Genomic DNA, 57,671 nt, shown 5'->3' with positions numbered 1-57,671 from the left:
CCATAGTTTGGCTTTTGAATCATCAGATGAAATTGTTGATGAAGAAGAATCAGCGGAAGATAAAACAGTTTGTGAAAAATGTGGATCTACCAATGTAGGCTATGGAATAGCTACAGATAAAAAATATAGTATTTGGGCAACTATACTTGCCTTTTTAACCCTAACTACGCCTATTAAAGCCAATAAATGTCATCATTGCTATGATTGCGGTTACGAGTTTTGAAGAGGATGTAACTTTCAAAATTGATCTTAAACATCAATTTAAATCCTTAAAATATTGTAGGCTATTAGGGATTCTATTAATCATAACCCCACTAGCTATTTATATGCTTGGTTGGTGGCCATTTGTTGATTTCCGTTTCTTTGGGTACATGTTATCGGTTTTATTCATCTTTTTGCTTCCCGTTTTTTATTTACACATTACTTACTATATCAAAAATCGAAAAGCTAGCTTTATAATATTCGGTAATTCTAATTTGTATCTTTATTCAGATAAAAACAAGCGGTTTGAATTTAAGCAAAAGGATATTGAAGTTATTGAACAGCATATCGGAATTTACCATGAAAATAATCTTGATTTTGCAAATCGCCGATCAGCTCTGTGGACAAATTACCACTATGTTAAGATTCGATTGAAAACCGGAGATCATTTCTTTTTAACCTCACTTATGATTGATTATAAATGTTTCCCAATGCATATTTATACAACAAAATATCGCTTTATACCATATTTAAAATGAACTGTTTCCAGGAAAATGTTCGAAGAATGCTTTCCAAAAAATATGGCAATTATTTATTATCTATCCTTACGCTTCGCTTCAGGGATGCCGCTACGCCCGGGGCTATAAAGTCCTTTTACTGCTAGTATGGCAAAGCTCCACACTGTCTCTGCCATCTAAACCCGATATAGGCGAATGCTGTTTTTTTTCTAAACCAGCAACAGCATTAGCGGGACCAACCCCAACCTAGGAACTACCGCAGCTGCTTTCCAAAAATTAAAGAAATGATTTATTGTAGCTTTTTGAAGCGCAAAAGCAGTGCTACTGTTAAAGTTTGTTCCCGTTCTCCGCTGTATCCTTTCGCTGCGCTTCAGGGATGCCGCTACGCCCGGGGCTAGAAAGTCCTTTTACTGCTAGTATGGCAAAGCTCCTCACTGTCTCTGCCATCTAAACCCGATATACGCGAATGCTGGTTTTTTTTCTAAACCAGCAGCAGCATTAGCGGGACTAGCCCCGCCCTAAGAACTACTGCAACTGCTTTCCAAAAAAAGAAAGAGGTTAATCCTAAATAATGGATTTGTCACCCTGTCCAAAGGAATCCTGTGGAAGGACTTTTTAAAATGATTTTAAGGCATTTCGACAAGCTCAATGTGACAAATTGGATAAATAGATATCGTTTTAAGCGGTATCTGGTAAAAGAACAAAAAATCCCGCTCTGATTTAACAGAACGGGATTGATATTGTTTTCATCCAAACTTCGGACTACCGACTACTAAAGCGCTGCTTTAGCCGCTGCCTCAGCGCGAATAATATTTAGTGCGCCACCAGCTTTAAACCATTCAATTTGTTGATCGTTATAACTGTGGTTAACCGGGAATTGTTCTTGGGTACCATCAGCATGGTGTAATACTAATGTTAATGGTTTATCTGGAGCAAATTCTGTTAAGCCTAAGATATCGATGGTATCATCTTCTAAGATTTTATCGTAATCATCTTTATCGGCAAAGGTTAAAGCTAACATACCTTGTTTTTTGAGGTTGGTTTCGTGAATACGGGCAAAAGATTTTACCAGTACAGCCCGAACACCTAAGTGACGGGGTTCCATAGCGGCATGCTCACGTGATGAACCTTCGCCATAGTTTTCGTCGCCAACAACAATAGAACCTAAACCAGCAGCTTTATAATCGCGTTGTGTTGCTGGAACTGGTCCGTATTCACCAGTTAATTCATTTTTAACGTTATCTGTTTTATCGTTGAAATAGTTAACCGCACCAATGAGCATGTTGTTAGAAATGTTATCTAAGTGACCACGGAATTTTAACCAGGGGCCAGCCATAGAAATGTGATCTGTTGTACATTTACCTTTGGCTTTGATTAAAAGTTTTAAACCTTTTAAGTCGGTACCTTCCCAAGGGGTAAATGGATCTAACAATTGTAAACGGTGCGAAGTTGGGGAAACCAAAACCTGAACTGATGAGCCATCAGCTGCCGGTGCCTGATAACCTGCATCTTCTACTGCAAAACCCTTTGTTGGCAGTTCAAAACCTGTAGGTGGATCTAATTTAACCTGTTCGCCTTTATCGTTTGTTAACGTATCGGTTAATGGATTAAAGCCTAAATTACCTGAGATTGCAATTGCAGCAACCATTTCTGGTGAAGCTACGAATGCAAAAGTATTAGGGTTACCATCTGCACGCTTAGCAAAGTTTCTGTTAAACGAGTGTACGATCGTATTTTTTTCTGCTTTTTCTGCACCGGTACGATCCCACATCCCAATACATGGTCCGCAGGCATTGGTGAAAATTGTAGCGTCTAAATCTTCGAAAGTTTTTAAAAAACCATCGCGGTCTGCAGTATAACGTACCTGTTCAGATCCTGGGTTGATACCGAAGGCCGATTTGGTTACCAAACCTTTTGCAATAGCCTGATTTGCGATAGAGGCTGCTCTTGATAAATCCTCGTAGGAAGAGTTGGTACAAGAACCAATCAATCCCCATTCTACTTTTAAAGGCCAGCCGTTTTTCTCTGCCTCAACTTTCATCTGCGAAACCGGAGTAGCTAAATCTGGTGTAAACGGGCCGTTTAAATAAGGCTCTAAGGTATCTAAATCGATTTCAATAACCTGATCGAAATAGTTTTCCGGCTCAGCATAAACTTCAGCATCACCGGTTAAATATTCCTTTATTTTGTTTGCCTCATCAGCAACTTCATTTCTGCCGGTAGCACGTAAATAACGCTCCATGCTCTCGTCATATCCGAAAGTAGAGGTGGTTGCACCAATTTCCGCACCCATGTTGCAAATGGTACCTTTACCCGTACAGCTCATTGATGTAGCGCCATCACCAAAATATTCTACAATTGCTCCAGTACCACCTTTTACAGTAAGGATACCTGCAACCTTAAGAATTACATCTTTAGCAGCAGTCCAGCCGTTTAATTTACCTGTTAACTTAACGCCGATTAACTTAGGGAATTTAAGCTCCCAAGGTAAACCCGCCATTACATCGCAGGCATCAGCACCACCAACTCCAATAGCAACCATACCCAAACCACCCGCATTTACGGTGTGTGAGTCGGTTCCGATCATCATTCCTCCTGGGAAAGCATAATTTTCTAAAACTACCTGGTGAATAATACCAGCACCTGGTTTCCAGAAACCGATACCGTATTTGTTCGATACAGAAGATAAGAAATCAAAAACTTCGGCACTTTCTGTTTTAGCATGAGGTAAATCTATTGCGGCACCTTCTTTAGCCGTAATTAAGTGATCGCAATGAACTGTAGAAGGCACAGCCACTTGTGGGCGACCTGCCTGCATAAATTGCAATAATGCCATTTGGGCTGTTGCATCCTGCATCGCAACGCGATCTGGCGCAAAGTCTACATAATCAGAACCACGTTTAAACGCTGTTTTAGGATCTCCATCCCAAAGGTGTGCATATAATATTTTCTCAGATAATGTTAAAGGTCTGCCAACTATTTTACGCGCAGCCTCAACACGGCTGCCAAAGTTTGCATAAACCTTTTTAATCATGTCTATATCAAAAGCCATACTTTATTTTTTTTTAAAATTATTGTCAATAACAACACAAACTAAATTAAACAATTTTTAATAGACTTATTTTTAAGATTTGTCAAATTATGTTATTTAAAACCATTCTATTCAATTGTTCGTGTAAATAAAAAGGCCATCCGATTATCGAACAGCCTTTGTGCTTTGATTAACAAAAAATATGTTTATTTGTTTCTTATTGTTTTGTAGAAATAGGCGTAAACTTGGTTAAGTTGATACCTTCTACCGCAACTTTATATTCCTCAATGCTTGGAATACGACCTAAAATTGCAGAAAGAACCACTACCGGTGTAGATGCCAATAAAGATTCTCCTTTTTTACCTTCTTTATCTTCAACGACGCGGCCCTGGAATAAACGGGTTGAGGTAGCCATTACAGTATCGCCCTTAGCCGCTTTCTCCTGGTTGCCCATACAAAGGTTACAACCCGGACGTTCTAAGTACATAATGTTCTCATATTCGGTACGCGCTGCAGCTTTAGGTAAGGCATCGCTGAACTCAAATCCAGAGTATTTTTGTAAGTATTCCCAATCGCCTTCTGCTTTCAACTCATCGATGATGTTGTAAGTAGGGGCTGCAACCACCAATGGAGCTTTGAACTCTACTTTACCAGTTAGCGTCTCTACGTTTTTCAACATCTGAGAAACAATTTTCAAGTCGTCTTTATGTACCATACAAGAACCTACGAAACCAAGGTCTACTTTTTTATCCCCACCATAGTAAGTTAAGTCTCTGATGGTATCATGTGTATAACGTTTAGAAACATCTACATTATTCACATCTGGATCAGCAATCATTGGTTCTTCAATTAGATCCAAATCGATTACAACCTCAGCATAATATTTGGCATTATCATCTGGCATTAAAGCTGGTTTGATACCGGTCTTAATTTCTTCAATACGCTTGTTTGCTTTGTTGATCAATCCTTGTAAAACCTGGTTATGGTTGTCCATACCCTTGTCTATCATGATTTGAATACGATTTTTAGCAATTTCTAACGACTGGATTAAAGTATCATCCTGCGAAATACAGATAGATGCCTTTGCCTTCATCTCTGCTGTCCAATCTGTAAAGGTAAAAGCCTGATCGGCTAATAAAGTACCAATGTGTACCTCAATAATACGGCCCTGGAATACGTTTTCGCCATCAAACTGTTGCAACATTTGCAATTGTGTCGCATGAACTACATCACGGAAATCCATGTGTTCTTTCATCTGACCTTTGAATGTTACTTTTACTGACTCAGGAATTGGCATAGAAGCCTCACCAGTTGCCAATGCTAATGCTACCGTACCAGAATCTGCACCGAAAGCCACACCCTTAGACATACGTGTGTGCGAATCACCACCGATAATAATTGCCCACTCATCAATAGTGATGTCGTTCAATACCTTATGAATAACATCGGTCATAGAATGATATTGGCCTTTAGGGTCGCGGGCAGTAATCACACCGAAGTCGTTCATAAACTTCATCAATTTAGGGATGTTTGCCTGTGCTTTTTTGTCCCAAACAGATGCGGTATGACAACCTGATTGATAAGCACCATCAACAATTGGAGAAATAACTGTAGCTGCCATTGCTTCTAATTCCTGAGCGGTCATCAAACCTGTTGTATCCTGAGAACCTACAATGTTTACTTCTACACGAACGTCAGAACCGGCATGTAAAACCTTGCCCTGTGTTAAACCTACCGCATTTCTATTGAAGATTTTTTCTACAGCCGTTAAACCTTGCCCTTCAATAGATACCTCTTTAGCAGGGGCGAATACTAACGAAGGCTCGATAGCTAAAGTTTTAGCTGCAAAAGTTTGGATTTTTTTACCAAAAACGATAGCGTAAGAACCACCGGCTTTGATAAATTCCATTTTCTGCGGCGTTAACGCTTTTGAAATGTCGATCAACTCTTGATCTCCATTGTACAATTTTTTAGTTTTTGTATTAATGGTGAGTACGGTACCCGTTTCTATGGAATAAACTTGCTCTAAAATCGGCTCGTCATTTTCGTTACGGATAACATTGCCATTTTCATCTGTTTTCTTTACCCAGTTTTTAAGGTCGATACCAATACCGCCTGTTACATCAACTGTTGTTAAGAAAATGGGAGAAATACCATTGGTGCCACCTACAATTGGAGCGATGTTTACAAATGGAATATAAGGGCTAGATTTTTTACCTGTCCAAAGTGCCACATTGTTTACCCCCGACATACGTGAAGAACCTACACCCATGGTACCTTTTTCAGCTACCAGCATTACACTTTTATCAGGGTGTTGCGCTTGCAATGCTTTAATTTCCTCCTGAGCCTCTGGGGTAATCATACATTTGCCATGCAATTCGCGGTCTGAACGAGAGTGTGCCTGGTTGCCTGGCGACAATAAATCTGTAGAAATATCGCCAATACCTGCGATAAAAGTTACCACTTTAATTTCTTCTGCTACTTCGGGAAGTTTGGTGAAAAATTCGGCCCTGGCATAACTCTCTAATATTTCCTTAGCAATGGCATTGCCATTGTTATAAGCTTCTTTTAAACGATCGGTATCTGCGTCGTATAAGAAAACCTGCGTTTTCAGTACATCTGCAGCTTTATGGGCTTTATCGCCATTATCTGCCAAAGCGATGTCTAACAAAACTTTGATAGAAGATCCACCCTTCATGTGCGATAACAATTCGAAAGCAAAATCAGGTGTGATTTCGGCAACGATAGTTCCGCCTAAAATAATTTCTTTTAAAAATTCTGCTTTTACACCGGCAGCTCCGGTAGTGCCCGGCAAGGTATTGTATATGAAAAAATTAACAGCATCTGCTCTGTTAAAATTATTTACATTTTTAATTTGATCGATGATTTCACTCAATAATTCTGCTCCATCAATAGGTTTGGGATGAAGACCTTGAGCTTTTCTGTCTTCAATCTCCTGGATATAATCGTTATAAATACTCATCTTAGCTATTTTATTCTTTTTGTTATAAGATTGTGCAACAAACACCCGCTTTTTACAAAAAAAGAATACTGTTTTGTATATTAATTTGTGTTTACTGAGCCGATATGGCGCAATTTTTTGGTCAAAACAAAAATAGCAAAAAACAACCCTTAAATGCAATTTAGGCAGGTGATTGAGTAATTTGGAATTATTCTAAACAACGAAAAAGAATGGGAATTAAAGGGCATAAAACGTATAAATTATGAAAAAATATGAGCCGGATTTATATGCTGGTAAATCTTTTTAAGCAGTTATTCTTTCAAGGCCCGACAAAGCGAAAAGGTATTTTTCAATTTAAGCTTGTTTGTACTTTTAATCATAACAGGTACTGTCATCAACATCATAAAAAAAGCCCAGGCTTTTAGCTTTGTAATTACCTGAAGTATCAATGCTAACCTTAAAAGGTTCTGTTCTCACGGTGCATTTATGAAATTTTACCAGATAGAATTCATAACCATCTTTAACTTTTTTATATGAACTGCCGATGTCTCTTCTATAATCGACTGTTAAATTATTGATATCAGCAATTAACAGAGCCTCTTCTATGCTATCAATCGTTCCTATAAATTTGATCAGTTGTGCTTTATTGGTAACCAGTTTTATATGGTTATTTTCTACATAAGCTATATAAAAATAGCCTTGCCACATTTTGTATAAGAAACCTGATTTAGGGTCATCAAATTTATTGTTCATTAGGTAAGCAATGTCACCTTTCCCGGCTATGATTTCCGTATTTGTATTTGGATGATGGAAATATCCCTGCCGAATACATGCCCAATATTGATAATCTTTGCTCGGTCGGATCGCTTTAATGAGATCTTCGGTTACATTTAGTCCGGGTGGGATTTTTTCAAAACCTTGTTCAGCCTTTCTGTTGCACGACAATAATAGCAAAGAAAGAATGAAAAGATAATGTCTTATTTTCAGTTTGTGGAACATGTTGCTCTTTTAACTGATGATGGATAATAACAGGCTTTTCCATAACCGTTCATTATCGGACAGATTTGTGCGGTTTTGAACAGTTATTTATTTTACGTCGTTTTAATTCGTTGATTTTCAGCTTATTGATGTGTGTTTAGCGCCTTGGCACAAGATTGGCTTAAGGCTAAAGCGTTAAAAATGTAAAACCTTTTTCAGCAAAATAAGCCAACACTTTAGGAAGTGCGTAAGATAAACGGTCGAATGCTTTTAAACTATCATGAAATACAATTATAGAACCATTTTCGGTATGTTTAATCACGTTTTGATAACATTTTTCGGGCGAAAGCTTGGTGTCGAAATCGCCGCTGAGTACATCCCACATTACGATGTTCAGTCCTGAGTCGATAGTCTTTAGTCCTAAGTCAGACTGTTGATTTTGGAATATGGACTTCGGACTTCGGACTTCGGACTTCAGACTTTTAATCTGGCTTTTCTTAATCCGCCCGTAGGGTGGACGAAACAGATTTGTTTGCGTAAGTTCCTGGCATTTTAGTGTATTTTGAAGGTAGGTTTCATTATCGGTTTTCCAGCCTTTTAAATGATTGAAAGTATGGTTGCCAATGGCATGTCCGTCGTTTTTTACACGTTCAAAAACTTCGGGGTGTTTAACAATATTATCGCCAATGCAAAAAAATGTAGCTTTAGCATTAAAGACTTTTAAAGTTTTTAATACAAAATCTGTAACATTGGGTATAGGTCCATCGTCAAAGGTCAAATAAATAACTTTTTCGGTGCGGGATTTATTCCATAACAGTGATGGATAATACCATTTTAGCAGAAGCGGTGATTTGATCAGGTACATTTTAGCAGTAAAGTTACTAAATGCCTGTACAGATTGAAATTATTAAAGTTGTTTATATAGATTTGAAACAAATTATGAAGATGTTTACCAAGAATAAGTTAATTACCGGATCTGCATTATTAGTAGCATTAAGTTTTAGTCAGAAAATTAAGGCTCAGGAAGTTATCAGCATTCAACAAGCAGTTGAAAACACATTAAAAAACAATTTAAACATTAAACAAGCCGCTTTCAATGCCGCTCTCAGTGAAGAAAATGTTCGCCAATCTAAAAATGCTTTATTGCCCACTGTAAATGGTACCATTAACCAGTCCATGCAATGGGGTAGGAGTCAGCAGGTATCAGGTTTATTCGAAAATACTCAGAACTATAATTTGAGTCCTAATCTGAGTACCAATGTTTCGCTTTTTGGTGGAGGGACAAAGATAAACCAAATCAGACAGAATAAGCTATTGTTAGCTGCAGATCAAACCAACGTAGACAAGGTAAAAAATGATCTTATTCTTCAGGTGGTAACCGCTTATCTTCAGGTTTTAAATAACCAGGATCAGGTTAAAGCTACGCAGCAACAATTGGATGTAGCCAATTCTACTTTAAAAAGAGAGCAGGCGCTTTTAGATGTTGGTAATAAAACTTTAGCCGATATTTCGCAGGCCAAATCGCAGGCTGCAACAGCTGAGCTTAATTTAACCAATGCGCAGAATCAGTTGACTATATCCTATTTAACTTTAGGACAGTTAATGGAAATTCAGCCACCAATGACATTTAAAGTACAGCCGCCATTGGTTAACGAATTGAATAACATTCAAAACGCTTATGTTCCAAGTGATATTTACAATCAGGCTTTAAATACTTTTCCCGATATCAAATTGGCAAATTTAAATACAAAAGCAGCAGAAAAAGCAATTGATGTTGCCAAAGGTGGATTTTTTCCTCAGATCAGTTTAGGTGGTGGTTTAGGATCAGCCTATTATTACCAGTTTAATTCAAATTTTCCGATTTCAAAATTTTCCGATCAATTATCCGATAACTTTGGACAATATGTGAGTATGGGGATTTCCATTCCAATTTTTAATGGATTCACAACCAGATCGGCGGTTAGAAAGGCGAAAATTAATTGGATGCAGCGTAAAACTGACGAGCAACTATCAAAAAATAACCTGATCAAGGTAATCAATCAGGCTGTTGCTGATCTTAGTGCCGCACAAAGTAGATATTCTTCTACCCAAAATGCTTTTCAGGCGCAGAAAGATGCTTTTTACGTAATCGAACAACGTTATGCTGTTGGTTTAGTAAATTCTTTAGATTACAGCACTGCACAAACCAATAGAAATAAAGCCGAAATAGATTTTATCTTGGCGAAATATGATCTTTTGTTCAGAGCTAAAGTAATTGACTACTATTTGGGTAAACAGATCACATTTTAAGATTAAAAGCTGAAAAAATAAAAAATTGAAGCTTTAGTTTTATACATAACCATTACAACGTTTTAATTTTAAAACATTACAACATAATACAAACAAACGAAATACAATCAATAAATTATGAAACTGAAGCATATTATTATTACCGTAGTTGCTATCATAGCTCTTCTAGTTATACTTAAGCTGGCTGGAGTTATTGGCGGGAATAAAACCGAAAAAGTAACTACAGAAAAAGCATCAGATAAAACTGTTGTAGAAACAGTTACTGCGAGTGGAAAAATCCAACCGGAAACTGAAGTTAAATTAAGTTCTGAGGTATCGGGAGAGGTAGTAGAATTAAAGGTAAAAGAAGGAGATATTGTTAAAGCAGGCCAATTGCTTTGTAAAGTACGTCCGGATGTTTTGCAATCGGGTTATGAAAGAACAGTTGCTACCTTTAATGCGCAAAGGGCTAGTGTGGCAGCAGCGCAACAACAATTGATACAAAACCAGGCTAACTTTGTAAATGCGGAAGCAACTTACAAACGTAATGTAGAACTTTTTAATAAAAAAGTAATTTCTGCATCAGAATTCGATTCTGCTAAGGCGGCGTATTTAACTGCTAAAGCAAATTTGGCCAGTGCAAAAGAAAATGTAACCGGTGCAAAATTTACTTTAGAGCAGACAGGGGCAAACGTTAAAGAAGCAGGGGCAAACTTAGCTAAAACAACAATTTATGCTCCGGTTGATGGTGTGGTTTCAAAATTGTCAATCGAATTGGGAGATCGTATTTTAGGAACTTCGCAAATGGCAGGTACAGAAATTATGCGTATCTCTAACCTATCGTCAATGGAAGTTAATGTTGATGTTAACGAAAACGACATTACCCGTGTTAAAGTAGGCGATAAAGCTTCGATTGAAGTTGACGCTTTCTCAGATAAAAAATTTAGGGGTGTAGTAACCGAAATTGCAAGCTCATCAACAGCTGTTGGTACTGCGGTATCTACTTCAGTAGATCAGGTAACCAATTTCTCTGTAAAAATTAGAATTACAGAAGAACTAGCAGGTAAACAACAATCTATTTTCCGCCCGGGCATGTCTGCCACAGTTGATATCGAAAGCGAATCGTTAACAGGTTTAGCTATCCCAATTCAGGCTGTATTTACCGATAGCGGTAAATCTGGCGATGCTGGTCAAAACCAGGGTAACCAGGAAAATACCGATAAGCAGAAATCTAAATTAACCGATAAAAAAGTGAAGCAATATATTTATGCTTACGATGCCAAAACTAAAAAGGTTAAAAAGACCGAGGTGACCACCGGAATCCAAAATGACCAGTTTATTATCGTCAAATCTGGTGTTAAGGCTGGCCAGGAAATTGTTACCGGCCCTTATTCTGCCATCCAAAATAAATTAAAAGACGGAATGATTGTAGAAAAAACATCTAAAGACCAATTGTTTAGCAAAGACGCTAAGAAGTAGACTATATTTAACAACAATAAATAATTAAATTGTCCCGGTTTAAAATATTAAACCGGGATTTTTATTTTATAAATATGGTACCTAAAATAGCGATGATAGGGGGCGGAAGCTGGGCGACTGCCATTGTGAAAATGCTTGCAGATAATTTAGCTGAAAAGGAAATTTTTTGGTGGATGCGCAACGAGGCAGCCATAGCACACATTAAAAAATTTAAACATAACCCTAATTATATTAGTTCTGTTGAGATTAAACTTACTCAGGAAGATCATATTTCTTCAGATATCAACTCCATCATAAAATCTGCCGAATTTATAATTCTAAATGTTCCGGCAGCATTTTTAAAAAATACTTTAACTTCCATCACTGCTGAAGATTTAAAGGGCAAAAAAATCATTTCAGCTATAAAAGGCATAGTACCCGAAGATAATCTGATTATCGGCGAATTTTTGCACGAAAATTATAATATCCCATATGATGATATTTTGGTGGTTAGCGGACCATGCCATGCCGAGGAAGTAGCTTTAGAAAAATTATCATACCTAACCATCGCCTGTACCGATGTAGAAAAGGCATCCACTTTCGCTTCATTTTTAAACACCCGTTACATTAAAACAAACGTATCAGACGATATTTTCGGGACGGAATATGCTGCGGTTTTAAAAAATATTTATGCAGTAGCCAGTGGTATTTGTCATGGCATAGGTTATGGCGATAACTTTCAGGCGGTGTTGATCAGCAATGCCATTCGTGAAATTAAACGCTTCGTTGATGCCGTTCATCCCATCAACAGGGATATTATGGAGTCGGCATATCTTGGCGATCTGTTGGTTACAGCTTACTCTCAGTTCAGCCGCAACCGTACGTTTGGTAATATGGTGGGGAAAGGTTACACCGTAAAATCTGCCCAATTGGAGATGAATATGGTGGCCGAAGGTTATTATGCGGTTAAATGTATGCATATTAAAAATCAAGCGTATAATGTGGATATGCCAATTTGCAAAGCGGTACATAGTATTATTTACGAAAACCGTTCGCCGCAAATCGAAATGAAATTACTGGCGGAGAAATTAAACTAGTTCATAATAGTTGTTGGTTTTAAAATAACTTAATTTTTTGTAAAGCAGGTTTAGTGCTTTTCGGTTCGGGCAGTCCTTCTTTTCGCTATTATCTTTTTGTGATGGTTATTGAGGGATGTTTGTGTGGGCAACAAAAAGTATAACCGCTTCAATAAGGTTTATTTAACAGAAGGGAGTGCAAGAAAACGAAAAAATGATGCTTACGAAAGAAGTAGGTAGGCGTTCTGTATTTCTTACACTACTAAAGTGTTTAGCCCCGGGCGCAGCGGCATCCCTGAAGCGCAGCGAAAGGATACAGCGGAGAACGGGAACAAGCTTTAATAGCTGCTGTGACCCTGCGCTCCAAAAAAAGAATAAAAATTTGACTTAAAGCATTTTAAGTGTCTTTCCATCGGAAAGTCCTTCGGCGAATTAGTCTGAGAATTTGCTTTTTGTAAATCAATATTTTATGCCCTTTGCTGGTGTGCTCTGCTTAGGAAATAATATTTTAAAACTTTATCTTTATTAGTGTAACAGAAATAAAACAAATCTTATGATCAACTGTTATTCTCTCAACAAAATATAGCTGTCATGAAAAAGAAATTAGTAATGGGTTTATTAACGCTGGCCTTATTTGGAGGTGCAGCCTTAACCGTAAATGCTCAAGAAAAGAAAAAAACTGAAGTTGGTAAAGCATTAGATCATACCGGTAAAGCAATAAGTAAAGGTGCTAAATCTGTAGGTAATAAAACTGCCGAAGTAGCAGTAAAAGGCAGTTCGAAAGTTGCCGATAAAACCTGGAAAGGCAAAATGGCACCGGATGGATCAGATGTTTATATCAATGCAAAAAATGAAAAATATTATGTGAACTCTAAAGGCGCTAAAATTTGGTTAAAACCTAGTCAGATTAAAAATAGGCCTGAACCTAAAAAATAGTATCAAAATCCCGATGATTAAGGTCATCGGGATTTTTTATGCAAATCAGTTTATAAATGAAGTCTCACGCTTTAAATTTTTAAAGTATAGATGCTACTCAGATACTGACTGTTAACATTCGGAAGTTCTTTGGGAGCATCGGTTTTATTGATCAGTAATTTTTCGACCATCTGGTTATTCACCTTTAGGTTAAGTTCATAAAGTTTATCGCCCAGTTTAAGATAAAAAGTATTATCAATGCTTTTTGCCTGATGGCTTATGTCAGAAGAAACAAGCTGATAATAATCCATTTTCAGATTATTTGTGTACGTAAAGGGCTGGCGAATGTCGAAATTGATTTGTTTAATTACATTGCTGGCATCTTTAGAATAAAGCTGAATCTGGGTCTTGTCTAAAAAACCTGTAGTTTTAGGGTTAAGGAGATCCACATCGGCACTGTTTTTAATCACCAAGCCTAAGCTTGTGTCATAACTTATAGGGGAGCAGGCACATAGCCCGCCGCCGTTGGTTATTTTTTTGCAACCTAAATTGGTGATGAAAATGAGCACGAGAACAAATAGAATTTTTTTCATTTAGCTTAAATTATTGAGTTATAATTTTTAAGGTTTAAAGGATTTCTGTTTAATTGCAATTAGCCATCAATCTGGTTTAGTGCATCGGTACTTGTTCTATTGTTTAAACGACGATGTGATGGCATTCGCTACAGCTGAAAGCGAATAATTAAATGTTTATAAAAACAAAAACCCCAAAAGCACTGCTTTTGGGGTTTCGTATTTTGTGTTTTTTTAAACTATAGTCCCGTATAAATCGAAATCTTCAGCCCTGTCTATCTTCACATTAACAAAACTTCCGTTAGCGGCATAACCTGTAGCTGCATCGATTAAAACTTCATTGTCAACCTCAGGCGAATCAAATTCGGTTCTGCCAACAAAGAAATCGCCTTCTTTTTTATCTACCAGCACCTTGAAGGTTTTTCCTACTTTTTCTTGATTAATATCGAAAGAAATACCTTGCTGTATTTCCATAATATCATCAACACGTTGTTGTTTTACTTCATCCGGAATATCATCAACCAACGTATGTGCATGCGTTTTTTCTTCATGCGAATACGTAAAGCAACCCAAACGATCGAATTTGGTTTCTGCAACCCATTCCTTCATTTCTTCGAAATCATGTTCTGTTTCGCCAGGATAACCGCAGATTAGCGTGGTACGCATAGCGATGTTTGGCACTTTATCACGGATCTGATTGACTAAATCGATGGTTTTTTGTTTGGTGGTTCCACGGCGCATCGATTTCAACATATTATCGGTAATGTGCTGTAATGGCATATCCAGGTATTTGCAGATATTATCGCGCTCGTTCATGGCATCTAAAATTTCCATCGGGAAACCAGAAGGATAGGCGTATTGTAAACGGATCCATTCGATTCCGGGAACATCCGATAAGCGACGCATCAACTCATCTAACTTACGCACACCATAAAGGTCCAAACCATAATAGGTAAGATCCTGGGCAATTAAAATCAGTTCTTTTGTGCCGTTTTTAGCTAGTATTTTAGCCTCGTTAACCAATTCTTCCATTGGTTTGCTCAAGTGTTTGCCACGCATTAAAGGGATGGCGCAGAAAGAACATGGACGGTTGCAGCCTTCGGCAATTTTGAAATAAGCGAAATGAGAAGGGGTGGTTAGCAAACGTTCGCCAATAAGTTCGTGTTTGTAATTGGCACCTAACTCATGTAATATATTCTGCAGATCGTTAGTGCCGAAAAAGGCATCAACGTTGGTAATTTCTGATTCCAGTTCGGGTTTGTAACGTTCAGATAAACAACCTGTAACCACTACTTTTCCAATTTTACCGGCTTCTTTTAGTTCACTGAACTGTAGAATGGTATCGATTGATTCTTGTTTAGCATTATCGATAAAACCGCAGGTGTTAATTACAACGATATCATCTTTGCCCATCTTGTCTGATTCGTGCACAACATTTAAGTTGTTGCCACGCAGCTGGCCCATCAATACTTCCGAATCGTATATGTTTTTTGAACAACCTAATGTAATTACATTAATTTTAGGCTGCTTAATTGCGCTTTTACTTCTTACTATTTTGGTATTCATATTAATTTTATTTACGCTTCCCTTGCGGTTTGATTCCACAGATTTGGCGATTCCACTGATATTCTGGTGTGGATATTTTAAAGGATTACACAGATATCCTTTTGACCTCACAGCTGGTGTTGCCAAAGTTAATCAATAATCCGGTTTTAATTTTGCTGGCCTTCAAATAAGAGATAAGCTGATTTTGGAATAATTTGGGCTGATAGCCTGTTATGGACTTTAACTCAACAATTACTTTCTGTTCTACTACAAGGTCACATCTAAATTTGCCAACAATCTGGTCTTCAAATATTACAACAAACTCTTTTTCGGTCTCAAAATTTAGCCCAGCCTGCCGAAGTTTAATTTTGAGTGCATTGACATATATTCTCTCCAAAAAACCTGGGCCTAACTGATTATGCACCTCATAGCAGCAACCAATTATAATTCCTGTAAGCTCATGATCTTCATATTCTTCCATTACTTAAATTAATAAAAATCTGTGTGATCCACTAATCTGTGTAATCACCCACGAAGTGAACCTGCAGCTAAATTTTTAGTGAAATCCAACAATCGGTATAATCACCTAAATCTGTGGAATCACGCACGAAGTGTTACTTAAACAAACTGTTTACAAACTCTTTCTTATCAAAAAGCTGTAAGTCGCCTATTTTTTCTCCTACACCAATATATTTAACAGGGATCCTGAACTGATCTGAAATTCCGATTACGACACCGCCTTTTGCCGTTCCGTCTAATTTTGTAATAGCCAACGCATTAACATCAGTGGCTTCGGTAAACTGTTTGCATTGTTCAAAGGCGTTTTGTCCGGTCGAGGCATCTAATACCAATAAAATTTCGTGCGGTGCACCTGGTACTACCTTTTGCATCACCTGTTTAATTTTACCCAACTCATTCATCAAACCGATTTTGTTGTGTAAACGTCCGGCAGTATCGATAATCACTACATCTTCGCCATTAGCAACGGCCGATTGTAGGGTATCAAAAGCAACTGAAGCAGGATCGGAGCCCATAGCTTGTGCCACAACCCTCACGCCAACGCGTTCGCCCCAAAGTTTAATCTGGTCAACGGCTGCGGCTCTAAAGGTATCGGCAGCGCCTAATACTACTTTAAGCCCCGATTCTTTAAGTTTATGTGCCAGCTTTCCGATGGTTGTGGTTTTACCAACACCATTTACACCAACCACCATAATTACATAGGGTTTATGATCGCCATATTCGAACTGACGGAAATCGTTACTATTGTTTTCAGATAAAAGCAACTGGATCTCGTCTCGGAGAATAAAATTAAGCTCAGAAGTGTTTAGATATTTATCTTTGGCAACACGTTCTTCAATACGTTTGATAATTTTTAATGTAGTACTTACACCAACATCAGAAGTTACCAAAACTTCTTCCAGATTATCGAGCACTTCATCGTCAACAGAAGATTTTCCTGCTACAGCTTTGGTAATTTTATTAAAGAAACCATCTTTAGTTTTCTCTAAACCTTTATCCAGCGCTTCCTGAGCTTCAGGTGCAGTTTCTTTCTTTTTGAAAAAATCGAATAAACCCATTAGTTATTTTTATGTTTTTTTAAGAAATCGGTAGGTGTTTGTGCCGGTATTTTACTGCCTGTGAAATCCTTTGTATTCCGGGTTATAATAAGATCAATCTGATTTAGTTCTGCAGCAGCATTTTGTACTGCATCTTCAAAATCTGAAAAATTAGAGTGGATTGCGAAGATGATCGTATCTTTATTAATGCCAAGAATGTTTATCGTACTTATAAGCGTAAGAAGAATATCTATTGTTTTGGCGTGACCTATATTTTTTTTGCAGATGTAATATATATCAGTAAAAGTTGAGGCCAAAATGAATCCATTTATATTTATGTCATCAACTTTGTTCAGTGCCTTGAAAGAATCCTCAAAGAAAGGATGCCTTTTAAGACTTATATCTATAAAAATATTTGTGTCAAATAGAATGTTCATTTACTTATGCTTATCCATAAGATAATCGTATTTAGCCTTATCTGGATCAATTCCTTCCAATACTCCCGAAAATTTGTCAAGAAAATCTTTCATCTTTTTTTTTGGCGCATTTTGAATCACTTCATCCAAAATAATCACTTCAACTTCTTTATTTTTTATATCAAATCCGTCAGGAACAACAATAGTTCCATTTTCAGAAACTTTTGCTTTAAACTTATACGCTTCCATGGTTATGCTTTTTTCAAAGATAATCAATTTTTCCTAACGTAAATTTTACTAACAAAAAAAGCCCTTCCGGTTAAAACGGAACGGCCTTTAATATTTTTAATATTAAAAAATATTAACCTTATTTAGATGCAATAGCATCTTTTACGTGGTCGTTGTGTACGATAAGTTCTTTGAATGAGTAAGCACCAGTTTTTGGTGATTTTACCATTGTAATTACTTTCGAATATTCTTTACCTGTACCTGTTTTAAGGGTTGCAACTACTTTCTTTGCCATGTTCTTATAATTTTAAATGATTGAATGATAGAAGGATTGAATGAGCGGTTAAACCCTCAACCTTAAGCCTTTTACCTTCAGCCTTATTTAATCTCTTTGTGTACGGTTACTTTTCTCAACACTGGATTGAATTTTTTCAATTCTAATCTTTCAGTAGTGTTTTTACGGTTTTTGGTAGAAATATATCTAGACATACCTGGCATGCCACTTTCTTTATGTTCAGTACATTCTAAAATAACCTGAACTCTGTTACCTTTTTTTGCCATTTTAATATAAATTGAAAACTGTTAATCTCAACAGTTAATGTTTTTTACAAAAATCCTTTTTTTACGAAACGGTTAATTGCTTCGCTAATGCCCACTTTATTGATGGTTTTGATCGCTGAAGTAGAAACTTTCAACGTAATCCAACGGTTTTCCTCAGGAATATAAAATTTCTGAAGTTGTAGGTTTGGGTAAAATTTGCGTTTGGTTTTAACGTTTGAGTGAGAAACGTTGTTACCTACCATTGCTTTTTTTCCTGTTAAATCACAAACTCTTGACATGACTTGTAAATATAGTTGTTAATATCGTCCGCTTAATTTTTTTAAGAGTGTGCAAATATCTGAATAATAATTGTAAACAGCAATAGCATAGCTAATTATTTTTGTAATTAATATTTATAGACGGAAAAGGTTAATGCAATGTTTGTTAATGCCAAATATTAAATTCTTCATATATTACATCTATTTAAAATAATTATTTCTTATCAAACGTTTGATATTCATTTTGATACGATTAGACTATTTCTCCTAATTATTATTTATTTAAATTAGCCGCAACTAATCCAAAATATAAAAACGAACAATGCAAATTACATCTTTTAAGCAATACGAAGAAGATTATAAGAAAAGCGTAGAAAACCCGGAACAGTTTTGGGGCGAAGTAGCGCAAAACTTTCAATGGCGCAAGCCTTGGTTCAAGGTATTATCCTGGAACTTTAACGAACCGAATATCAAGTGGTTCGAAGGGGCAAAACTTAATATTACCGAAAATTGTTTAGATCGTCACTTAGCTACCAACGGAGATAAGCCTGCTATTGTTTGGGAACCTAATAATCCTGAAGAAGAAAGTGTTACTTATACTTATAAAATGTTGCACGAACGCGTTTGCCGTTTTGCCAACGTTTTAAAACGTAACGGAGCAAAAAAGGGCGACCGTATTTGTATTTATATGCCAATGGTACCCGAGCTGGCTATTGCTGTTTTGGCTTGTGCAAGAATTGGTGCCGTGCACTCGGTTATTTTTGGTGGATTTTCTGCTAAATCTATTGCCGACAGGATTAACGATTCGCAGTGTAAAGTGGTGATTACGGCCGACGGTTCTTATCGTGGTAACAAACAGATTCCTTTAAAAGATGTAATTGATGATGCATTAATTGGTTGCCCAACCGTAGAAAAATGTATCGTATTAACCCATATCCGTACACCTGTTTCCATGTTGAAAGGCAGGGATGTGTGGTGGGAAGATGAGGTTAAACATGTAAATGATATCTGCGAAGCGGAAGAAATGGATGCAGAAGATATGCTGTTCATTCTCTACACATCTGGCTCTACCGGAAAACCCAAAGGTGTGGTGCATACCTGTGGCGGTTATATGGTTTACGCGGGTTATACTTTTTCGAATGTATTTAACTATCAGCCTGGCGAGGTTTATTTTTGCACTGCAGATATCGGCTGGATTACCGGTCACTCTTATATTGTTTACGGACCGCTTTCGCAGGGTGCTACCTCAGTGCTTTTCGAAGGAATTCCTACTTATCCTACACCATCACGTTTTTGGGATATTGTAGAAAAGCATAAAGTAAATACCTTATATACCGCACCTACAGCTATCCGTTCTTTAATGAGTTTTGGTGAAGATCCATTAAACGGTAAAGATTTAAGCACAATCCGCGTTTTAGGCTCGGTAGGGGAACCGATTAACGAAGAGGCATGGCATTGGTTTGATGAGAAAATCGGACACGGTAAAGCACCTATTGTTGATACCTGGTGGCAAACGGAAACGGGAGGCATCATGATTTCGCCCATTGCTACGGTAACACCAACCAAACCTAGTTTTGCTACATTACCCTTGCCAGGAATTCAACCGATTTTGGTGGACGAAAATGGTGATGAAATTGAAGGAAATGGAGTAATGGGAAATCTTTGTATCAAATTCCCTTGGCCGGGCATGTTGCGTACAACTTATGGCGATCATGAGCGTTGCAAACAGACTTATTTCTCTACTTATGAGAATTTATATTTTACGGGCGATGGCTGTTTACGCGATGAGGATGGTTATTACCGAATCACAGGTCGTGTTGATGATGTGTTAAACGTTTCTGGACATAGAATTGGTACCGCTGAGGTAGAAAATGCCATTAATATGCATGCTGGTGTGGTAGAAAGTGCAGTTGTGGGTTATCCGCATGATGTAAAAGGTCAGGGCATTTATGCTTTTGTAATCTACCCTGAAATGCATAGCGAGGCAGAATTGTCTAAAAAAGATATTTTACAAACGGTTACCCGTGTAATTGGTGCGATAGCCAAACCTGATAAAATATTGTTTGTTTCTGGTTTACCAAAAACGCGTTCGGGCAAAATTATGCGTAGAATTCTGCGTAAAATTGCTGAAGGGGATACGAGTAATTTAGGCGATACTTCTACGCTGCTTGATCCAGGTGTGGTAGAAGAAATTATAGCGGCTGCGGAGAAACTTTAAATTTAAGTTTAAGATAAAACAGAAATGCCCCCGAATTTCGAGGGCATTTCTGTTGATATGTGATTTTAATAACCTGGGTTTTGAACCAAAGCTTTATTCACATTTATTTCACGGTCTGGAATTGGGAAAACCAATTTAGGATCGTTATAAGCAAAGGTTCCGATAGAACGTTTGGTACGTTTATAGTCATGAAGTCTAAAACCTTCATAATCTAATTCCTTTTCGCGTTCGTTTAAGATAATTGCCAGTGTTGGAACAACATCTCCTAATCCAGCTCTTGTTCTTAAAGTATTGATATCGCTCGCTGGGGTAGCACCAATGCTTGTTCCCAATCTAAAATTGCATTCAGCGCGTATTAAATATTGTTCGGTAATTCTACAAACAGGAATGTTATCGTAGAAACTATACCATTTTTTGGTAAATAAACCGGTTCTTGCGCCAGTTCCATCATAAATCATTTCGGTCTGTCTTTTATCCCCTGTTTCGAATGAATCGTAAAATGTGGTATTTACCAATGCATCAGCTCTACCAACATCTCCACCCGTAGCATTTTGATAGCTGGCATAAAAAGTAGCTAACCCATCGTTTGATGTTCCGGCATTGCTTTGTTCGTTCTGTTTGATTTCAAAAATACCTTCACTTGAATTTTTGGTTCTGAACGGTGCTTCAAGAGAATTGGTAATTAAATGATACGGGCTATTGGTAATAATATCATTGGCCATATCCCTTGCTAAAGCATATTTACCCTCTTGCAGATAAACCCTTGCCAAAAAAGCTTTGGCAGCATATTGATCATCAACTGTAGCCAATTTTGTAATGGCCGATTTTAAATCATTTTCTACAGCCGTATAAACTTCTGCAACCGTATTTCTTGCAACACTGTTCGTTACATTATCTATGGTTTTTACTGCCTTTGTAATAATCGGAACGCCTAAATTTGTGTTAGTACCTGATGCATCGTAAGGTAGTGCGTATAATCTTACCAACTCAAAATGCATAATCCCTCTAATAAATAAAGCTTTACCTTCTATTACACTTTTTGTATTGGCATCACTTACTACATTTAATGCAGAAAGTACAATATTCGCAGTATTAATTGTACTATAGGCAGTTATCCAGGTTCTGGTTACATCAGCATTGTTTGATACAATAGCTTTGCTAGCAATGTTGCGGTAAGTAGTAAAACTTCCTCTCCAAGTTAAGTAATCATCACTGGCATAAAGATCGGGTAGAAAAACGAGGTTTGTTCCGTACAGATCGCCAGTTGCTAAGAATGTATAAGCACCGATTAATGCATTTTGCACATCTGCCGTATTATTTAATGCCACATTGGCATCTATATTTTGTTTAGGATCTATTTCTAATTGTTTTTTACAGCTAGATACGCTTAAAACAAGTAGAAATGCAGCTAATATATTTTTATAATTTTTCATATTCTAGTGTTTTTATAAGCCAATGTTTATGCCGAAAGTAATGGTTCTTGCTTGTGGTGGAGTATAAAAATCGTGACCGAGTTGAATGTTATCAGATTGGAGAGAACCGCCACTTGGAGTATTCACTTCTGGATCGTAACCTTTATAACCAGTTATGGTGAATAAGTTAAGCGCAGATGCGTATATCCTTACATTTTGTAATTTATACTTATTTACAAAGGCTCTGGGGATGTTATAGCCAAAGGTTACACTCTTTATCCTTAGATAAGACCCGTCCTGTATCCATCTGGATGAAGGACTTGTTCCATTTCCTTCACCAAACCTTGGTTGTGGTATAGGGGTGTTGGTGTTGGTGGGTGTCCAATAATTTAACTGATCAATGGTTTGGTTGTCAAAATAATCGCCGTTTGCTGATTGAAAAACGCCTGCCATATTGTAAATATCATTACCGCTAACAAATTGCGACTGAATATCCAGATCGAAATTTTTGAAAGAGAAATGATTTCCAAAGCCACCAAAGAATTTAGGGTTTGGATCGCCTAGCTTTTGGTTTTCTGCAGCAGCATAATCATTAGTTGTTTTTGTTCTTGATGCATCAACATAATAAAGTGCGTCGCCATTAGCTGCATCTACGCCTGCATAGGCTTTCCCGTAAAAGTAGCCAAGTGGCTCTCCAACTGATACTCTTCCCAAAAACCTCCCACCAGGATAAATAGGCTGATCATCAACTAAACGCAATACTTTATTCTTGTTGAAAGATATATTAAAAGAAGTTGACCATTTAAATTCTCCAACAAAATTTCTGGTATTTAAGGAGAACTCAAATCCCTTGTTTTGCATATCGCCAATGTTCCTCGTAATGGATGAAAAGCCATTTGTTGCGGCAATCGGTGCATTAAGTAATAAATCGGTTGTTTTCTTTTTATAATATTCAACCGTACCTGAAATCCGGTCTGAGAATAACCCAAAATCTAAACCTACGTTGTAATTGGTTGTGTTTTCCCAGCTTAAATTCGGATCCCCTAACTGGCTCGGGCGCGTACCGCCAACACCGGCATAATTAACACCCCGATATAGATTTCTAGAAGCAAAATCGCCAATTTCTGCATTACCTGTTAAACCATAACTTCCTCTAAGTTTTAATAAATTTAACCAGCTACTCGATTTTAGAAACTCTTCCTGGTTAATAATCCAACCGGCAGAAACTGCCGGGAAGGTTCCATACCTGTTGTTAACACCAAACCTTGATGAACCATCCGTTCTTATCGAAGCGCTTAATAGATATTTTTCTTCGTATTTATAATTTACCCTGGCCAGATACGAAACAAAAGTGTGTCTTGTTTCTGAAGAAGTACCAGCAGAAATGATTGCTGCGCTGGCAATTTTGGTGAAATTATCAGATGGTAATGTAGTTCCTGTTACAGATGAGAACCTGAACTTCGTGTCTTGAAAGGCGAAACCGGCCAATACATTCAGGTTATGTTTTTCGTTAAAGGTTTTGGTGTAATTAAGGGTATTATTCGTGTTGAAGTTTATGGATTTGGCCATATAATCTGTAGAAGAGCCTCCTGTGCTACCGCCATCCTGTGTTTTTGATCCTAAAAACTGTTCTTCTTCCAAATTGTTGAAATCAAAACCATATTCACTTCTAAAAACTAAATCGGGTGTGATTTTTAAACTTGCATAAGCATTGGCAAAAGTTCTGTATGTAGTTGATAGATTTTTACCATTCTCATAATCGATTAAGCTGTTATAATAAACAGTAGAACCATTTAATTGACCTGATGCATCACGTACTGGCTGAATTGGTGGCAAGGCATTTAATTGCAATGGATTTGAGAAAGCATTATCAGTAGGTATACGGTAATTATCTACTTTAGAGATGTTAACTGATCCCCCAATATCTAAAATTTTCGAAACAGTATGGTCTAAACTTAACCGGCCACCAGTACGTACGTAACGGTTGCTAACTATAATTCCATCATTATTATTATAGTTTCCAGAGATCATAAACCTGGTTTTTGCATCTCCACCATTAATATTTAAGCTATATTGTTGTGTGTGCCCTTTTCTAAAAGCTTCGTTTACCCAATTGATATTGTTGTTGCTCGTCCAGTCATCTGTACCGGTATAATCTTTCCACATTTCTGCAGCATTGGCATAGTCTCCATCATCATAGTTATTATATTTAAAAGATGCATCTAATAATTGGCGGTATTGATCGGCATTTAAAAATTCGCCCTTTTTGGTTGGATCACTGAAACCGGCATAATATCCAAAATCGATATTGGTTCTTCCTTGCTTGCCTTTTTTTGTTGTAATAAGCACAACTCCATTCGATCCTCTGGCTCCATATATTGCTGCAGATGCCGCGTCTTTTAAAACTTCCATCGATTCTATGTCATCAGGACTAATGGCCGCAAGCGGGTTATCAGCCTCTGTATAAGTTCCTAATGCCTCACTTACAATAGGAACTCCATCAATAACAAATAGGGGTTGGTTACTTGCCGAAATAGAAGAAATACCCCTTACCCGAATTTGAAGTGCCTGACCCAATTTACCACTGCTAGAGTTGATAAATACACCAGGTGCTTTGCCTTGTAAAGCACTTTCGATGGTTGTTAAGGGCTTGTCTTTCAAATCGGCAGCTGTTACTTTCGCTATTGATCCGGTTACATCTCTTCTGTTTTGCGTACCATAGCCCACCACGATTACATCTGATAGCGTATTGTTTTCCTCATCAAGGTTTACATTAACGGTCTGCCCTGTAATAGGCACTTCTTTTGTTTTGTAACCGATAAAGCTAAAAACAAGAATTTTAGCGTCATCCGAAACGGTTAATTTAAAGGTTCCTGAGGCATCGCTCTGGGTGCCGGTTGATGGTGAGCCTTTTACAAATACGCTAACGCCCGGAATTGGTCCAGAGGCTGACGTAACTTTCCCGGTAATCACTTTGCCTTGTGCGAAAGCAAACGAAATTAAACCGAGAGACAAAATCATACTTGAGAGTAGTTTTTTCATCAAATTGTTAGTTTAGTTAATAATGTTTATTCATTCATAGAAATGATACTCTTAATGTAACTAAAAATATGTAAAAAACCATGTGTATCAGGCCGAAATCAGACCATTGTTTGGTTTAATGTACTTAAATCAAAACAAATAGTGGTGAAAACTGTTAATAGATTTAGAAATTACATTGTTTAAATCAAAAAAAATACGAGCATGGATAAGTTAGAATTAAAAGGAAAGTGGAATGAAATAAAAGGAAAGGTTAAACAAGCTTATGCTGATTTAACTGACGATGATTTAAAACACGAAGAGGGGCAAGACGATGAATTGTTGGGTAAATTGCAACAAAAAACGGGAAAAGGAAGAGATGAGCTTGTGAAATGGATCAATTCATTATAACATCAATCCAATAGACAAACAGGCGATCAATTTGATCGCCTGTTTGCTTTAAAAACATTTTTTATGGCCGATATAGCACAACGGTTCACTCAAAATCCGATATTATCTCCAAAAGATCTCTCACCCAGTAGGGACGGTCTGGAAATTGTTTGTCTGCTAAACCCTGGCGTTTTTATGTTTGAAGGAAAAATTTGGCTATTGATCCGTGTAGCCGAAAGGCCCGAACAAACAGCAGGTATAATCTCTTTTCCTATTTTAAAGAAACATGGAATAGAAATTCTAGCGATAGAAGAAAATGACCCATATCTAAACGCGACCGATCCAAGGGTAATTAATTACAAAGGTGCCGATTATTTAACCACATTATCACATTTAAGGCTCGTTTGCAGTGATGATGGTGTGCATTTTTATCAACCAGCTGGTTATCCTTTATTACAAGGTGAGGGAGAAGATGAAACTTTTGGCATTGAAGATTGCCGTGTATCCTTAATCGATAAAACCTACTATTTAACCTTTACTTCGGTATCTGCCCATGGGGTAGGAGTTGGATTAAGAACAACAAAAGACTGGAAGCGTTTCGAGAAACATGGAATGATTATTCCACCGCACAATAAGGACTGTGCCATATTTGAAGAACGCATTAACGGTAAATTTTACGCCTTACACCGGCCCAGCAGTGTGGCGCTGGGTGGTAATTATATCTGGCTGGCCGAATCTCCCGATGGCATTCATTGGGGTAAACACAAATGTATCATTAAAACCAGGCCTAACCACTGGGATAGTGCACGTGTGGGCGCCGGGGCAGCGCCCATAAAAACAGCCAGCGGATGGCTCGAAGTCTATCATGGTGCAAACGGAAAACATCAATATTGTTTAGGAGCCTTTCTAATGGATTTAAATGACCCATCGAAAGTGCTGGCCAGAACTGAAGAGCCGATTATGGTGCCAACAGCAGATTACGAACTGCATGGTTTCTTTGGTGAAGTGGTATTTACAAACGGCCACATCGTTAACGGAGATGAATTAACAATTTATTATGGTGCCGCTGATGAGTTTGTTTGCGGGGCTAAGTTTTCGATACAGGAGATTTTGGATGCACTGGTTTTTTACCACTAAGGCACAAATACATAAAATTGTTTTTCTGCATCACGAAACCAATGACCTTAATTGACACGGAGGCACGGATTAACACGGAAGATGTTATTGTTTTACCACCAAGATGCAAAAGACACAATTGTTTTCTTCGCATTATGCAACCAATGGCCAATGAACTATTGAACTAAACAAAAAAGCGATCCCCGTTTCCGGAAATCGCTAGTAATTTTGATATTAAGGCATCAGGTTCTACCTTAACCTTCTGCCTTCCTACCCGCTACCTTTTTAGTATCCAAAAATCTGCTCCAGGCTTAGTTTAGTTACCGGACCAAATTTTGCTAAATCAGCCATGTTGATTTTCTTTTCGGAAGCCACGATACAATAACTGTAAGGTTTGCCTGAAAGATTGGTCTGGTGGAATGATTTTACATCATTAAAAGTCAATGGTTTTAAATTCGCGTATTCATCAACTCTTGAGTCGTGATCAAAGCCTAATTTTTTATCTGCCAAATAGCTATAGATAATTCCGTCTTTGGTGATACGGCTGGTTTCCAGGCCATTTAATGAGTTGGTTTTTGATAATGCAAATGATTTATCAGACTCTGGTAAAGTGGTTAATAGCTCATTCATACCGGCAACTGCTTCATTCATTTTATCTGCCTGTGTACCTACATAAGCAATAATGGTATTTTCTTTTTCTTTAGTATTTGGAGAAGAATATACCGCAAAAGTAGAATATGCCAAAGCTTTAGACTCGCGAATGGTTTGGAATACTACTGAACCCATGCCACCACCGAAATAGTTGTTAAATAAGGCAATTTTTGCTGCATTGGCAGGATCGTATAATCCACCATTGCGTACCCAACGGATTTCTGCCTGTACCATATCATAATCGGCAAAGTAAACTTTGTTCGAATCAGTTTTGGTGTACACAAATTTCTTAATTGGTGCAGCATCAGTAAATTCTTTAGCCAATGGGTGTGCTTTTACGATATCAGCAGAAAATGCTGCTAAAGTTTTAGGACCATAATAAGTAATGGTGTGTTTATAATTGGTAAGGTTATGTAAGAGATAGATCAAATCTGCCGATTTCATATTTTTGATCTCATCATTGGTTAATCCATAATTGAAAGGATTATCGGCGCCATACTGTGCATAACTCATTAAACCACCAAGAATAGACGATTTATTTAATTTTGCGTTATCTCTCGATTTTAACAAACGGCCTTTTAAATCTTCTAAGGCTTTTTCATTTGCTTTGCAATTTGCCAGCACATCTTCCAGCAAGGCAACAGCTTTATCAAAGTTTTCTTGTAAGCCGCTGATGGAGACTGTAGTTACATCGGTACCTACGTTTATGCTATAGCTACAGGCAATGTTGTAAAATGCTTTACTGATGTCCTCTGCCGAATATTTATCGGTACTTAAGAACGCTAAATATTGAGCGGCATAAGGCAATAACTTGTAGTTGTACGAGCCCATATCAAAACGGTAACTCATACGGAAAATACCATTTTCGGTGTTTTGAACTGTAATTACATCAGCAATACCTGCTTTACCGAAATTAAGATCTTTGGTATAATCTAAAAATTTAGGTGCGATCGGTTTTACCGGAGCGGCAATGATGTCTTTTGTGAATGGAGAAACCTCATTAACATTGGTTTTTACAGCGGTAATGGCTGGCTTTTCTACTTTGATGATGCTTTTATCTTCGCCTTTATGTTTTAAGATCGAAACATAGTTGTTGATGAAAAATTTATTGGCAAAATCTACAATTTCCTTTTTGGTTACTTTAGCCATTGCATCGGTTGAGGCCAGGGTTTTATCCCACTCCGTACCACGGTTTTGGATAAAGGCATTCATCGCGAAATCTGCACGAACATCGTTATTATCGAAGCTTTGTAACTCCGCTAGTTTGATGTTTGCAACAGTTGCTTTAATCAAACTTTCGTCGAATTCGCCTTTTTTAAGCAGTTCTACCTGCTCTAACAATAATTTTTGCGCTTCTTCTAAACTTTGTCCGGCTTTAGGTGAGCCAGATAAAATGAAGATTCCATAATCTTTCATTGAGTTATAACCAGCGCTTGCCCTCAACATTTTTTGTTGTTTATTGATGTTGATATCCATTAAACCCGCTTTACCGTTGGCTAAAATGCTGCCGATTAAATCTAACAATAAACTTTGGTGCGTATTTTGGGCAAAACCCCTGTAAGCAACATATAAATTTTCGGCACTTGGGCCATAAATATCAACCGTTTGAGTCTGTGTTAACGGTTTCTCTGGCGCAGGGTTGTAAAGCGACAAAGGTTTTGGAACCATATAGGCAAAATCTTTGTCGATTTTTTTGATTAAATCATCATAATTAATATCACCACTCATAATTAGCGCCATGTTATTTGGCACATAATATTTGTTGTAGTATTTTCTGATTTCGATTAAGGATGGATTTTTTAAATGCTCAATAGTACCAATGGTGGTTTGTTGTCCGTAGTTATGTGTCGGAAATAATGCATATAACATTTTCTCATACATTTTACGGCCATCGTTATCCATACCGATGTTTTTTTCTTCGTAAACAGCTTCTAATTCTGTATGGAAGATACGGAAAACAGGCGCGCGGAAACGTTCTGCCTGCACAGCCAGGAATTTATCAATGGCATTTGATGGAAGATCTTCCTCGTAAACGGTTTCTTCTACCGAGGTGTGGGCGTTGGTAGAGTTGCTCCCGATCGATTTCATCATTTTATCGTATTCGTTTGCGATAGAATAATTAGAAGCTTCGCCCGAAGTTTTATCAATTTCCTTATAAATCTCTTTACGTTTAACCGGATCGGTTGTTTTATTGTAGGTTTCGTAAAGTGCTTCGATCTTATCTAAAAGTGGTTTTTCTTTGGCATAATTTAGGGTTCCGAATTTATCCGTTCCCTTAAATAAAAGATGTTCTAAATAATGCGCCAGGCCAGTATTGGTACGCGGATCGGTATTACTGCCCGCTCTTACCGCCATTTTATAGGTAATATTAGGCTCTTTATTGTTCTGAGATAAAATTACTGTCAAACCGTTTTTTAGCGTATAAAAACGTGTTTTGGTCGGATCGTTGGTTACATACCTGTAGCTAAAGCCACCAGAAGTTCCTGTTTTCCATTGATAGGTTGTTTGCGCCTTCGCTAAGGAACCTGTAATTAGAAAACAAGCCAAAGTAAATAGTTTGAATTTCATTGAATTGGTTTTGGTTTATGATAATGAGTGCGTACCTGTTCGTTTAAGCGTGATCTCAAATACAGCCTTCATTTTTAATAAGTTATTTATCCAAATATATATGCTTTCTGGCAGGGAATGAAATAATTTTGATTTCAAAACTAAAAATCTAGGAATAAATGATTTTAGCATATAAATCATGGCTTATTGTGCCTTGAATTTATAATCTGTATTTTTACCGGCATGACAAAGCAGGGCACAAAACCAAATATTTTAGTTGTAAATGATGATGGGATTACAGCTACGGGCATAAAGAATTTAATGGAAGTAATGCAGGAGCTGGGCAATGTAGTGGTGGTTGCGCCAGATAGTCCGCAAAGCGGAATGGGACATGCCATTACAATAGGTAAGCCGATCCGTTTTGATAAGGTTGATCTTTATGCAGGTGTAGAAATGTATAAATGCAGTGGAACCCCGGTTGATTGTGTTAAGATTGCTGTAAATAAGATTTTTAAAGGTAAAAAACCTGATTTATGCGTATCGGGAATTAACCATGGACTAAATAATTCGATTAATGTACTCTATTCAGGTACCATGTCTGCTGCAGTAGAAGGAGCAATAGAAAAAATTCCATCTATTGGTTTCTCTTTAGATGATTTTGCCGCCGATGCCGATTTCAGTCATACCAAAAAATACATTAAAAATATCTGTGAGCAGGTTTTAGCGAATGGTTTACCAGAGGGGACCCTTTTAAATGTGAATTTCCCGAAAGGAGATCAGCTGAAAGGCGTTAAGGTTTGCCGTCAGGCCAATGCAAAGTGGATGGAAGAATTTGATGAAAGAACTGATCCTTACAAACGACCATATTATTGGTTAACCGGTGTTTTCGAAAATTTTGATAAAGGAGAAGATACCGATGTTTGGGCATTGGAAAACAATTATATTTCTATTGTTCCGGTCCAGTTTGATTTAACCGCACATCACGCTATACAGACTTTAAACAGTTGGGATTTCATAGGCAAAAATGATTCGAAATCTGCGGGCACTAAAGTTTCGGCACCCGATGGTATTAATTTAGGTTAAGCGCTTGCCCTTATGATTGATCGATTGAAAAGATTAAATAATTCTGTATGGATAGGTTTGGGCATTGGTTTGCTTGTGCCAGCAATATTTTGTTCTATTGCCTGGTACATTATTCACCATGTTGCTTCCCTCGCTAAAGCAGATTTGTTATATATTGGTGGTATTGCAATAAATGCTTATACCATGCAATACTTTTTTAAATACAACAAAGAAAATATTGGTAGAGGCATATTGGCCGCAACGTTTTTGTGTGCTTTTGTATTTTTTGCATACAAAGTTTTTTGAAAAAAACAGGCGTCATTGCGAATTGAAGAAGAGGGTTGTGAGCTAGTGTGAAGCAATCTTTTCAGGGCAACCGGGATTAAGGGATAAATAATAACATTAAAGATTGCTTCGTCGTGCCTCTTCGCAATGACGATATTGTTATAACAAAAGAAAACATGAAGTACTACCTCGTAGCCGGAGAAGCCTCAGGCGATTTACATGGCGCCAATTTAATGAAAGCCTTAAAAGTTGAGGATGGTGAAGCTGTGTTCAGGTATTTCGGAGGTGATAAAATGGAAGACGAGGGTGGAGTACTGGTTAAACACTATGCCGATATGGCTTTTATGGGCTTTACTGAAGTAATTCTAAATTTAAGGACCATTTTCAAAAATCTTAGAGCCTGTAAGGATGATATTTTAAAATGGAAGCCCGATGTGCTGATTCTGATTGATTTTCCTGGTTTTAATTTAAAAATCGCGGAGTTTGCAAAGGCCAATGATATTAAAGTATGTTATTATATTTCGCCTAAAGTTTGGGCATGGAACCAAAAACGGGTGTTGAAAATCAAAAAGGTTGTCGATCATATGTTTTGTATCTTGCCTTTCGAAGTAGATTTCTACAAGGAATGGGGTATGAAGGTAGATTATGTGGGCAATCCCTTATTAGACGAAATTGCGCAATTTACGCCCGATTTAAATTTCCGAGCAAACAATCAGATAGGTACTGAAAAAATCATTGCCTTATTACCTGGTAGTCGCAAGCAGGAAATAGAACGTTTACTCCCGGTGATGCTAAGCATTACCGAGAACCATCCCGATTATATTTTTGCCATTGCAGCTGCACCAACTTTTACCGAAAGTTATTATCGACAGTTTACGGGAGATAAAAAAGTTCATCTTCTTTTTAACAATACCTATAATTTATTGCACCATGCCCATGCTGCAATTGTAGCTTCAGGAACAGCTACGCTAGAAACAGCTTTGTTTAAAGTGCCACAGGTGGTGGTTTATAAGGGCGGAACCATTTCAATTGCCATTGCCAGGATGCTGGTGAAAATTAAGTTTATTTCGCTGGTTAATCTTATCGTAAACAAGAAGATTGTAACCGAACTTATTCAGGAAGATTGTAGCAGCCAAAAGGTAAACGAAGAACTCAAAATTATCTTAACAGGGGAGGGCAGGAACGAGATGTTAAAACATTACGACGAGCTGCTTTTACTCATGGGAAAACCCGGCGCTTCGGCAAAAACAGCCAGGTTAATTTCTTTATACCTACAATAAATTTGTATTTCCACAAACGTAACATTTTAAGAGTTTTTTATTTTTTTTAAAACAAAACCGCGTTTAAGGCGTTACTAAATCGTTTTGCGGAAATCATAACTATAACTAATTAATCTCATAGCTCTTATTAATTTGGTGAAAATTTGGCCGCATTGCGTAACTAATTATAAACTAAACTAGTGAGTGCCAATGAAAAACATTTTACTCAGGACGACAGGATTCCTATGCCTTGTCCTACTTTCAAGCCCCCAGTTGTTTGCGAAAATCACGAGCGAAAAAAAGAATTTTAATCGCTACTATTTTCAGCAGGATACAACTAAAAAACAAGACACAACAAAAAAAGTCCCGGTGGCTAAACCTGCTGATTCTGTAAAAGTACCACCAAACCCGCTGGGTGGCTCGCGCCCGGTTACTGCCCCGGCACCAGCCGCAACTACAACAGCGCCTGCCACACCGGCAAGTACAGCTCCTGGAGCATCAGCAGCCCAAAAAACAATTACGGGTACCGTTGTAGACGAGCAGAAAATCGGTTTACCTGGCGTTGGGATTAAAATCCAGGGTAAAACCGGTGGTACCGTAACACAGGAGAATGGTAAATTTAGTATAAATGTTACTGCCCCTACCGATGTGCTGGTGTTTAGCTATATCGGTTACCAAACTAAATCCGTTCCGGCCGGTAATGGGGCAACGCCGTTAACCATCAATTTGGTGCCGTCTCAATCACAAAAATTAGATGAAGTAGTGGTGGTTGGTTATGGTACATTAAAAACAAAAGAAGTTACTTCATCCGTTGCCCATGTAGATACTTCGCAATTTAGGCAAAGTGGAGCCCGGAACGCTTTGGATCTGGTTCAGGGTAAAGTTGCAGGATTGAATATTACCAGAGGGAGTTCAAATCCTAACGCTGGTCCAAGTGTGCAACTAAGGGGGGTTGTTTCTGTAACGGGAAGTGCAAGTCCGCTTTTCGTTATCGATGGTATTCCTGGTGGTAATCCCGATCTTTTACAGCAAGATGATATCTTATCTATAGATGTTTTAAAAGACGGTTCTGGAGCAGCAATTTACGGTACCAGTGCCAATGCCGGAGTAATTTTAATTACCACCAAAAAAGGAAAACCAGGTGCTCCGACTTTTAATTACTCATCATATGTAAGGAAAGAGTTTATCCAAAACCGCTTAGATTTTTTAACAGCGGATGAGTTTAGGCAAAAAATTGCTTCGAAAGAAATTAATGCAATTGATTATGGTGGTAGCGAAGATCTGTACGATCGATTGGTTAACCACGATAACCTGTCACAAAACCATAACCTTTCATTATCCGGAGGATCTGACAAAACAAGTTACCGTGCAAGTATAAACTACAGGGATTTACAAGGCATTGCTTTAGAAAATGGCCGTAAAGAGTATACTTTAAGGCTAAATGTAAATCAAAGAGGATTGAACGATAAATTGAATGTCCAGATGAACCTGGCCACTAATTTTAACAATGCCAACCTGCTTGCGAACGGAACAAAAATTGATTTTTTTGATAATGAACTCACAGGAAGCGGTTGGGAAGAGGAAGCAACAAAAAATCCAACCAAGCTTATTTATAATCCTGATGGTTCTTTTTATTACGATAATCAGAGTACCAATCAATTTGCCCGTTTGTTTCAAGAAACAAGTTACCGTAAACAACAAACCAGTTCTGCAGATATTAAAGCTGATTTAGATATTGTTAAAGGTTTAAAAGGAACTGTTTTTGGTTCTGTACAACGAGATAGTTATATAGATGGTGGCTATGCAAATATTGCCAGCGAAAATTCTGTAGAGAACAGTGATTATCCTAATGGAGGTTATGCTTTTAAAAATAACTTCCTGTCTCAGAGTTTTGCCTTAGAGCCAACATTACAATATACCAAAACCATTGCAGATAAACATTCATTTACTGCATTGGCAGGCTACAGTTATCGCTATTATATCGAAGAAGGTGCAAAAGCGAGTAATCGTGGTTTCTTAAACGATCAATTCCATGAGGATAATTTAAATGCCGGCCAGGCACTGGCCGATGGTAAAGCATCGATGGGAAGTTTTAAAAATGACAATACCCTAATCGCTTTCTTTGGCCGTATTAATTATGCATTTGATGGAAAATACCTTGCTCAGTTCATTTTAAGAAGAGAAGGATCATCAAGGTTCGGAGACAACAACAAGTGGGGAAATTTTCCGGCAGTATCATTGGGGTGGAATGTAACCCAGGAGAAGTTTATGGAGAATGTTAAATGGGTTAACAATTTGAAATTAAGAGCGGGTTATGGTGTAACCGGTAATTCAGGTTTTCAAAACAATGCCTCAAGGGTTACTTTAAGTACCGGCGGAAAATATTTATATCCCGATGGTGCATACCGCGAAACGTATGGCCCTAGCCGAAATGCAAATCCGTTTCTTAAGTGGGAGAGCAAACGCGAGTTAAATATTGGAGCTGACTTTACTTTATTCAATAACAAGCTAACTGGTGCTTTAGATGTATTTAAACGTACAACCAAAGATTTGTTAGATACCTACACCACACCTCAGCCACCTTACGTGCAATCGAGCATTTTTGCCAATGTAGGACAGATTTCATCAAAAGGTATAGAACTTGCCTTATCATACCAGGCAATCAAAACCAAAGACTTTACTTTTAGTATGGACTTTACAGGAAGCACCATCAAAAATACACTAGATTCATACTCTAACGATATTTATACAGTTAAATATAAAACTTTTGGTGGCATTGGTGGAGCCGGAGATCTTGGTGATGCCATTACCACTTACGAAGGGGAAGATGTCGGTATTTTCTATGGTAAACGTTTTGCAGGCTTTGATGCAGATGGAAAATGGTTGTTCTATAACCGCAATGGGCAGGCCGTACGTAACGACCAGATCAATTATTCAAAAGATAAAAACTTAACAGACCTTGCCCCAATCGGAAATGCTATTCCAAAATATTATGCCTCGTACACCGCAAACTTTACCTATAAGAATTTTGATTTCAGGGTATTCTTGCGCGGTAAATTCGATTATCAGATCTTAAATACCACTGCACTTTCTTATGGTAACCCATCTATCTCAGGGATTAACTATTTAAAAGAAGCATTCGGAAAGTATAGCCAGATTAATGATACCTATATGTATTCTGACTACTATTTGGAAAATGGAACCAATGTTAAAATCGATGAGGTAACCATCGGTTATAATTTCAAACTTAAAACCAAAATGGTACGTAACATCCGCGTATATGCAACCGGGCAGAATTTGGCTACAATAACCGGATATTCAGGTAACGACCCTGACTTTATTCAAGATACAGGTTTGGGGCCAGGTATCGATAATCGTGGTGCTTACCCAAGTACCAGATCATTCTTATTTGGTGTTAATGTGGGCTTTTAATTATATAATAATGAAAAATAAAACAATATTACATACAGCATTAATTTTATTGGTTGGCATAGTAAGTGCCTGTACCAAGTTAGATGAGAATGCATACGATCAGATTCCTTCTGATAAATTTTATACCAATAAAAACGAAGTATTATCGGCTGTTTTACGCCCATATACGCACGCAAATGCGTGGGTAACGCCGTCGGGGCAAGATGGCTGGTGGAGACCTGCAGAATTATCTGCAGACCAGCTCGCCTGGCCAACAAAAGGTCCGCATGGCGAAGATAGCGGAAAATGGAAGCGATTGCATTATCATAGCTGGACAGTGGATGAAGCAGGTTTAAATAATGCATGGTCGCTCATTTATGGTGGTATAGGATATTGCAACGATCCTATAGCAAATATCAGCAAACGCGACATTTCTACAATGGGAATTACCCAAAAGGAAAAAGATGAATTTATTTCCGAATTAAAATTATTACGTGCTTTTCATTACCTGAAACTGATGGATTTATTTGGCGGGGTGCCCATTGTAACAGAACCTGCCGATCCTGCAAATCCGGTTTACCCAACTACCTCGAGCAGAAAGCAAGTATTTGATTTTGTTGAGAAAGAGATTAAAGACAATATTAATAATGTGCCGAAATTATCAAGGGCAATGTTAGGCAGAATGAGCCAGGCGAGTGGCTATGCCATGCTTGTAGAACTTTATTTAAATGCCGAAGTGTGGTCAGGTACAGCACGCTGGGATGATTGTATAGCTGCTGCTGATAAATTGATCAACAATGAGGCAGGTGGGCAAAACGGAACAATGCAATTGGATACTACAATAACCGACCAGTTTAAAAATACAAACGATTTATCTAAAGAGGTCATATTTTCAATCGCTTACGATTACACAAGGGCTAAATTCGAACCATCCTGGACAGGCGAATTTTATCATTTTGCCCAAAAAGAAATTTATGGAGGTGGTAGAAATGGCAATGACGGTATTGTACTTGTTCCCGGAGTTTATGACACTTATGAAGCTGACGACCGGCGTAAAAAAGAATGGTTGCTCATTGGCCCGCAATACAAATTTGCCGATACCAACCTTAAAACAAGAGCCGTATTAGGCACGGTAGAATATCAGGGTCTGCCATTGGTTTTTGTGGATAATATCCGGAAAAATAAATCAGGCTCTACTGTTTCCAACATGAGTGAAGGAGAGGAAAACAGCGGTGTCCGTTTCAATAAATATAAACTTGGTAATTCAGTTGCAGGTTTTGTGATCAACGGCAAAGATACAACTGCTGTGAAGCCCGATCCTGATAATTATAACAATACAGACTGGAATGTTTACCGTTTAACATGGATTTACTTTGCCAAAGCAGAAGCATTAATGCGTAAAAGCGGTGGCGCAGCTTCGGCAGAAGCGGTAGCCTTGATTAATACGACTAAAAAACGGGCTTATGCCCCAGCTATACGCGATGCTAAAGCTTATACAACTGCTACTTTAACTTTAAATGAGCTTTTGGCAGAACGGGGCAGAGAATTTATTTTCGAAGGTTTCAGGAGAGATGATTTAATCCGTTTCGGTAAATTTACAACCGGAGCCTGGTGGGATCACACAGCCTCATCAGCAACTAAAGCATTATACCCAATTCCTCAGCGGCAAAGGGACCTTAATCCTAAGCTGACCCAAAACCCAGGATATTAATTTTGATACAAAAGGCGCTTTAAATAGCGCCTTTTGTTATTTAAGCTTTATTATTTATGCTGTGCTGTCCTTTAACAAGCCTTTCTAAAACGATTAACATAAAAAATGTTAAATTGCGTTTTTATAACATGCAAAAATTTAAAAGCTGCAATTTTTATTTAGCTTTGAATTGATTAACTCAAAAGAAATCCAACCAAATGAAATCGCTTTCTATCAAAGACATAGCCGTAAAAGCAAATGTATCCATTACCACAGTTTCATTCATTATTAACGGTAAAGCAAAAGAGAAATCGATAAGCGAAGCAGTAATAGAGAAAGTAGAAAAAATTATCGAAGAAAGTGGTTATAAACCCAATCAGATTGCAAGAAGTTTAAGAACCGGTAATTCCAATATCATCGGCCTGATTATCGAAGATATTTCCAATTCATTCTTCTCCCGGATTGCAAGGTTAATCGAAGATAAAGCCTATAAAAGAGGATATAAAATTATTTATTCCAGTACAGAAAACAGTATCGACAAAGCGAAGGAACTGATCAACATGTTCAAATCGCGAAAAGTTGATGCCTATATTATTTCTCCAATTAAAGGGATAGAAGAAGATATTCAGATGCTTCTTGATGATGGAAACCCGGTAATCCTGTTCGATAGAAATTTGCCTGAAATTAATACCAGTTACGTCGGAGCGGATCATTTTAATGCTTCATACCAATCAATACAGTATTTTATAGATCAAGGTAAAAAAAACATCGCCCTGGTTACTACTGATATCAATGTAGAGCAGATAATAGAACGTTATGATGGTTATAAAAAGGCATTAGAAGATAATGGAATCAAGTATGATGACAACCTGGTTTTAAAGATCCATTTTAATCAGGAAGAGCGCGAAACCATTGCTCAGATTCAAGAACTCTTAGAAAATAAAAAAATTGATGCAGTATTATTTGCAACCAATTATTTGGCAATTAGCGGCTTAAAAGTGTTGAAAAAGATCAATAAGAAAATAGGCGATGACTTTGCTGTTATTGCATACGATGATCATGAAGCTTTCGAACTGCATACACCCGGTATTTCAACAGTTCAGCAACCACTCGAAGAAATTGCAGAAAATGTAATTAAGCTAATTCTTAAACAGCTGTCGACCAAAACTAAACCGGAGAACCAAGAGATCATTATTCCGGCTAAATTAATTATCAGGAATTAAAAATCGGTAACTTAAATGTTACGTTTGGCTATTTTAATATGATTTTTATTTCTCTAATATTGATACTAGTAAAACGTTTTACTTTATTCAGTCTTTTACAACCAAAAAACACAATTTAAACAGCATTATCTTTCGCAGCTTATTTAACTGCCTCACATGAGATTTTTAGTAAATAAATTGGTAAAACGTTTTATTAACTGCAATTAACCAAATATTGATTATGAGAAAATTTTCCTTAGTAGCACTTTGTCTTCTTTTTAATTTAATTACTAAAGCACAAGATAAAGCACCCGCTTATCCGTTAATTACACATGATGCATATTTCAGTATTTGGTCTTTCGGCGATGGGCTTAACCAATCGGTAACTAAACATTGGACAGGGAAGGAGCAATCTTTGCTGGGTGTTATTAAAGTAGACGGTAAGTTTTATCGGTTTTTAGGCGAAGAAAGTAAAACCTTTAAAGAAATACTCCCAGCTGCTGATGCATTAAAATATCAGGCTAGTTACAGCTTCGATAAACCTGAAGCAGGTTGGGAAAATAACAATTACAACGATAATGCCTGGAAAAAAGCCGAAGCTCCTTTTGGGGATGATAACTCTGCCAAAACAAAATGGAATAGCGACGATCTTTACTTTAGAAGAACCTTCGATATAGACAATGTATCGGCTACAAAAAAATACCTAAAACTCAATCACGATGATAATGTAGTTGTTTATTTAAACGGTAAAATAATTTACAAAAAGAATGGATGGGTTTCTGATTATATTTATGTGCCAATTGAAGGCGGTATCTTAAAAACAGGAAAAAATGTATTGGCCATCCATTGTAAAAATACAGCCGGTGGCAGGCATTTAGATGCCGGACTTGTAGAAGAAGATGCCAACAATGTAAAAATTGCTCCCGCTACTCAAACCAATGCATCCGTTCAGGCCACTACTACCAAATATACTTTTAGCTGTGGCCATGTAGAATTACAGGTAGCTTTTACCTCTCCATTATTGCTTAACGATATTAAATTAACCGCAAGGCCAATCAGTTATATCAATTATGCCGTAAAATCTACTGATGGCAAGCCACATAATGTTGATATTTTCTTCGGTGCATCATCAAACCTGGCCGTAAATACACCAAACCAAAGTATATCGGCCTGGAAGAGTTCGAAGAACAATCTCTCTATCTTAAAAACAGGGACCGTAGAACAGCCGGTGTTAAAGAAACGGGGAGATGATCTGCGTATCGATTGGGGCTATTTATATGTGGCTGTTCCCGCCAGGTTTAATGCCACTCAATTTATAGACACGCAGAACGAAAGCTTAAAAAGTTTCGTCGAATCTAAATATCCCATGCAAACACAGGTTTTAAATTCAAAAGGCCTAAACCTCAGCAGTATTATTCCTTTCGGTTCGGTTTCTTCAACCCCGGTAGATAAATATATGATGTTGGGTTATGATGACCTTAAATCGGTTGAATACTTTGGCGAAAAGCTGCAACCCGTTTGGCGACAATCAGGTTCACAGCAATTCGAAGATCAGCTGGCCGAGGCCAATGCTCAATACCCTTCGTTAAAAACCAAATGCGCCACTTTTGATGCTAAATTATACGCCGATGCAGAAAATGCCGGTGGAAAAGAGTATGCAGAGCTATGTAAATTAGCATACAGGCAGGCTATTGCAGCGCATAAAATTGTGTATGCACCAAATGGCGATATCCTGTTCCTGTCGAAAGAAAATTTTAGTAATGGATCAATCAATACTGTAGATGTAACATATCCATCAGCACCACAATTTTTGGTGTATAATCCCGAATTATTAAAAGGAATGCTAAATGGTATTTTCTATTATTCAGAAAGTGGAAAATGGAAGAAACCATTTGCTGCACACGATTTAGGCACTTATCCCTTAGCCAACGGCCAAACTTATGGTGAAGATATGCCAGTAGAAGAAGCTGGAAATATGATCATCTTAACTGCTGCCATCACCAAGGCTGAAGGAAATGCTAAGTATGCGGAGAAACATTGGGAGGTAATGTCTGTATGGGCAAACTATCTGCTAAGAGAAGGTTTCGATCCGGCCAATCAATTATGCACCGATGATTTTGCGGGGCATTTGGCCAGAAATTCGAATTTATCGGTAAAAGCTATTGTAGCTTTAGGCGCTTATGCGCAAATGGCGCAATTATTAGGCAAGGCTGATGTAGCTACAAAATATAGAACAGCTGCATTACAAATGACCCAGAACTGGATGAAACTTGCCGATGATGGCGATCATTATGCGTTAACTTTTAATGATAAAAATACCTGGAGCCAGAAATACAACCTCGTTTGGGACAAACTTTTAAAACTTGATCTTTTTCCTAAAGAAGTGTACCAAAAGGAGATTAACTTTTATTTAACCAAACAAAAAGAATTCGGATTACCATTGGATAGCCGTAGAACTTACACCAAATCTGACTGGATTATGTGGACGGCTACTTTGGCTGATAACGAAGTCGATTTTCAAAAATTTGTAAGTCCGATATATCGTTTTGCAACCGAAACGGAGAGTAAGGTGCCATTAAGCGACTGGCACGAAACTACCAATGGAAAAATGACAGGCTTTCAGGCGAGAAGTGTTGTTGGCGGTTATTTCATCAAGATGTTGGCCGATAAATGGAATATTAAATAATCATATAATCAGCGCTGCATGCCTATAACTGCGCTCACAAATGCTGGTTTTTTAAATACACAGCCTGGTTTTGGTTATATCGGCTGGAAAGAATAAACACACAAACAAATGAAATTTAAATTAATCGCATCCATTTTATGCTGCCTTGCTGCCAAAGGTTTATTGGCGCAGCAGAGAGATTGGGTTCACTACGTTAACACACTTCAGGGCACGAATTCTAAGCACGAACTCACCAGAGGTAATACCTATCCAACAACGGCACTGCCATTTGGTATGCATACCTGGACACCCCAAACGGGTAGAAATGGTGATGGTTGGAAATATCAATACTTTAAAGATAAAATCAGGGGCTTTCAGCAAGCGCACCAATGTAGTTCGTGGACGCGAGATTATGCGGTATTTTCTTTAATGCCAATGGTTGATGAGCTAATTGTAAATGAAGATAAACGCGAAACCAAGTTTAGTCATCAGGATGAGATTGCTAAACCAAACTATTATAAAGTAACTTTCGAAAACGATATCACAACCGAAATTTCACCATCAGAGCGTGGTGCACACCTCAGGTTCAGCTATCCAAAAGGCAAAAGAAGCTTTTTAATTTTAGACGGATACAACAGGTTAAGCGGCGTTCAGATCTATCCTAAAGAAAATAAAATAACGGGCTGGGTAAACAATGGCGAAGGCTTTAAAAGAGGCTGGAAAAGTTATTTCGTAGTTCAGTTCGATCAAGCAATCAAAGCTTATGGCACCTGGGAAAACAAACGTAATACCATTTCAAAGGATTCTATTTCTGCTGAAGGATTGGGAAAAGGCGCATTTGTACAGTTTGAATCTGGGACAAAGGTACAGGTGAAAACCGCCTCATCTTATATCAGTTTACAACAGGCCGAACTCAATTTAAAAAGAGAACTGGGCAGTGATAAGACTTTAGAAGATACCAAAGCCCGTGCTGCTGCGGTATGGAATAAATCGCTTGGTAAGATAGAAGTAGAAGGCGGATCTAAAGCAGACATGGAAACTTTTTACTCCTGCTTTTTTAGGGCAAGCCTGTTCTCCAGAAAGTTTTATGAAATAAATGAAGCTGGAAAACCATATTACTTTAGTCCGTATGATGGTAAAGTACACGATGGGTATATGTTTACCGATACGGGTTTCTGGGATACCTTCCGTGCGCAATTTCCGCTAAACACACTGGTGCAGCCAGAAATGCACGGTCGTTATATGCAGGCCATGCTCGATGCCTATGAGCAATGTGGTTGGTTGCCATCGTGGTCTTTCCCTAGCGAAGCAGGAAGCATGATTGGGAACCACGCCATTTCTTTGCTAACAGATGCCTGGGCAAAAGGAATCAGAACGTTTGATCCGAAAAAAGCGCTGGACGCTTATTATCACGAAGCAATGAATAAAGGGCCATGGGGCCCGGCAAATGGCAGGGATGGCGTAACCGAGTATAATCAATTGGGTTATGTTCCCTATCCAAAATACAGGGAAGCTACCGCTAAAACATTAGAATATGCTTATGATGATTTTTGCGCTTACTATTTGGCTAAAATGATAGGAGATAAGTCTTACATGAAGGTTTTTGAAAAACCCATGTACAATTATAAAAATGTTTATGATCCTTCTACCCGTTTTATGAGGGGGAGAAACGCAGAGGGGAAATGGTCGCCAAATTTCGACCCAACTGAGTGGGGAGGCCCATTTACTGAAGGAAATGCATGGCATTGGCAATGGTCGGTTTTTCAGGATATCAAAGGTTTAATTAATCTGATGGGGGGTAACAGCAATTTCATCGCAAAATTAGATTCTGTTTTTAGCGAGCCCAATAAAGTAAATGTAGGTTCGTACGGTGGCATGATCCATGAAATGACCGAAATGGTAATGGCCAACATGGGCCAATATGCGCATGGAAACCAGCCCATACAGCATATGGTTTATTTATATAATTATGCTAATCAACCGTGGAAAACCCAGTTTTATGCCCGTGAAGTGATGCATAAACTGTACAATGCCACAGAAAATGGTTATCCCGGAGACGAAGACCAGGGGCAAACCTCATCGTGGTATGTTTTAAGCGCACTAGGATTTTACAGCGTAACACCAGGTACAGGGGAGTACGTTTTAGGAAGCCCAATGTTTAAAAAAACGACTATTAATTTAGAAAATGGCAAAAAATTCGTCATTGAAGCACCTGCCAACAATGCTGTCAATGTTTATATAAAATCGGCAAGCTTAAATGGTAAAAATTATACCAAAAATTTTATAAATCATAGCGATTTGTTAAAAGGAGGAGTGTTAAAATTAGAGATGAATGTTAAACCTTCGTTAAATAGGGGGTTATCAGAAGAAGATAAGCCATTTTCAATCAGTAAATAAAAATTGAATTGCTACTTTTGGCGATTAATTCAGATTAAAGAATAGATAACAGAAATATATAGAATGGAAAAGCCTGTTGCATTAGGTGTAGATATTGGCGGCTCGCATATTACGGCCGCATTGGTGGATTTAGAAACAAGAACTTTGGTGAAGGATTCTATCAAACGTAGCCCTGTGAATTCACAGGAGAGTAAAGAAGTGATTTTGTCGGCATGGTGCGATATCATCAATAAGGCTTTTAAAAATATTAAGAACGGTGCCCGAAATGTTGGAATTGCCATGCCAGGTCCTTTTAATTATAGTGAGGGCATTTCATTAATCAAAGACCAGGATAAGTTTAAATCACTTTATCAGATCAATGTGAAAGAAGAACTGTCTGAAAGGTTGGATATCCCTGCAGAGCATATTCACTTTATAAACGATGCAGCAGGTTTTTTACAAGGTGAGGTTTTTGCCGGCGCTGCCAAAGGAAATGCCAGTGTGTTGGGCTTAACGCTTGGTACGGGCCTCGGCTCATCGCTTTGTCTCAATGATAAAGCTTTTGATGCTGACCTTTGGAACTCCGAATTTTTAGATGGAATTGCTGAAGATTACTTATCTACGCGCTGGTTCGTAAAACGTTTTAATCAACTTAGTGGAAAAGCTGTTGCAGGGGTTAAAGAGCTGGTAGAAATTGTAGAAACCGATCATTATGCAACCATGGTTTTTATGGAGTTCGGCTATAACCTGGCCCAGTTTTTAATCCCGGTTATTAAACAGCATAAAATTGATACTGTGATTGTTGGAGGTAATATTGCACAGTCTTTTAGTGCTTTTGCACCCGAGTTGATCGCAACATTAAAAGGTAACGGCATCGACACGGAAATAAAAATATCTGAACTTAAGGAACATGCAGCGTTAATTGGTGCTGCAAGTTGCTGCGATTTGAGCTTAACCTAGCGCATTGCCAGAATAGCTTACAATATTTTAAGCTTATTCTAATAACAGCCGCAGAATTGCAATTTTCATCAAGTAATTCTGCGGTAAGTCTTCACTTTTTCTTTTTCTTAAAAAAAGTATTGCTTTTCATAAGATATTTTATTGTTATTTAATCTGTTTAGGCTATTAATCTAATTTTCAGAGATTAATTCAGATAAAAAAAATAAAATAATTCTTGATTTATTAATAATATGCTTATTATTGTTTAATAAAACGTTTTAGTATTAGTGTTTTAGCGATTACAATCATTTGATAGGTAGTAAAGTGTTGATGAAAATCAAGGCTTTTTTTTATCAAAGGTTACTAAAACGTTTTAGTTTAACTAATAACCAACTAATTACTAATACAGAAATACAAGGAGGAGCTAAATGAAGTAAAATTTACATGATAATTTATCCCCGATCTACCTTCAACGGAAAAACCAAAACAAACTAAATAATCATTTATAAATAAAATACTGAATCAGCTTTGGTATCGCCGCAGGCTACGTGATATTTTGATTAAAGTAACTAGTATTAAGGCAGGGTTATGTCTCAATACGGTTTTTATTATAGAATATGTGCGGTATCGGAAGAAGGCTTCAGAACTATCAGACATTCTTGAAAAATCAATTAAAATTCCTGATCATTCATTGATCTGCGATTAACTATTGCACATTTTAATAACCAACAAACTATAAATTAATCAATTATGAATCTTTTAAAAATGACCAGGAGCACTTTCGGACTCTGTATTGCTCTGGCTTTACTTTTTGGATGCGGTAAAGAAGAATATCCTGCAGTGGATCTTTTTACCTGGAAAGCCAAAGTTGATGTAACGGCAAAAGCCGCACTTTCTGTTAACGTAGAGAACTCTGGTGGGGCTTCTGCCGGAGAAGGATCTTTAAAAGTAGTGGATAATGATATTAACTCGAAATTCCTGATCAATCCTTATCAGTCGAGCCTTTATCTCCAGTTAACTTTCCCTTCACCTCAACAAGTGGCCTCTTATACTTTAACATCAGGTGGCGATGCTCCTGATAGGGATCCTAAAAACTGGAAATTAAGCGGTTCTACAGATGGTAGCAGCTGGGTAGATCTTGATACGAGAACAGGTGAAACATTTTCAGGCCGTAACATGACTAAAACCTACAATTTCAAAAACAAAGTCCTGTATAAATATTACAGACTTAGTATCACGGCAAATAATAACGGCTCTTTGTTCCAGTTATCTGAGTGGCGCGTAATTGAAGTGCCTGAGGAGCAACAGTAATTTGCAGTTAAACTGTGCTGTAAATAAGCATACTAAGATTTATTCTGCCGGATTAATCGGTAGGCAATAAAATTTATTTCAACTGATCAATAGACCAAACAGTATTTCTGTTAACAACAAACTAATTTTATGATGAAAAAAAATACAAATTTAACTGGGAGCAGGCTCAGGCTTAAAGATTGTGCTTTTAAGGCTATCGCTTTTACTTTAGCTTTAAGCAGCAGTTTTTATGCAACAGCTAATGCTTCAGCGATTAATATAAGCAGTTCGGTTTCAGTTAATCAAGCTAAAGCCGATATTGTGATACGCGGTATCATTAAAGATGAAACAGGTGCACCGTTGCCAGGGGCAGGTGTTAAAGTGAAAGGCAGCTCTATCAGTGCAGCTGCTGATGTAAATGGAGCTTTTACCATTACGGTTCCTGATCAAAATACCGTCCTTATTATTACTTACGTGGGTTACGATACCCAGGAAATTACAGTAGGTACCCAAACGGTACTCGATATTCGTTTAAAAGAAACCACAGGTGCTAATTTGCAAGAGGTGGCAATTGTGGGTTTCGGTACGCAGAAAAAAGAAAGTTTGGTTGGTGCGCAATCTTCAGTCAAAGCTTCAGAGTTAAGACAACCAGTATCTAGTATGAGTCAGTTATTGGCTGGTCGTATACCAGGTGTGGTAAACGTATCGAGAAATGGTGAGCCAGGTGCTACTGGATCTGATATTTTTATTCGTGGGGTATCATCGTTAACTGCGAATGATAGAGGTCCGTTGGTAATTATTGATGGTGTTCCAAACCGTAACCTGAACGATATCAGTGTTTACGATGTAGAAAACTTCACCGTTTTAAAAGATGCTGCTGCAACCGCTGTATACGGTATTCGTGGTGCAAACGGCGTAATCTTAATCAATACCAAACAAGGTAAAATCGGCGCCCCTCGTATCAATGTTGAATATTATGAAGGTATTAGCCGCTTCACTAAAAAGCCTGATTTAATTGATGGGGTAGATTATATGAACTTAGCCAACGAAGCTAAATATTCTGATTATTTAAGAGGTGGTGCTGCAGGAGCTTTTACACCAGCTTATTCTATCGATGCCATTCAAAAAACACAAGCGGGTACAGATCCAATCCTTTATCCAAATGTAGATTGGTTTGGTGCTATTTATAGGGATTTTGGTAGAAACAGATCCGTTACCGCCAATTTATCGGGTGGTGTAAGTAATGCAAAATACTATGTTTCACTAGGTTATTATGGCGAAAATGGTTTATTCAAAACAGATGAAGCTGTAAATGATGCCGCTAAACAGAATTTTGAACGCTATAATGTAAGTGCCAATTTAAACTGGGATATTACCGGGACCACCAAGTTGGATTTAGGTATTAAGGGTATTTTAGCGCAAACCAGTTATCCAAGTAACTTATTGGCTCAAGATATTTTTAACCAGGCTTTTTTAATCAACCCAACTTCTTTCCCGGTTTTATATCCGAACGGAAGTTTGCCAGGTATCAGCCCGCAGGCCGATCAACGTAACCCTTATGGTGATGTAACCAGAAATGGATACAGAGTAGGATACAGCACCCAGCTTTATTCTAACATTCGTTTAACCCAGGATTTGAAAGAAATTACGCCGGGCTTATCAGCCACAACCATGTTCTCTTTTGATGTGAACACCAATAGTTCGGTGAACAGAACAAGAAGAGAAAGTTTGTATAGAATTAACCCAAGCGATCCATATATCGTACCTGGAAACCCAGCTTCGGGTTACAAATACGGGTTAATCCTTCAAGGTCAGGAATTCTTAAACTATGGTATTAGTAATGGTGGTGATAAAAAAATATACTTAGAAGCTGCTATTAATTACAACCGTACCTTTGGTAAACATGCCGTAACGGGTTTATTGTTGTATAATCAAAACGATAATACTACGCCATTCGCTGGTAACTTAACGCTTTCTCTACCTTATCGTTTACAAGGTATTGCCAGTCGTGCAACTTACGCCTATGATGATAAGTATTTCTTCGAGGCAAACGTAGGTTATAATGGTTCTGAAAACTTTGCACCAGATAAACGTTACGGGTTTTTCCCGGCATTTGGTGTGGGGTGGCTATTGTCAAACGAAAAATTCTTTGAGCCATTAAAAAATGCTATTCAAATGGTTAAATTCCGCTATTCTGATGGTATTGTAGGTAGTGGTGGTAGTGGCGGGAACTACGTACAGAACGAAAGTGAGCGGTTCTATTATTTGACCAAAGTAGGTAGTGCAAGTGGTTACACTTTCGGTCAAAATGGAAACATTTCTCCAGGTGGTTTAGGTGTAACTGCTTATGGTGTAGATGTAACCTGGGCAGAAACACGTAAACAAGATTTAGGTTTCGAGCTGAAAACATTCAACAATAACTTATCATTAATCGTCGATTTCTTTCAGGAACGTAGAAAAAATCAGTTCATTTCCAGAGGAACAGTGCCAAATTATATTGGCTTGGCTAACACGCCAATTGGTAACTTGGGTATCGTAGAAAATAAAGGTATCGATGGAACCATTCAATATGATGCTCAATTGGGTAAAGATTGGTCGCTTAATTTGAGAGCGAACGTTACTTTCAACAAAGATAAAGTAATCGAAAACGATCAGGCTCCACAGGCTTACCCTTGGATGGAACAGCGTGGATTTAACGTTTTGGCTTCCACTCGTGTAGGTTATATTGCTGAAAAATTATTTGATAGCCAGGCAGAGATTAATGCAAGTGCAACTCAATTTGGTACTTTAATGCCAGGTGACATCAAATACAAGGATTTAAATGGTGACGGAAAAATTGACTCTTTCGATAGAACAATCATTGGTAGGGGAGATCTTCCTAGCACAACTTATGGTTTCGGCTTCTCATTAACCTATAAAAATTTCGATTTTGGATTATTCTTCCAGGGGCAGGATAATGCAGATATCATTTTAGGTATTCCATCATTCGCAAACTCTGGCGGTTTGGGTAACATGTTAGCCGTTGCTGCAGACCGTTGGACACCAACCAACCCACGTCAGGATGCAGTTTATCCGCGTTTATCTTATGGTGGAACAAACAATAACAACTATCAGGCAAGTACCTGGTGGCTTCGCGACATTAGTTTCTTAAGACTGAAAAATGCTGATTTTGGATATACTTTAAAAGAGGGTATCAAAAAATTAGGTATCAAACGTCTCAGAATTTATGGAATGGGTTACAACGTATTTACCATTAGCAAATTTAAACTTTGGGATCCTGAGCTTAACACAAATAATGGTACCCGTTACCCTTTAACCTCTAACTATTCTTTAGGTCTAACAGCTAATTTCTAAAATTAAAAGAATGAAAAAAACACTTATATATACAGTTGGTGCATTGCTGCTAGCAGGCAATTATGGCTGTAAGAAATTTTTGAATCAAGTACCTGACGATAGGTTAACCTTTGAGCAACTATACCAAAGGAAGAACACTGTAGATCAGGCTTTAGCCAATGTTTATTCTACTTTGCCAGAACAAAATCAAGATCGTTCGGCAAGTGCAGCAGGTAATATTGGTCCATGGACTGCCGCTTCTGATGAGGCAGATTACACGTTGCCAAACTTTACCGAAAATGTAAACACAGGTGCCTGGGATGCAACCAGCGGACAGGTAAATTATCACTGGCAAAACTATTACCGCGGTATTCAGGCAGCCAGTACTTTTATGGCAAACGTTACCAGATGTACAGATTGTAATATTGGCGGTATAGATATTGTTAACCGTTACTTTAACGAAGCAAGAGCTTTAAGAGCAATTTATTACTATCATTTAATCAGACAATATGGTCCGGTAGTTTTATTGGGTAATGATCCAATTCAGTCTGATGCACCGCTTGAGGCAATCAGTAAACCACGTAACTCGATGGATGAATGTGTTGATTATGTAGTAAGTGAGCTTACGGCTGCGGCGGCTGGTCTTCCAGCTACGCCACAGGCAAACGAAGATTTTGGTCACATCACGGCATCAGTTGCAGATGCATACAAAATTAAAACATTGTTAACTGCTGCCCGCCCATTATTTAATGGGAATGCTGATTACGCTGGTTTGAGAAATGCAGATGGAAAACAATTAATTAACCAAACATACAGCGCTGCAAAATGGACTAGATTAGCCACTGCTGCAAAAGCATTTTTAGATAACCCAAATTATTCTAGCTATGCGCTTTATAACGTTTCAGCAACGCCATCTGGCTTACCAAACACGGCATTCAACAGGGCTTTTATCGCTACAAGAGATGTGTTTTTAAACGGTTGGAATTCTGAAATCATCTTCGGTAGAGGTGGCGACGTAACATTTTATCAATATTCTTTGGCACCCAATCACAATGGTGCTTCCGGAGGAGATAAAGGCGGTTCTTTTTTATCACCATCTCAACAGTTGGTTGATGCATTTTTTACCGCGAATGGCCTACCTATAGAAAGTGACCCAACTTACACTGCCAATGGAACCTCTAGTTATCAAGCACCAGATCCTAATGATCAAAATACACCAAGAACGATAAGCAATATGTTTGTAAACCGTGAGCCTCGTTTTTACTCGAGCATTACTTACAGCGGTCGTAAATGGATTAATCCGCAATCAAATATCATTACCGATTTCACCAATAGTGGTAATGCAGGTAAAGGCGCAATTGCGAATAACGATTATACCAAAACGGGTTATACTTCAAGAAAACACTTAACCGTTGCAGGTTGGACAACAGGAAGACCAATTTTTACTGTAATCAGGTTAGCCGAAATCTATCTGGATTATATCGAAGCTTTACAGGAAACAAATCCATCAGATCCTGATATTTTGATTTACCTGAATAGAATTCGTACCAGAGCTGGTATTGCCCCTTATGGCAGTGGTGCTGGTGCAATTGCCGTTCCTGCAAACATGAGAGAAGCCATCCGCAGAGAAAGACGCGTTGAACTTGCTTTCGAGTTAGACCGTTATTTTTACACCAGAGAGTGGAAAATTGCCGAAACAACTGATACGCAAATCAGAGGTTTAAATATCGCTCAAAACGCACCGGCATTTTTTACGCCTGTGGTTGTAGAAAACAGGGTTTTCCAAAAGAAACACTATTTGTGGCCGATACCAAATGGCGAAATTCAAAAAGTTCCTGTAATTGTACAAAATACAGGCTGGTAAAATGCATAGCACCGGGTGTTTCACTCGGTGCTTTTTTTAAACAATTAATACTAGGGCTATGAAAAATATTTTACCGTTATCGGCAATTGTACTATTTGCTGTGTTAGCTTGCAACAGTAAAAAAGCACCAGTAGAAACCGTAAAGCCAGCGCCGCCCTTGGTAGAAAGTGTAGATCCGCCTGATGCACCACCAAAAACATGGAAGGAGCATTGGTTTGAGCATGTTCAATTGCTTAACCGGGTTTATTATGATACCAGTGTAGTGGTTTATTACGATGGCGATGTTAAACCAACTATCGCCTGGCCAAAAACATACATGGCCGAAGCCTGGAACTATACCAAAAAAGCTTATGGAAAATTCGGAGATGATAGCCGCTTATTTGTAATTTATCATGCAGGTAAATATAGTGGAGGTCATCCGGGTACTTACCTGGATGCAGGACATGATTATAGAAATGTAACCGATTGTGGTGCCGGCAGTCTCGATGCCTGGACTACCGGCATTGATAATGATATAGATTTGTCTACCCACGAAATCGGCCACATTGTAGAAGGTGCATCAAAAGGTGTAAAAGAATCGCCGGCTTTCGATATCTGGCATGATAGTAAGTGGATGGAGATTTATCAATACGATGTGTATTTAGGCTTAAATAGAACCAACGATGCACAACGTTGGTATAATAAAATGATGACTGTTACAGACAGTTATCCTAAGGCAGGAACACAATGGTTCAAAAATTGGTTTCTTCCAATTTATGATAACTATGGTAAGGCAAAGGTTTTAAATGGTTTCTTTACCTTACTGTCTCAACAATTTCCTAAGCAACAACTCATTGTACAAGGTAAAAGCTATCAACAATATACCAGAAAGATGAATTTTGGCGAATTTATCCACTTTTGGAGTGGCGCAGCGAAAGCAGATTTGGCACCACTTGCATTAACGGCTTTTGGGCCAAAGGACGAAAAAGGAGCAGACTGGGCACCAATGCTGGTCAAGGCCAAAACAGACTTTCCAGCCATCACTTATTAAATTACAATACAATAAACCAATAGCAATGATTCTGCGGTTAGCAAAATCATTGCTACCTCAAAACTCACACAAACGATCATGATTAAGAAGTTATTAATATTCGCGTTTATGTCTTTTATAAGTGCTAATGCCTTTGCGCAAAATAGAGAAAGAGAATACAAAATTACCATCAATGATAAAGATAGTGCAACCAATGCTATGGTAGATGCCAAACTAAAGGCTGCTTTTTTTCAGGTTTACCCAAAATTTGCTCAGGCTGATGGATATCGTACCAAAAGAAATGTAGTGTTAGATTTTGTAACGGAAGAAACACCAACAATACAAGCTAAAGCGGGAGAAATTAAGGTTAACAGCGATTGGGTAAAAGGTAAATCACAATCTAAAATTGAAAAAGAACTGTTTAATGCACTTTCAAAAAACTGGGTTTCTTATAGCAAAGAAAAACACAAGGGCTACGAATTAACATTTATCAGCAAAGATCCAAATTTAGATCCAACGGTAAGAAAAAAGTTAATTGCTACTTATTTCGAAATCTATCCAACCTTAGTTAAAACATTTAATGATAAATCTACACACGATGTACTTTTTGTGGTAGATACAGCATACAAAGCGGTTGCAGAAGCAAGCGGAAACAGAATTTTATTTAGCGCTGGTTACATGAAAGCTCATCCAACCGATATTGATGTGGTAACACACGAAACCATGCATATTGTGCAGGGCTACGGTTATAGTGCTGGCCCGGTTTGGCTAACCGAAGGCATTGCCGATTATGTGCGCTATAAGTATGGTGTTGATAATGTGGGTTCGAAATGGAGTTTGCCTGAGTATAATGCAAAACAGAGCTATAAAAATAGTTATCGCATTACCGCTAGGTTTTTTGCTTGGTTAGAGCAAAATGTTAAACCTGGCTTAATTGCTACTATAGATCAAGAGTTAAGGGCACATCAATACAACGAACAGTCTTGGGCAGCCCTAACTGGAAAAACTGTCGACCAGCTTTGGGAAGATTACAGTAAAGCGCCTCAAAAAGTAAGCCTTACTTATAGCAGTAAAAAATAAAAAATTTATCTGCATAGAGCGGTCGTCATCTCGACTGAAACGAAGTGAAATGGAGAGATCCATCCAGAAAGATTTTTCGGCCCCGGTGCACTTCGCTCGAAATAACGACACGCTGTTTTGTAAAAATAATCATCACTAAAGTAAAATTTTTGATCATTTACTAAATCGTTTTACATATTATATTTATTTTGCAGAACTAAACAGCTAACCAAAGTAAAAATCCATCACAATAAAAATATAATCAGATGAAAAAAATATTTACTTTTTCGATCTTCCTAATGTTTGTTTCGGCCTTTTCAGCCCATTTAAAAGCACAGGAAATCACAAAAAAAAGTAGTTATACCTTATCGTTCGAGAGCAATTTTAAGGAATTAGACCCTCAATTGAAGAAACGGTTAATCAAAACTTTTTTCGAAGTTTACCCAAAACTGGCCAAAGAGTATAATCCGTCGACCATAAAAGAAGTGAAATTTTTTGTAGATACGGCTTATAAAGGTGTGGCTGCAACTGCTGATGGTAAAGTTACCTTTAGCTCGATCTGGATGGTGAAACACCCGGAAGATATTGATGTAGTAACCCACGAAGTAATGCACATTGTACAAGATTATGGCCGAAGCGTTGGCCCTGGCTGGTTAACTGAAGGTATTGCCGATTATGCACGCTATAAATTTGGCGTAGATAATGCCGGTGCTAAATGGTCATTACCAGCTTTAAAACCAGAACATAGTTATAAAAACAGCTACCGCATTACTGCAGGTTTTTTTGCCTGGATGGAGAAAAATGTAAAGCCGGGTATTATTAAAACCGTTGATGCAGCTTTAAGAGACCACACTTATACCAAAGATATCTGGACAAAATTAACGGGTAAAGATTTAGATGCGCTTTGGGCAGATTATGTTAAAAATTCGGAAGTTTAAAATAAATACAAGCATATAAAAACACAAACACAACAAATGAAAAAATTATTTATCGCCTTACTGAGTGTTGCGGCATCAACCAGCTTCGCACAAACAATAGGCAAAATTACAGATCCGGTAGATTGGATAAACCCTTTAATGGGAACGGCATCCAAACCATCACTATCTAACGGAAATACCTACCCTGCAATTGGTTTGCCATGGGGAATGAATATGTGGTCGCCACAAACCGGTAAAAATGGCGATGGATGGGCTTATGTTTACGATGCCGACAAAATCCGTGGCTTTAAACAAACGCATCAGCCTTCACCCTGGATGAACGATTACGGCGCTTTTTCAATTATGCCCGTTACTGGCAAATTAAGATTCACAGATGATGACCGCGCAAGCTGGTTCAGCCATAAAGCAGAGGTTTCTAAACCATATTATTACAGTGTTTATTTAGCAGATGCTGATGTAACCACCGAAATTACCCCAACAGAACGTGCTGCCCAGTTCAGGTTTACCTTTCCTAAAACGGATAGTGCTTATGTGGTAGTAGATGCACAGAATAAAGGTTCTTATATTAAAATTATACCGGCAGAAAGAAAAATTATTGGTTATACCGCTAAATATGCCCGTGGGCCACTGCCTAAAAATTTCAAAAATTACTTTGTAATCTATTTCAACAAAGATTTCAAATTGGCTAAAACCTGGGATGATAAAAAACTTAACGATAAAGATTTAGAATTAACTGTAGATCATGCCGGGGCCGTTATTGGTTTCGCAACACAAAAAGGCGAGCAGGTAATTGCAAAGGTGGCTTCTTCATTTATCAGTTTTGAGCAGGCCGATTTAAACCTAAAAAGAGAATTGGCTAACGATGGTTTCGATGCCACGAAAGCGAAAGGTAGAGCAACCTGGAACAAAACCTTAAGTAAAATTGCAGTTGAAGGCGGTACTATAGATCAAACGCGTACTTTCTATTCGGCAATGTACCGTACCTTGTTCTTCCCCAATAAATTATACGAAATTGATGCACAAAACCAGATTGTACACTGGAGTCCTTACAACGGACAGGTTTTACCAGGATACATGTTCGCTGGAACGGGTTTCTGGGATACTTTTAGGGCATTATATCCTTTCTTAAACCTCGTTTATCCTTCAATCAACAAGGAAATGCAGCAAGGCCTAATCAACGATTACAAAGAAGGGGGCTGGTTGCCAGAGTGGAGCAGTCCGGGTTATGCAAATATTATGGTGGGTAACAACTCTGCTTCGGTAGTTTCAGATGCTTATATTAAAGGCATGCGTGGTTACGACATAGAAACGTTATGGCAGGCTTTAAAACATGGCGCAAACAATGAAGGCCCTATGGAAGCTGTTGGCCGCGATGGTGTTAAATATTACAACGAATTGGGCTATGTACCTTTCGATGTGAAAAAGAATGAAAATGCCGCTAAAACATTAGAGTATTCTTACGATGACTTTACCATTTATCAATTGGGAAGAGCTTTGGGTAAACCAGCATCTGAGATCGATATTTATAAGAAAAGAGCCATGAACTATAAGAATCTTTTCGATCCTGCTTCTGGTTTAATGCGTGGTAAAAATCAGGATGGAACTTTCCAAAGCCCATTCAGTCCATTTAAATGGGGCGGTGCATTTACCGAAGGCAACAGCTGGCATTATACCTGGTCGGTTTTCCAGGATGTTGACGGTTTAGCCAAACTAATGGGCGGTCATAGTAAATTTGTAACCAAACTCGATTCAGTTTTCTCGATGCCTCCGGTATTCGATGAAAGTGCTTACGGCGGTGTAATTCATGAAATTCGCGAAATGCAGATTGCAAACATGGGCCAATACGCACATGGTAACCAACCGATCCAGCACATGATTTACCTCTATAACTACGGTGGTGCGCCTTATAAAACACAATACTGGGTAAGAGAAACCATGAACAGAATGTATAAAGCCACTCCCGATGGATATTGTGGTGACGAAGATAACGGACAAACTTCTGCCTGGTATGTTTTCTCTGCAATGGGCTTCTATCCGGTAACACCAGCGGTTGATCAGTATGTTTTAGGTGCTCCTTTGTTTAAAAAGGTAACCATTACTTTAGAAAGTGGTAAAACTGTGGTGATTAATGCGGCAGCCAATAGCGATAACAACCGTTATGTTCAGTCGTTACAAATGAACGGTAAACCATATTCTAAAAACTGGATCAGCCACAGTGGTTTGCAAAAAGGTGCGGTGTTAAATTTCAATATGACAGCAATGCCGAATAAGACCAGAGGTTCAAATCCAGCTGATTTCCCTTATTCATTATCAACAGAAAAATAGAAAAACAATAGAGACTGTATCATAAATATAGATTTGTCATCTTGTCCAAAGGACTCCTACGGAGAGCCTGTAGAAGGACGGATTAAGTTTACAATTATGATACAGCCTCATTTTTTAGGAAAATCTTTAGTCCTAAATTAAGCTAAAACTAACAAACCAAGTATATGAACATTTCAAAGACGGGTTTTACAGCCATTTTCTGGCTTTGCGGAACCCTGTTGGCATTTGGCCAGCGTATTGATCTCAAAGATCTTTCAGCCTTTAAAAACCCTTCAAATTCATGGTCACTCGCCCAAAATGTGGTGGCCGACCTAAACGCCGAAAATGTTTTAAAAACAACCAAAGGTGATGGGATATTGATTAATCAATCTACAGCAAAAAAAGCAGGTTCTGATTTATATACCGTAAACGAATATGGCGACGTAGCTGTAGAATTAGATTATTTAACTGCAAAAGGAACAAATTCTGGTATTTATCTTCAAGGTAATTACGAAATCCAGATAGACGATGCATGGGGCCTTAAAAACCCAAGTTCATCAAATAATGGTGGTATTTACCAACGTTGGGACGATAGTAAACCCGAAGCTGAAAAAGGGTTTGGAGGTGTTGCTCCCCGTCAAAATGCAAGTAAAGCACCAGGTTTATGGCAGCATATTAAAATTATCTTCCAGGCACCAAAATTTGATGCATCAGGAAAGAAAACGCAAAATGCTAAAATCATCAGTGTAGAACTAAATGGTGTACTGATTCACGAAAATGTTGAGTTATTTGGAGCAACTAGAGGAGCTGCAGGACCTGAGAAAGCAAAAGGACCTTTACGCTTGCAGGGCGATCACGGTTCAGTAGCGTTCAGAAATATCCAGATTAACGAACTATCAGAAATTCCAAAACCCAGCCAAAACGGTGGGGCAGATCCAATTTACATTGAAGCCGCAAGCAACAACATGATCAGAAGTTTTGTTGATGTTGCACCAAGAGTACGTTCGGTACATGCTATTTCGGTAGGCGGACCCGAAAAAGTTGCTTATAGCTACGACTTAGATAATGGTACATTATTACAGGGATGGCAT

Annotated in this window: 42 protein-coding genes (2 of these 42 only partly in view); 26 read left to right on the top strand and 16 right to left on the bottom strand. The window is 38.0% G+C overall.

Annotated features, from left to right (window positions below; genetic code table 11):
- Nucleotides 1–223: the 3' portion of a DUF2007 domain-containing protein gene (locus ACN9MR_RS18640; RefSeq protein WP_426325927.1), read on the top strand. The gene continues 212 nt to the left of window position 1, outside the view; only the last 223 of its 435 coding nucleotides appear in the window; the start codon falls outside the window, past its left edge; its stop codon occupies nucleotides 221–223.
- Nucleotides 201–740 (top strand): hypothetical protein, encoded by a 540-nt coding sequence (locus ACN9MR_RS18635; protein ID WP_426325925.1) that lies wholly within the window; start codon nucleotides 201–203, stop codon nucleotides 738–740. The genes ACN9MR_RS18640 and ACN9MR_RS18635 overlap by 23 nt, the downstream gene beginning before the upstream one ends.
- Before the next feature lie 751 nt (nucleotides 741–1,491).
- Here the strand turns inward: ACN9MR_RS18635 and ACN9MR_RS18630 are convergent.
- The 4 genes from ACN9MR_RS18630 to ACN9MR_RS18615 all read right to left on the bottom strand — a co-directional run bounded on the left by ACN9MR_RS18630 (nucleotide 1,492) and on the right by ACN9MR_RS18615 (nucleotide 8,555).
- Nucleotides 1,492–3,771, bottom strand: coding sequence for an aconitate hydratase (locus tag ACN9MR_RS18630; RefSeq protein WP_426325923.1), 2,280 nt, complete (start codon nucleotides 3,769–3,771; stop codon nucleotides 1,492–1,494).
- A gap of 196 nt (nucleotides 3,772–3,967) precedes the next feature.
- Nucleotides 3,968–6,733, bottom strand: coding sequence for a bifunctional aconitate hydratase 2/2-methylisocitrate dehydratase (locus ACN9MR_RS18625; RefSeq protein ID WP_426325921.1), 2,766 nt, complete (start codon nucleotides 6,731–6,733; stop codon nucleotides 3,968–3,970).
- 351 nt (nucleotides 6,734–7,084) lie between these two features.
- Complete coding sequence (locus ACN9MR_RS18620) at nucleotides 7,085–7,711, bottom strand: hypothetical protein (protein ID WP_426325919.1); 627 nt, start codon at nucleotides 7,709–7,711, stop codon at nucleotides 7,085–7,087.
- A gap of 166 nt (nucleotides 7,712–7,877) precedes the next feature.
- Entirely contained in the window at nucleotides 7,878–8,555 is a 678-nt protein-coding gene (locus ACN9MR_RS18615; protein ID WP_426325917.1) for a polysaccharide deacetylase family protein, read from the bottom strand.
- 80 nt (nucleotides 8,556–8,635) lie between these two features.
- On the opposite strand from ACN9MR_RS18615, the gene ACN9MR_RS18610 reads away from it, so the two are divergent.
- The 4 genes from ACN9MR_RS18610 (at nucleotide 8,636) to ACN9MR_RS18595 (ending at nucleotide 13,428) form a co-directional block, all read left to right on the top strand.
- Nucleotides 8,636–9,979, top strand: coding sequence for a TolC family protein (locus ACN9MR_RS18610; RefSeq protein ID WP_426325915.1), 1,344 nt, complete (start codon nucleotides 8,636–8,638; stop codon nucleotides 9,977–9,979).
- Nucleotides 9,980–10,096: 117 nt separating this feature from the next.
- Nucleotides 10,097–11,437, top strand: coding sequence for an efflux RND transporter periplasmic adaptor subunit (locus ACN9MR_RS18605; protein WP_426325913.1), 1,341 nt, complete (start codon nucleotides 10,097–10,099; stop codon nucleotides 11,435–11,437).
- A gap of 74 nt (nucleotides 11,438–11,511) precedes the next feature.
- Nucleotides 11,512–12,513: an NAD(P)H-dependent glycerol-3-phosphate dehydrogenase gene (locus tag ACN9MR_RS18600; RefSeq protein ID WP_426325911.1), complete on the top strand. Its 1,002-nt coding sequence runs from the start codon at nucleotides 11,512–11,514 to the stop codon at nucleotides 12,511–12,513.
- 570 nt (nucleotides 12,514–13,083) lie between these two features.
- On the top strand, nucleotides 13,084–13,428 hold the full coding sequence (locus ACN9MR_RS18595) for a hypothetical protein (protein WP_426325909.1): 345 nt from the start codon (nucleotides 13,084–13,086) through the stop codon (nucleotides 13,426–13,428).
- Between the two features lie 71 nt (nucleotides 13,429–13,499).
- On the opposite strand, the gene ACN9MR_RS18590 is transcribed toward ACN9MR_RS18595, so the two are convergent.
- The 9 genes from ACN9MR_RS18590 to rpmB form a co-directional block, all read right to left on the bottom strand.
- The gene (locus ACN9MR_RS18590; RefSeq protein ID WP_426325907.1) at nucleotides 13,500–14,000 is read right to left on the bottom strand and encodes a hypothetical protein; all 501 of its coding nucleotides are present in this window, start codon (nucleotides 13,998–14,000) and stop codon (nucleotides 13,500–13,502) included.
- 213 nt (nucleotides 14,001–14,213) lie between these two features.
- Complete coding sequence (rimO, locus tag ACN9MR_RS18585; RefSeq protein ID WP_029276209.1) at nucleotides 14,214–15,545, bottom strand: 30S ribosomal protein S12 methylthiotransferase RimO; 1,332 nt, start codon at nucleotides 15,543–15,545, stop codon at nucleotides 14,214–14,216.
- 85 nt (nucleotides 15,546–15,630) lie between these two features.
- Nucleotides 15,631–16,005 carry a GxxExxY protein gene (locus ACN9MR_RS18580; protein WP_426325904.1) on the bottom strand — a complete coding sequence of 125 codons (375 nt, stop codon included), beginning with the start codon at nucleotides 16,003–16,005 and terminating at the stop codon, nucleotides 15,631–15,633.
- A 133-nt stretch (nucleotides 16,006–16,138) separates the two neighbouring features.
- On the bottom strand, nucleotides 16,139–17,101 hold the full coding sequence (ftsY, locus tag ACN9MR_RS18575) for a signal recognition particle-docking protein FtsY (RefSeq protein WP_086547660.1): 963 nt from the start codon (nucleotides 17,099–17,101) through the stop codon (nucleotides 16,139–16,141).
- A complete protein-coding gene (locus ACN9MR_RS18570) occupies nucleotides 17,101–17,517 on the bottom strand; it encodes a type II toxin-antitoxin system VapC family toxin (RefSeq protein WP_426325902.1) in 417 nt (138 codons plus the stop codon). The genes ftsY and ACN9MR_RS18570 overlap by 1 nt, the downstream gene beginning before the upstream one ends.
- Complete coding sequence (locus ACN9MR_RS18565) at nucleotides 17,518–17,745, bottom strand: hypothetical protein (protein WP_426325900.1); 228 nt, start codon at nucleotides 17,743–17,745, stop codon at nucleotides 17,518–17,520. It lies immediately after the preceding gene.
- 118 nt (nucleotides 17,746–17,863) lie between these two features.
- Nucleotides 17,864–18,019, bottom strand: a complete 156-nt coding sequence (locus tag ACN9MR_RS18560) for a DUF4295 domain-containing protein (protein WP_010599808.1) — start codon at nucleotides 18,017–18,019, stop codon at nucleotides 17,864–17,866.
- Between the two features lie 83 nt (nucleotides 18,020–18,102).
- Entirely contained in the window at nucleotides 18,103–18,285 is a 183-nt protein-coding gene (gene rpmG, locus ACN9MR_RS18555; RefSeq protein ID WP_010599807.1) for a 50S ribosomal protein L33, read from the bottom strand.
- 44 nt (nucleotides 18,286–18,329) lie between these two features.
- The gene (gene rpmB / locus ACN9MR_RS18550) at nucleotides 18,330–18,563 is read right to left on the bottom strand and encodes a 50S ribosomal protein L28 (RefSeq protein WP_025145121.1); all 234 of its coding nucleotides are present in this window, start codon (nucleotides 18,561–18,563) and stop codon (nucleotides 18,330–18,332) included.
- A gap of 301 nt (nucleotides 18,564–18,864) precedes the next feature.
- Here rpmB and acs point away from each other — a divergent pair, with 301 nt between their 5' ends.
- The gene (acs, locus tag ACN9MR_RS18545) at nucleotides 18,865–20,760 is read left to right on the top strand and encodes an acetate--CoA ligase (protein ID WP_426325896.1); all 1,896 of its coding nucleotides are present in this window, start codon (nucleotides 18,865–18,867) and stop codon (nucleotides 20,758–20,760) included.
- A gap of 65 nt (nucleotides 20,761–20,825) precedes the next feature.
- Here acs and ACN9MR_RS18540 read toward each other — a convergent pair whose 3' ends face one another.
- A complete protein-coding gene (locus tag ACN9MR_RS18540; RefSeq protein ID WP_426325894.1) occupies nucleotides 20,826–22,193 on the bottom strand; it encodes a RagB/SusD family nutrient uptake outer membrane protein in 1,368 nt (455 codons plus the stop codon).
- A 12-nt stretch (nucleotides 22,194–22,205) separates the two neighbouring features.
- Entirely contained in the window at nucleotides 22,206–25,214 is a 3,009-nt protein-coding gene (locus ACN9MR_RS18535) for a SusC/RagA family TonB-linked outer membrane protein (RefSeq protein ID WP_426325892.1), read from the bottom strand.
- 201 nt (nucleotides 25,215–25,415) lie between these two features.
- On the opposite strand from ACN9MR_RS18535, the gene ACN9MR_RS18530 reads away from it, so the two are divergent.
- Nucleotides 25,416–25,601, top strand: coding sequence for a CsbD family protein (locus tag ACN9MR_RS18530; RefSeq protein WP_029276197.1), 186 nt, complete (start codon nucleotides 25,416–25,418; stop codon nucleotides 25,599–25,601).
- Nucleotides 25,602–25,664: 63 nt separating this feature from the next.
- The gene (locus ACN9MR_RS18525) at nucleotides 25,665–26,717 is read left to right on the top strand and encodes a glycoside hydrolase family 130 protein (RefSeq protein WP_426325889.1); all 1,053 of its coding nucleotides are present in this window, start codon (nucleotides 25,665–25,667) and stop codon (nucleotides 26,715–26,717) included.
- Between the two features lie 264 nt (nucleotides 26,718–26,981).
- Here ACN9MR_RS18525 and ACN9MR_RS18520 read toward each other — a convergent pair whose 3' ends face one another.
- Nucleotides 26,982–29,915, bottom strand: coding sequence for a M16 family metallopeptidase (locus ACN9MR_RS18520; protein WP_426325887.1), 2,934 nt, complete (start codon nucleotides 29,913–29,915; stop codon nucleotides 26,982–26,984).
- Between the two features lie 222 nt (nucleotides 29,916–30,137).
- Between ACN9MR_RS18520 and surE the strand changes: the two genes are divergently transcribed.
- The 17 genes from surE to ACN9MR_RS18435 form a co-directional block, all read left to right on the top strand.
- Entirely contained in the window at nucleotides 30,138–30,977 is an 840-nt protein-coding gene (gene surE, locus ACN9MR_RS18515) for a 5'/3'-nucleotidase SurE (protein WP_426325885.1), read from the top strand.
- A gap of 24 nt (nucleotides 30,978–31,001) precedes the next feature.
- Complete coding sequence (locus tag ACN9MR_RS18510) at nucleotides 31,002–31,262, top strand: stationary phase survival protein SurE (RefSeq protein WP_243854075.1); 261 nt, start codon at nucleotides 31,002–31,004, stop codon at nucleotides 31,260–31,262.
- A gap of 155 nt (nucleotides 31,263–31,417) precedes the next feature.
- On the top strand, nucleotides 31,418–32,521 hold the full coding sequence (gene lpxB / locus ACN9MR_RS18505) for a lipid-A-disaccharide synthase (RefSeq protein ID WP_426325883.1): 1,104 nt from the start codon (nucleotides 31,418–31,420) through the stop codon (nucleotides 32,519–32,521).
- A 189-nt stretch (nucleotides 32,522–32,710) separates the two neighbouring features.
- Nucleotides 32,711–35,932, top strand: coding sequence for a SusC/RagA family TonB-linked outer membrane protein (locus tag ACN9MR_RS18500; protein WP_426325881.1), 3,222 nt, complete (start codon nucleotides 32,711–32,713; stop codon nucleotides 35,930–35,932).
- Between the two features lie 10 nt (nucleotides 35,933–35,942).
- Entirely contained in the window at nucleotides 35,943–37,622 is a 1,680-nt protein-coding gene (locus ACN9MR_RS18495; RefSeq protein ID WP_426325878.1) for a RagB/SusD family nutrient uptake outer membrane protein, read from the top strand.
- A gap of 197 nt (nucleotides 37,623–37,819) precedes the next feature.
- Complete coding sequence (locus ACN9MR_RS18490) at nucleotides 37,820–38,824, top strand: LacI family DNA-binding transcriptional regulator (protein WP_426325876.1); 1,005 nt, start codon at nucleotides 37,820–37,822, stop codon at nucleotides 38,822–38,824.
- A 220-nt stretch (nucleotides 38,825–39,044) separates the two neighbouring features.
- Nucleotides 39,045–41,489, top strand: a complete 2,445-nt coding sequence (locus ACN9MR_RS18485; protein WP_426325874.1) for a glutaminase domain-containing protein — start codon at nucleotides 39,045–39,047, stop codon at nucleotides 41,487–41,489.
- Nucleotides 41,490–41,597: 108 nt separating this feature from the next.
- Nucleotides 41,598–43,865, top strand: coding sequence for a GH92 family glycosyl hydrolase (locus ACN9MR_RS18480; RefSeq protein WP_426325872.1), 2,268 nt, complete (start codon nucleotides 41,598–41,600; stop codon nucleotides 43,863–43,865).
- A gap of 63 nt (nucleotides 43,866–43,928) precedes the next feature.
- Entirely contained in the window at nucleotides 43,929–44,804 is an 876-nt protein-coding gene (locus ACN9MR_RS18475; RefSeq protein WP_426325870.1) for an ROK family protein, read from the top strand.
- 729 nt (nucleotides 44,805–45,533) lie between these two features.
- Nucleotides 45,534–46,094, top strand: a complete 561-nt coding sequence (locus ACN9MR_RS18470) for a discoidin domain-containing protein (RefSeq protein ID WP_426325868.1) — start codon at nucleotides 45,534–45,536, stop codon at nucleotides 46,092–46,094.
- A gap of 129 nt (nucleotides 46,095–46,223) precedes the next feature.
- Nucleotides 46,224–49,427 (top strand): SusC/RagA family TonB-linked outer membrane protein, encoded by a 3,204-nt coding sequence (locus tag ACN9MR_RS18465; protein WP_426325865.1) that lies wholly within the window; start codon nucleotides 46,224–46,226, stop codon nucleotides 49,425–49,427.
- A gap of 10 nt (nucleotides 49,428–49,437) precedes the next feature.
- Nucleotides 49,438–51,270, top strand: coding sequence for a RagB/SusD family nutrient uptake outer membrane protein (locus ACN9MR_RS18460; protein WP_426325863.1), 1,833 nt, complete (start codon nucleotides 49,438–49,440; stop codon nucleotides 51,268–51,270).
- Nucleotides 51,271–51,328: 58 nt separating this feature from the next.
- Nucleotides 51,329–52,300: a hypothetical protein gene (locus ACN9MR_RS18455; protein WP_426325862.1), complete on the top strand. Its 972-nt coding sequence runs from the start codon at nucleotides 51,329–51,331 to the stop codon at nucleotides 52,298–52,300.
- A 108-nt stretch (nucleotides 52,301–52,408) separates the two neighbouring features.
- Nucleotides 52,409–53,359 carry a basic secretory protein-like protein gene (locus ACN9MR_RS18450; protein ID WP_426325861.1) on the top strand — a complete coding sequence of 317 codons (951 nt, stop codon included), beginning with the start codon at nucleotides 52,409–52,411 and terminating at the stop codon, nucleotides 53,357–53,359.
- Nucleotides 53,360–53,604: 245 nt separating this feature from the next.
- Nucleotides 53,605–54,276: a basic secretory protein-like protein gene (locus tag ACN9MR_RS18445; protein ID WP_426325860.1), complete on the top strand. Its 672-nt coding sequence runs from the start codon at nucleotides 53,605–53,607 to the stop codon at nucleotides 54,274–54,276.
- A 36-nt stretch (nucleotides 54,277–54,312) separates the two neighbouring features.
- On the top strand, nucleotides 54,313–56,601 hold the full coding sequence (locus tag ACN9MR_RS18440; RefSeq protein WP_426325859.1) for a GH92 family glycosyl hydrolase: 2,289 nt from the start codon (nucleotides 54,313–54,315) through the stop codon (nucleotides 56,599–56,601).
- 164 nt (nucleotides 56,602–56,765) lie between these two features.
- A protein-coding gene (locus ACN9MR_RS18435; RefSeq protein WP_426325858.1) for a 3-keto-disaccharide hydrolase crosses the window boundary here: on the top strand, nucleotides 56,766–57,671 show its 5' portion. The gene runs 498 nt beyond the window's last position; the window shows 906 of its 1,404 coding nt (coding positions 1–906); its start codon is at nucleotides 56,766–56,768; its stop codon lies beyond the right edge, outside the window.

Origin of the sequence: Pedobacter sp. R-06, assembly GCF_049913135.1 — a bacterium.
Taxonomy (GTDB): Bacteria; Bacteroidota; Bacteroidia; order Sphingobacteriales; family Sphingobacteriaceae; genus Pedobacter.
This window is presented reverse-complemented; position numbering and strand designations above follow the sequence as displayed.

Bases quoted from the DNA above. Each gene is read 5' to 3' on its own strand.
- ACN9MR_RS18635 (WP_426325925.1), top strand. From the start codon at position 201: ATGATTGCGGTTACGAGTTTTGAAGAGGATGTAACTTTCAAAATTGAT.
- ACN9MR_RS18630 (WP_426325923.1), bottom strand. From the start codon at position 3,771: ATGGCTTTTGATATAGACATGATTAAAAAGGTTTATGCAAACTTTGGC.
- ACN9MR_RS18625 (WP_426325921.1), bottom strand. From the start codon at position 6,733: ATGAGTATTTATAACGATTATATCCAGGAGATTGAAGACAGAAAAGCT.
- ACN9MR_RS18620 (WP_426325919.1), bottom strand. From the start codon at position 7,711: ATGTTCCACAAACTGAAAATAAGACATTATCTTTTCATTCTTTCTTTG.
- ACN9MR_RS18615 (WP_426325917.1), bottom strand. From the start codon at position 8,555: ATGTACCTGATCAAATCACCGCTTCTGCTAAAATGGTATTATCCATCA.
- ACN9MR_RS18610 (WP_426325915.1), top strand. From the start codon at position 8,636: ATGTTTACCAAGAATAAGTTAATTACCGGATCTGCATTATTAGTAGCA.
- ACN9MR_RS18605 (WP_426325913.1), top strand. From the start codon at position 10,097: ATGAAACTGAAGCATATTATTATTACCGTAGTTGCTATCATAGCTCTT.
- ACN9MR_RS18600 (WP_426325911.1), top strand. From the start codon at position 11,512: ATGGTACCTAAAATAGCGATGATAGGGGGCGGAAGCTGGGCGACTGCC.
- ACN9MR_RS18595 (WP_426325909.1), top strand. From the start codon at position 13,084: ATGAAAAAGAAATTAGTAATGGGTTTATTAACGCTGGCCTTATTTGGA.
- ACN9MR_RS18590 (WP_426325907.1), bottom strand. From the start codon at position 14,000: ATGAAAAAAATTCTATTTGTTCTCGTGCTCATTTTCATCACCAATTTA.
- rimO (WP_029276209.1), bottom strand. From the start codon at position 15,545: ATGAATACCAAAATAGTAAGAAGTAAAAGCGCAATTAAGCAGCCTAAA.
- ACN9MR_RS18580 (WP_426325904.1), bottom strand. From the start codon at position 16,005: ATGGAAGAATATGAAGATCATGAGCTTACAGGAATTATAATTGGTTGC.
- ftsY (WP_086547660.1), bottom strand. From the start codon at position 17,101: ATGGGTTTATTCGATTTTTTCAAAAAGAAAGAAACTGCACCTGAAGCT.
- ACN9MR_RS18570 (WP_426325902.1), bottom strand. From the start codon at position 17,517: ATGAACATTCTATTTGACACAAATATTTTTATAGATATAAGTCTTAAA.
- ACN9MR_RS18565 (WP_426325900.1), bottom strand. From the start codon at position 17,745: ATGGAAGCGTATAAGTTTAAAGCAAAAGTTTCTGAAAATGGAACTATT.
- ACN9MR_RS18560 (WP_010599808.1), bottom strand. From the start codon at position 18,019: ATGGCAAAGAAAGTAGTTGCAACCCTTAAAACAGGTACAGGTAAAGAA.
- rpmG (WP_010599807.1), bottom strand. From the start codon at position 18,285: ATGGCAAAAAAAGGTAACAGAGTTCAGGTTATTTTAGAATGTACTGAA.
- rpmB (WP_025145121.1), bottom strand. From the start codon at position 18,563: ATGTCAAGAGTTTGTGATTTAACAGGAAAAAAAGCAATGGTAGGTAAC.
- acs (WP_426325896.1), top strand. From the start codon at position 18,865: ATGCAAATTACATCTTTTAAGCAATACGAAGAAGATTATAAGAAAAGC.
- ACN9MR_RS18540 (WP_426325894.1), bottom strand. From the start codon at position 22,193: ATGAAAAATTATAAAAATATATTAGCTGCATTTCTACTTGTTTTAAGC.
- ACN9MR_RS18535 (WP_426325892.1), bottom strand. From the start codon at position 25,214: ATGAAAAAACTACTCTCAAGTATGATTTTGTCTCTCGGTTTAATTTCG.
- ACN9MR_RS18530 (WP_029276197.1), top strand. From the start codon at position 25,416: ATGGATAAGTTAGAATTAAAAGGAAAGTGGAATGAAATAAAAGGAAAG.
- ACN9MR_RS18525 (WP_426325889.1), top strand. From the start codon at position 25,665: ATGGCCGATATAGCACAACGGTTCACTCAAAATCCGATATTATCTCCA.
- ACN9MR_RS18520 (WP_426325887.1), bottom strand. From the start codon at position 29,915: ATGAAATTCAAACTATTTACTTTGGCTTGTTTTCTAATTACAGGTTCC.
- surE (WP_426325885.1), top strand. From the start codon at position 30,138: ATGACAAAGCAGGGCACAAAACCAAATATTTTAGTTGTAAATGATGAT.
- lpxB (WP_426325883.1), top strand. From the start codon at position 31,418: ATGAAGTACTACCTCGTAGCCGGAGAAGCCTCAGGCGATTTACATGGC.
- ACN9MR_RS18500 (WP_426325881.1), top strand. From the start codon at position 32,711: ATGAAAAACATTTTACTCAGGACGACAGGATTCCTATGCCTTGTCCTA.
- ACN9MR_RS18495 (WP_426325878.1), top strand. From the start codon at position 35,943: ATGAAAAATAAAACAATATTACATACAGCATTAATTTTATTGGTTGGC.
- ACN9MR_RS18490 (WP_426325876.1), top strand. From the start codon at position 37,820: ATGAAATCGCTTTCTATCAAAGACATAGCCGTAAAAGCAAATGTATCC.
- ACN9MR_RS18485 (WP_426325874.1), top strand. From the start codon at position 39,045: ATGAGAAAATTTTCCTTAGTAGCACTTTGTCTTCTTTTTAATTTAATT.
- ACN9MR_RS18480 (WP_426325872.1), top strand. From the start codon at position 41,598: ATGAAATTTAAATTAATCGCATCCATTTTATGCTGCCTTGCTGCCAAA.
- ACN9MR_RS18475 (WP_426325870.1), top strand. From the start codon at position 43,929: ATGGAAAAGCCTGTTGCATTAGGTGTAGATATTGGCGGCTCGCATATT.
- ACN9MR_RS18470 (WP_426325868.1), top strand. From the start codon at position 45,534: ATGAATCTTTTAAAAATGACCAGGAGCACTTTCGGACTCTGTATTGCT.
- ACN9MR_RS18465 (WP_426325865.1), top strand. From the start codon at position 46,224: ATGATGAAAAAAAATACAAATTTAACTGGGAGCAGGCTCAGGCTTAAA.
- ACN9MR_RS18460 (WP_426325863.1), top strand. From the start codon at position 49,438: ATGAAAAAAACACTTATATATACAGTTGGTGCATTGCTGCTAGCAGGC.
- ACN9MR_RS18455 (WP_426325862.1), top strand. From the start codon at position 51,329: ATGAAAAATATTTTACCGTTATCGGCAATTGTACTATTTGCTGTGTTA.
- ACN9MR_RS18450 (WP_426325861.1), top strand. From the start codon at position 52,409: ATGTCTTTTATAAGTGCTAATGCCTTTGCGCAAAATAGAGAAAGAGAA.
- ACN9MR_RS18445 (WP_426325860.1), top strand. From the start codon at position 53,605: ATGAAAAAAATATTTACTTTTTCGATCTTCCTAATGTTTGTTTCGGCC.
- ACN9MR_RS18440 (WP_426325859.1), top strand. From the start codon at position 54,313: ATGAAAAAATTATTTATCGCCTTACTGAGTGTTGCGGCATCAACCAGC.